43 protein-coding genes, 1 tRNA gene, 2 pseudogenes and 2 other annotated features are annotated in these 41,722 nt (G+C 35.9%); of the genes and pseudogenes, 32 read left to right on the forward strand and 14 right to left on the reverse strand.

Annotated elements, in window-relative coordinates:
* Positions 1–500: pseudogene (locus tag BUB12_RS18045) on the forward strand (group II intron reverse transcriptase/maturase); the annotation flags it as partial.
* A gap of 337 nt (positions 501–837) precedes the next feature.
* Here the strand turns inward: BUB12_RS18045 and BUB12_RS11160 are convergent.
* Together BUB12_RS11160 and BUB12_RS11165 are read right to left on the reverse strand one after the other, a co-directional pair.
* Positions 838–1,254 (reverse strand): NUDIX hydrolase, encoded by a 417-nt coding sequence (locus BUB12_RS11160; RefSeq protein ID WP_234982673.1) that lies wholly within the window; start codon positions 1,252–1,254, stop codon positions 838–840.
* Between the two features lie 33 nt (positions 1,255–1,287).
* Positions 1,288–1,959, reverse strand: coding sequence for a hypothetical protein (locus BUB12_RS11165; protein ID WP_072890991.1), 672 nt, complete (start codon positions 1,957–1,959; stop codon positions 1,288–1,290).
* Between the two features lie 162 nt (positions 1,960–2,121).
* On the opposite strand from BUB12_RS11165, the gene BUB12_RS11170 reads away from it, so the two are divergent.
* Both BUB12_RS11170 and BUB12_RS11175 read left to right on the forward strand, forming a co-directional pair.
* Entirely contained in the window at positions 2,122–2,667 is a 546-nt protein-coding gene (locus tag BUB12_RS11170) for a DUF2441 domain-containing protein (protein ID WP_143155626.1), read from the forward strand.
* Between the two features lie 157 nt (positions 2,668–2,824).
* Entirely contained in the window at positions 2,825–3,187 is a 363-nt protein-coding gene (locus BUB12_RS11175; protein ID WP_072890928.1) for a hypothetical protein, read from the forward strand.
* Between the two features lie 79 nt (positions 3,188–3,266).
* On the opposite strand, the gene BUB12_RS11180 is transcribed toward BUB12_RS11175, so the two are convergent.
* Positions 3,267–3,644, reverse strand: coding sequence for an SET domain-containing protein (locus BUB12_RS11180; protein WP_072890930.1), 378 nt, complete (start codon positions 3,642–3,644; stop codon positions 3,267–3,269).
* A 239-nt stretch (positions 3,645–3,883) separates the two neighbouring features.
* Here BUB12_RS11180 and BUB12_RS11185 point away from each other — a divergent pair, with 239 nt between their 5' ends.
* From BUB12_RS11185 to BUB12_RS11205, 5 genes are all read left to right on the forward strand, one after another.
* Positions 3,884–5,545: a ribonuclease J gene (locus BUB12_RS11185; protein WP_072890932.1), complete on the forward strand. Its 1,662-nt coding sequence runs from the start codon at positions 3,884–3,886 to the stop codon at positions 5,543–5,545.
* Between the two features lie 187 nt (positions 5,546–5,732).
* Complete coding sequence (locus BUB12_RS11190; protein ID WP_072890933.1) at positions 5,733–6,215, forward strand: small multi-drug export protein; 483 nt, start codon at positions 5,733–5,735, stop codon at positions 6,213–6,215.
* Positions 6,216–6,233: 18 nt separating this feature from the next.
* Positions 6,234–6,989, forward strand: a complete 756-nt coding sequence (locus BUB12_RS11195; RefSeq protein WP_072890935.1) for an LTA synthase family protein — start codon at positions 6,234–6,236, stop codon at positions 6,987–6,989.
* Positions 6,990–7,005: 16 nt separating this feature from the next.
* Positions 7,006–7,395 (forward strand): GntR family transcriptional regulator, encoded by a 390-nt coding sequence (locus BUB12_RS11200; RefSeq protein WP_072890936.1) that lies wholly within the window; start codon positions 7,006–7,008, stop codon positions 7,393–7,395.
* Between the two features lie 53 nt (positions 7,396–7,448).
* A complete protein-coding gene (locus BUB12_RS11205; RefSeq protein WP_072890938.1) occupies positions 7,449–8,312 on the forward strand; it encodes an ABC transporter ATP-binding protein in 864 nt (287 codons plus the stop codon).
* Between the two features lie 348 nt (positions 8,313–8,660).
* Here BUB12_RS11205 and BUB12_RS11210 read toward each other — a convergent pair whose 3' ends face one another.
* Positions 8,661–9,677, reverse strand: coding sequence for a DUF1646 family protein (locus tag BUB12_RS11210; RefSeq protein WP_072890939.1), 1,017 nt, complete (start codon positions 9,675–9,677; stop codon positions 8,661–8,663).
* 194 nt (positions 9,678–9,871) lie between these two features.
* Between BUB12_RS11210 and BUB12_RS11215 the strand changes: the two genes are divergently transcribed.
* Positions 9,872–9,942: transfer RNA gene (locus BUB12_RS11215), tRNA-Cys, on the forward strand.
* Between the two features lie 214 nt (positions 9,943–10,156).
* Here the strand turns inward: BUB12_RS11215 and BUB12_RS18050 are convergent.
* Positions 10,157–10,729 (reverse strand): hypothetical protein, encoded by a 573-nt coding sequence (locus tag BUB12_RS18050; protein WP_234982675.1) that lies wholly within the window; start codon positions 10,727–10,729, stop codon positions 10,157–10,159.
* 628 nt (positions 10,730–11,357) lie between these two features.
* A pseudogene (locus BUB12_RS11225) lies at positions 11,358–11,957 on the reverse strand (TetR/AcrR family transcriptional regulator).
* Between the two features lie 193 nt (positions 11,958–12,150).
* Here BUB12_RS11225 and BUB12_RS11230 point away from each other — a divergent pair.
* Together BUB12_RS11230 and BUB12_RS18055 are read left to right on the forward strand one after the other, a co-directional pair.
* Positions 12,151–12,888, forward strand: a complete 738-nt coding sequence (locus BUB12_RS11230; protein WP_072890943.1) for an SDR family NAD(P)-dependent oxidoreductase — start codon at positions 12,151–12,153, stop codon at positions 12,886–12,888.
* Between the two features lie 303 nt (positions 12,889–13,191).
* A complete protein-coding gene (locus BUB12_RS18055; RefSeq protein WP_143155625.1) occupies positions 13,192–13,404 on the forward strand; it encodes a hypothetical protein in 213 nt (70 codons plus the stop codon).
* 29 nt (positions 13,405–13,433) lie between these two features.
* Here BUB12_RS18055 and BUB12_RS11235 read toward each other — a convergent pair whose 3' ends face one another.
* Complete coding sequence (locus tag BUB12_RS11235; RefSeq protein WP_072890945.1) at positions 13,434–15,626, reverse strand: MFS transporter; 2,193 nt, start codon at positions 15,624–15,626, stop codon at positions 13,434–13,436.
* 243 nt (positions 15,627–15,869) lie between these two features.
* Between BUB12_RS11235 and ytxC the strand changes: the two genes are divergently transcribed.
* The 9 genes from ytxC to ltrA all read left to right on the forward strand — a co-directional run bounded on the left by ytxC (position 15,870) and on the right by ltrA (position 23,689).
* Positions 15,870–16,685 (forward strand): sporulation protein YtxC, encoded by an 816-nt coding sequence (gene ytxC / locus BUB12_RS11240; protein ID WP_234982677.1) that lies wholly within the window; start codon positions 15,870–15,872, stop codon positions 16,683–16,685.
* A gap of 102 nt (positions 16,686–16,787) precedes the next feature.
* Positions 16,788–17,006, forward strand: a binding site (T-box leader).
* 290 nt (positions 17,007–17,296) lie between these two features.
* On the forward strand, positions 17,297–19,237 hold the full coding sequence (gene thrS, locus BUB12_RS11245; RefSeq protein ID WP_072890949.1) for a threonine--tRNA ligase: 1,941 nt from the start codon (positions 17,297–17,299) through the stop codon (positions 19,235–19,237).
* A 159-nt stretch (positions 19,238–19,396) separates the two neighbouring features.
* Positions 19,397–19,524, forward strand: a sequence feature (ribosomal protein L20 leader region).
* Between the two features lie 61 nt (positions 19,525–19,585).
* On the forward strand, positions 19,586–20,089 hold the full coding sequence (gene infC, locus BUB12_RS11250; protein WP_143155627.1) for a translation initiation factor IF-3: 504 nt from the start codon (positions 19,586–19,588) through the stop codon (positions 20,087–20,089).
* Positions 20,090–20,121: 32 nt separating this feature from the next.
* Entirely contained in the window at positions 20,122–20,316 is a 195-nt protein-coding gene (gene rpmI / locus BUB12_RS11255) for a 50S ribosomal protein L35 (RefSeq protein ID WP_072890951.1), read from the forward strand.
* Between the two features lie 85 nt (positions 20,317–20,401).
* Positions 20,402–20,761: a 50S ribosomal protein L20 gene (rplT, locus tag BUB12_RS11260; RefSeq protein ID WP_072890952.1), complete on the forward strand. Its 360-nt coding sequence runs from the start codon at positions 20,402–20,404 to the stop codon at positions 20,759–20,761.
* A gap of 132 nt (positions 20,762–20,893) precedes the next feature.
* Positions 20,894–21,169, forward strand: a complete 276-nt coding sequence (locus tag BUB12_RS11265) for a DUF1294 domain-containing protein (protein WP_072890954.1) — start codon at positions 20,894–20,896, stop codon at positions 21,167–21,169.
* 121 nt (positions 21,170–21,290) lie between these two features.
* On the forward strand, positions 21,291–21,863 hold the full coding sequence (locus tag BUB12_RS11270; RefSeq protein WP_072890956.1) for a TVP38/TMEM64 family protein: 573 nt from the start codon (positions 21,291–21,293) through the stop codon (positions 21,861–21,863).
* Positions 21,864–22,272: 409 nt separating this feature from the next.
* Complete coding sequence (locus BUB12_RS18060) at positions 22,273–22,413, forward strand: hypothetical protein (protein WP_234982679.1); 141 nt, start codon at positions 22,273–22,275, stop codon at positions 22,411–22,413.
* A complete protein-coding gene (ltrA, locus tag BUB12_RS11280) occupies positions 22,406–23,689 on the forward strand; it encodes a group II intron reverse transcriptase/maturase (protein WP_072890960.1) in 1,284 nt (427 codons plus the stop codon). Before BUB12_RS18060 ends, ltrA begins: the two co-directional genes overlap by 8 nt.
* Positions 23,690–23,787: 98 nt before the next feature.
* Here ltrA and BUB12_RS11285 read toward each other — a convergent pair whose 3' ends face one another.
* Entirely contained in the window at positions 23,788–24,171 is a 384-nt protein-coding gene (locus tag BUB12_RS11285; RefSeq protein WP_407668447.1) for a sigma-w pathway protein ysdB, read from the reverse strand.
* Positions 24,172–24,339: 168 nt separating this feature from the next.
* Here BUB12_RS11285 and dut point away from each other — a divergent pair, with 168 nt between their 5' ends.
* Both dut and BUB12_RS11295 read left to right on the forward strand, forming a co-directional pair.
* Positions 24,340–24,777 (forward strand): dUTP diphosphatase, encoded by a 438-nt coding sequence (dut, locus tag BUB12_RS11290; RefSeq protein WP_072890963.1) that lies wholly within the window; start codon positions 24,340–24,342, stop codon positions 24,775–24,777.
* Positions 24,778–24,817: 40 nt separating this feature from the next.
* Positions 24,818–26,074, forward strand: coding sequence for a mechanosensitive ion channel family protein (locus BUB12_RS11295; RefSeq protein ID WP_072890964.1), 1,257 nt, complete (start codon positions 24,818–24,820; stop codon positions 26,072–26,074).
* A 460-nt stretch (positions 26,075–26,534) separates the two neighbouring features.
* Here BUB12_RS11295 and BUB12_RS11305 read toward each other — a convergent pair whose 3' ends face one another.
* Positions 26,535–26,972 (reverse strand): cell wall hydrolase, encoded by a 438-nt coding sequence (locus BUB12_RS11305; RefSeq protein ID WP_072890967.1) that lies wholly within the window; start codon positions 26,970–26,972, stop codon positions 26,535–26,537.
* Positions 26,973–27,201: 229 nt separating this feature from the next.
* Here BUB12_RS11305 and BUB12_RS11310 point away from each other — a divergent pair, with 229 nt between their 5' ends.
* The 6 genes from BUB12_RS11310 to BUB12_RS18190 all read left to right on the forward strand — a co-directional run bounded on the left by BUB12_RS11310 (position 27,202) and on the right by BUB12_RS18190 (position 30,802).
* Positions 27,202–28,287 (forward strand): M42 family metallopeptidase, encoded by a 1,086-nt coding sequence (locus BUB12_RS11310; protein ID WP_072890969.1) that lies wholly within the window; start codon positions 27,202–27,204, stop codon positions 28,285–28,287.
* Positions 28,288–28,812: 525 nt separating this feature from the next.
* Complete coding sequence (locus tag BUB12_RS11315; protein WP_072890971.1) at positions 28,813–29,304, forward strand: DUF2975 domain-containing protein; 492 nt, start codon at positions 28,813–28,815, stop codon at positions 29,302–29,304.
* 10 nt (positions 29,305–29,314) lie between these two features.
* A complete protein-coding gene (locus BUB12_RS11320; RefSeq protein ID WP_072890972.1) occupies positions 29,315–29,530 on the forward strand; it encodes a helix-turn-helix domain-containing protein in 216 nt (71 codons plus the stop codon).
* A gap of 13 nt (positions 29,531–29,543) precedes the next feature.
* Complete coding sequence (locus tag BUB12_RS11325; protein WP_072890974.1) at positions 29,544–30,368, forward strand: DUF817 domain-containing protein; 825 nt, start codon at positions 29,544–29,546, stop codon at positions 30,366–30,368.
* 23 nt (positions 30,369–30,391) lie between these two features.
* On the forward strand, positions 30,392–30,553 hold the full coding sequence (locus BUB12_RS17705) for a hypothetical protein (protein ID WP_159431574.1): 162 nt from the start codon (positions 30,392–30,394) through the stop codon (positions 30,551–30,553).
* Positions 30,554–30,679: 126 nt separating this feature from the next.
* Positions 30,680–30,802, forward strand: coding sequence for a hypothetical protein (locus BUB12_RS18190; protein ID WP_268801939.1), 123 nt, complete (start codon positions 30,680–30,682; stop codon positions 30,800–30,802).
* A 115-nt stretch (positions 30,803–30,917) separates the two neighbouring features.
* Here the strand turns inward: BUB12_RS18190 and BUB12_RS11335 are convergent, their stop codons facing one another.
* From BUB12_RS11335 to BUB12_RS11350, 4 genes are read right to left on the reverse strand one after another with little or no spacing between them, the layout of a single operon-like run.
* Positions 30,918–31,589, reverse strand: a complete 672-nt coding sequence (locus tag BUB12_RS11335) for an ABC transporter ATP-binding protein (protein ID WP_072890977.1) — start codon at positions 31,587–31,589, stop codon at positions 30,918–30,920.
* The gene (locus tag BUB12_RS11340) at positions 31,582–32,703 is read right to left on the reverse strand and encodes an ABC transporter permease (protein ID WP_072890978.1); all 1,122 of its coding nucleotides are present in this window, start codon (positions 32,701–32,703) and stop codon (positions 31,582–31,584) included. Before BUB12_RS11340 ends, BUB12_RS11335 begins: the two co-directional genes overlap by 8 nt.
* Positions 32,700–33,920 (reverse strand): ABC transporter permease, encoded by a 1,221-nt coding sequence (locus BUB12_RS11345; protein ID WP_072890980.1) that lies wholly within the window; start codon positions 33,918–33,920, stop codon positions 32,700–32,702. Before BUB12_RS11345 ends, BUB12_RS11340 begins: the two co-directional genes overlap by 4 nt.
* A 24-nt stretch (positions 33,921–33,944) precedes the next feature.
* Positions 33,945–35,534, reverse strand: a complete 1,590-nt coding sequence (locus tag BUB12_RS11350) for a flagellar basal body-associated FliL family protein (RefSeq protein WP_072890982.1) — start codon at positions 35,532–35,534, stop codon at positions 33,945–33,947.
* Positions 35,535–36,055: 521 nt separating this feature from the next.
* Between BUB12_RS11350 and yiaA the strand changes: the two genes are divergently transcribed.
* Positions 36,056–36,502 (forward strand): inner membrane protein YiaA, encoded by a 447-nt coding sequence (gene yiaA / locus BUB12_RS11355; protein ID WP_407668448.1) that lies wholly within the window; start codon positions 36,056–36,058, stop codon positions 36,500–36,502.
* Between the two features lie 66 nt (positions 36,503–36,568).
* On the opposite strand, the gene sspI is transcribed toward yiaA, so the two are convergent.
* The gene (gene sspI / locus BUB12_RS11360; protein WP_072890985.1) at positions 36,569–36,787 is read right to left on the reverse strand and encodes a small acid-soluble spore protein SspI; all 219 of its coding nucleotides are present in this window, start codon (positions 36,785–36,787) and stop codon (positions 36,569–36,571) included.
* Between the two features lie 101 nt (positions 36,788–36,888).
* On the opposite strand from sspI, the gene BUB12_RS11365 reads away from it, so the two are divergent.
* The 3 genes from BUB12_RS11365 to pheT all read left to right on the forward strand — a co-directional run bounded on the left by BUB12_RS11365 (position 36,889) and on the right by pheT (position 41,509).
* Positions 36,889–37,626: a TrmH family RNA methyltransferase gene (locus BUB12_RS11365; RefSeq protein WP_072890986.1), complete on the forward strand. Its 738-nt coding sequence runs from the start codon at positions 36,889–36,891 to the stop codon at positions 37,624–37,626.
* A gap of 397 nt (positions 37,627–38,023) precedes the next feature.
* Positions 38,024–39,058: a phenylalanine--tRNA ligase subunit alpha gene (gene pheS / locus BUB12_RS11370; RefSeq protein ID WP_072890988.1), complete on the forward strand. Its 1,035-nt coding sequence runs from the start codon at positions 38,024–38,026 to the stop codon at positions 39,056–39,058.
* 21 nt (positions 39,059–39,079) lie between these two features.
* Positions 39,080–41,509 carry a phenylalanine--tRNA ligase subunit beta gene (gene pheT, locus BUB12_RS11375; RefSeq protein WP_072890989.1) on the forward strand — a complete coding sequence of 810 codons (2,430 nt, stop codon included), beginning with the start codon at positions 39,080–39,082 and terminating at the stop codon, positions 41,507–41,509.
* The last annotated feature ends 213 nt before the right edge of the window (positions 41,510–41,722 follow it).

Genomic DNA, 41,722 nt, shown 5'->3' on the forward strand with positions numbered 1-41,722 from the left:
TAATAAGGCTAAGGAAATTTAATTTAAGTATAGCGAGAGAGAAAACCAAAATTATCAGATTTGGTAGAGGTTCGGAGAACGAACCAGGTGATGGTGCAAATGGTAAACCAGGAACTTTTGATTTTCTGGGATTCCAACATTACTGGGGGAAAGGTAAGAGTGGGAAACATCGATTGAAACGCAAAACAAGCCCAAAGAAACTCAAAATGAGAATAAAAGAGTTTAAGATTTGGATTCGTAAGAATAGTCATCTCCATGAAGATGTGCTGGTTGAAACGGTGAGAAGGAAATTGAGAGGACACTATCAGTATTATGGTGTATCTGATAATTTCAAAGGAATCGATTCTTACTTCCGTGCAGTTAAGTATCTGATTTGGAAGTGGAGAAATAGAAGGAGCCAGAAAAGGTCGTTTACATGGGAGAAATTCAATATGTTTCTATTGAGAGTTCAATTACCACAACCGAAAATAATGGTGAACCTGTTTTCAAACAAGTTATGAAGTCTTTAAAACAAATGTGAATGATGTAGTGAAGAGCCGTATGCCTTAATTGGGCACGTACGGATCTGTGAGGGGTAAGGGGCACAATCTCAAAGGAGAGGCCCCACCTACTCGACTATTCAATAAAAATGTTCCTATTAATCTATGAAAATAGGTGAATAACATACTAAATGTCCGAATGAGGAAAGAAACCAGCCTGTTTTTGATAATAACGAACCATATGTCCTTACAGTCAGGGAAGACTCTGGTGACAATCCCAAACAAAAACCTCTCCCTTATCAAAAAAGTGCAAATACAAATTTTAAATTGTATTTGCACTTTTAATAGGCTAGTTGGTCTAAAATTCAACATAAAATGGATGTTTGCTTTGATCTAAACAAAATTCAATTCTTTGCTTGAAATTTTCTATTGTAATCATTTCCAAAGCTTTGACAACTGGAAAGAAACCAACTTCCAAACTCTCTGATGAAGTTGTTAAGTTACCTCCTATTGGTTTAGCTAGGAATAACGTATTACAGATGGATTTCTTTACATTTTGGAATATGCCACAAAATTTTAAAACCTCTACCTCTATACCTGACTCTTCTTTGGTTTCCCTTATTGCAGCATCTTTCAGGGACTCGCCTTCCTCAACAATTCCACCTGGCATTTCCCAACCTCTACTAGGTCCCTTAATCAGAAGGATTTCATTATCATCATTGAGTACAATCGTTGCAGCTGATACAAAATGTTTAGGTGGTATGTATTGTCCCAAAATATAACCCACTTTCGCTAGTATCTAAATAGTTTAATTGTGTATATTTAATACTTGAATTAATTGGATTACTTCTTCGTCGTCACCTGGATCGACATATTTTAGTTTTGTGTTATCGATTATTTCATTGTAAAACTCTTCCCCAGCAGGATACTCACCATCCCAACGCAGAGGAACGTTGTAAATATTAATGGTACCATCTCCATTACCACTATAAGTGATGGAGCCTTCTACCAAACGGATTCCTGCTAGCTGGATGACATCTTCTGGATAGCTTGCACTGGTTGAATCATCAGGATTAAGTGGGGTACCTGCAGGAATATGGTAAACATTGATTTCGTCAACGTCCTTTATTACTCCAAACTGTAACCAGATACGAGCATATTCGATTTCCTGAGATGAATAATTAGATAATAGATTTTCTACTTCATCGTTCGATGATTCATTGGATTGCTCCTCAGCCGAATTATCAGAGGTAACCTCATCTTGGGAAGTTTTGGTTTCTGACTTTTCTACTGTTTGTTCCGAATCATTTTCTTCTTCATCATTATTTTGATTGTTGGCTTCCTCATTCGACTGCTCCTGTAGGTTATTTTCAGAAGTATTTAAGTTAGAATCTTCCTTCTCTTCTCCACACCCAATAAGAAAAAGTATAATTAGTAGCAGTGGTATATTAATAAATATAATCTTCTTAAACTGTTTGATAGTAATCATCCCTTTCTATAAGTTTATTCTATCACATTGCAAATCTTGCCATCTATTTTAAATCCTCTTAAATTTAAGATAAAATAGAAAGAAAAATAGAATGGAGAAACTTATTTGAAAGAGAAAAATTTTACAGTTTATCATGTTGTTACTAGAAAAAAGATGAAAATTGGTCAAGAAATCTATTTTGATAAGCATCAAAAAAATACACTATCTAGTTTCTTCCTTGAAAAAGAGCAATTAAATTTAAAAGGGGAAGATTTTATTCAAATTTTATATGGAAGTTATACAGAAGATGGTTTGGTAATGAATAAAGAAGATGCTGATGTTGCGATTAGATATGTGAGTCAAACAATCCGAGCAATTAGAGAAGTGATCGTCGAGATGGTTCGATTGCAAGAGTATCCCGAATACCCATCAAGATTGTCATGCCTATATGCTGCCAAAAATTATGAAGATGCATTAAAGTGGAAGGACCTATTTGAGTCTTACAATCGGAAAGTATTGCAAATTGTAAAGCTTCAAGTGAATGGGAATTATTTTGAAGGGGATGGAGATCTTCTGCCAAAAGAGGATGGGGTACCTTTCTCAAAGAAAATAGAACAAGCTAAGGAGTATTGGAAGGGGAATATTAACAACAATCTCCCAGAATTATTGGTAAATGGAAAAATAATTGTAGTAGATATAATAGATGATTTTGTTAATTAATTTAAAGAATAAATAAGATGCTTTATATCTGGGATGTGTGACTGCGCTTTTGTGCTTTTCTTTGTCAAAACAAGACAAATTGTTTTTCCTATTTCGGCAAAATATGGAAGTAGCCAATGATATGATTAAACTATTGATGGTTGAAAGGGGCATTTCCATGAAGAGAGAAATGGTAGAAAAACGAGAAGTCGATATGGAATACTTTGAAAAAATACTAGTAAAGAGTTTAAAAGATAAAGACCAAGCTTTTTATAGAAATTATGTGGAATACATAGAATTTATAGCAACTAATAGCGACTTATGGCCTGTTGTGAATATATACATAAATAATAATAAGTGGAAAGAGGAAGATGAAAAACATGATGTTGTAACAAAATCCATGAGGTCCAGTGAAAAACTGGAAATAATGTTTTCCATAATTACCAACTGTAGAGAAGTATTTAAGGAGATGTACGGGGAGACGGTTCGAATAGATTGGATTACTAGTGGAGAGGTTGAAACAAAAGCAAGCCGAAAATAAAAGTTCTGAAAATACATGTAGAGAGGTACATTCCTTTACTTTAAGAATGTGCCTCTCTTTATTTTAGGCACTTGAAAAATTACTCTTTATCAAACCATAGTGGCTCATCGTCATCTGCATAGCCATTATAGTTAATCAAAATTTCGTCTCCTGGTTTTATGTCTGTGTAAGCATAGAAATCAAATGTGTGGTTATCAAAGTTAATTTCATAGACCGCGTTTGGTTGATAAGAATGGTTAAACAGCATGCCGTAACCTAAAAGAATTGCTGTATGGTTAATTCCATATTCGAATGCGTAATCAGCTAATAAGGTTTGCTCAATATGTTCATGCTGATCATTTGGATAAGAAATTACTGGAGCTTCGTGTAATAGTTCCCCTTTTTTGATCACTTTTGTAGCAAATACCCCTCTATTAAATTCTCCATCACTTACTGATGATGTTTTTATTTCAATCATTTTTTCACCTGCTTTTCAAAGATAGTGCTGTCTATAATTGGTTTAATGCAACCAATCAGTATTTAAAACAGGCACTTATCAAGTGTAACAAGAACATGAGAATAAAGATACACCTTTCCAAGTTTCATTAGCATTAACTAGATTCACATTCTGTTATACACGATACTATATCCTATTAGCTTCAATAAAAAGAAAGTTATATGGGCATACTAAACCATATTTGACGGGAGGGTATTCGAATGGGTAAAAATTTACTATCAGTCTTTGCCCTAGGCGGCTTAAATGAAGTTGGAAAGAATATGTATGCCATTGAATATGGTGAGGATATTATTTTAATTGACTGTGGAAATAAGTTTCCGGATGAAAGTTTATTAGGGATTGATTTAATCATACCTGATATAACCTATTTAGAAGAAAATAAGGATAGAGTCCAAGCACTATTAGTGACTCATGGCCATGAAGACCATATTGGAGGAATACCATTTCTACTTAAAAAAATTAATGTACCTGTATATGCCACAAGGTTCACACTAGGAATCATTGAAAATAAATTAAAGGAACATCGCATACTAAGAGAGAGTGATTTAAATGAGATTAAAGCTAGTTCAACAATCAATGTAGGTGAAGTCGAGATAAGCTTTTTTAAAGTGAATCATAGTATTCCGGATTGCTTAGGTATTGTCTTTAGCACACCAGAAGGAAATGTTGTACATACGGGTGATTTCAAATTTGATTTAACACCTGCCACGGATGAACGACCTGATTTACATAAAATGGCCGAAATAGGTAACCGAGGAGTACTTCTCCTCTTATCAGAAAGTACAAATGCTGAGAGGGCAGGGTTTACCCCATCAGAGAAAATGGTTGGGGAAAATTTAGAAAATATCTTTAGAAGGGCAAAACAAAAGGTAATTGTATCAACTTTTGCATCGAATATTAGCCGTGTGCAACAAGTGGTTCATGCATCAGAAAAAACAAATCGAAAGCTTGCTTTACTTGGTAGATCAATGGTAACCGTCGTTAAAATTGCAATGGACCGTGGTTATTTAACCGTTCCAAAAGGGATGTTAATTGAAGCTAGGGAGATTAATGATTATGATCCTGACCGAGTAACGATATTATGTACAGGTAGCCAAGGGGAAGCACTTGCTGCATTAAGCAGGCTATCTACTGGAAATTATCGCGATGCAGAAATTTTACCTGAAGATACAGTTATATTAGCTGCTGGACCTATCCCTGGAAATGAAAAGAGTGTCTCTACCATTGTAGACAACCTATTTCAGTTAGGGGCACATGTTATATATGGTTCCGGTAGTAGTTCTGGTATGCATGTTTCAGGTCATGGTTATCAAGAAGATTTGAAATTAATGCTTACCCTAATGAAACCAAAATATTTTATTCCAATCCATGGTGAATATCGCATGTTGCACCATCATCGTCTATTAGCAGAATCAGTAGGAGTAGAGCCTGGAAATACTTTTATATTAAAGAACGGTGATGTTGTTGATATTGAGGATTCACAGGCTCGTAGTACAAGGTCGATTCCAGTAGGGAGCACCTATGTAGATGGCGTAGATGTAGGTGATATGGAATTTGTATTGCGTGACAGAAAAAAATTATCGGAGGATGGTATGCTCATGATCATTCTTCCAGTGAATAAAACAGAAAGTACCTTGATGTCCGATCCAGAGGTTATATCTCGAGGCTTTGTAGATAAGAATTTTTCAGATCTCCGAAAAGGGATGAACCGTATTATTGTAAGTACGTTGGAAGAACTCCGTGAAGCGAACAGAAATTCGTGGAATGTAAAGAAAAAGCAGGTGAAGAAATTAGTCGGGCAATATATTAAAGATAAAACAAGAAAAGAACCGATGATTATCCCAATTCTAATTGAAATATAGTGTAAAAAATATTCTAAACCTATAATAACATTTAAATAGCTTAGTCTTTGACATCTAGTTCTATGAATGGAAAATGTTCCATCTACAGAGCTAGATGTATTTTTTTGAAAAAAGTATTTGAAATTGTATCGAAATGTGTTAAGGTGTATATAATGATATATACACCTTAACACTGGGAGGAAGAAAGATGAAATTTATAATCGGTTATTTCATGGTCTTTATATTGTCAGCTATTCCATTCTTTGAAGCATACGGGGTTATTGCAATTGCATCGGTTGCAGGTCTATCAATTATACCTGTGTTTGCACTTGGGTTAGCTGGCAATATTCTAACAGTTTTTCTTGTGATTATTTTTATCGAACAAATTAAAAACTGGAGAAGGAAGCGAAAAGAAGGCAAAGAAGCTGAAGAGGGGAAGCGTTCCGTTAGGGCTCAAAAAATATGGAAGAAATATGGTTTGCCTGGTTTAGCCTTGTTAGGACCATTAGTAGTTGGTAGTCATTTAACGGCCATGGCTAGCATGACGTTTGGTGGTGCAAAAGCTAAAACATTCTATTGGGTTTCAGTGAGTATTACCATATGGAGCATAGCATTTACAGTTTTATTCTTCTATGGAGTTGACTTTTTAGGGTTAGAGGATCGTTTTATCGTCAATTTCTTTAATGATTAAATAAGAGAGGTGTTAAAAATGATTAGTGAAGCTTTTTGGTTAGCTAAAAAGGAATTTAGACATCAATGGATAGGGTTTGTATCAACTATTCTTGTAACAATTTTAATGGGGATACTCGTATCAGGATTTTTATTGTCAGGGGCAGAGGGTCAATTTATTCAGTTTAGAATTGAGTCTACCCTGTTTAATCATCTTTTTCTTGATTTAATTTTTATTGGAATGGCCCCATCCTTTGCAGCAGTATTTATGTCAAAACCGTATTTAAGTTATCGAGAAGCAAAAGATGACCCACATGGCCAGCGAATGGCTGTGCTACGTTCTTTGCCAATTCCAGTTTCAGTTTTAGCGTTAAGTCGGACTATTTTTATGCTCATAACCTTAATCATATTATCAGTAACCTTCTTTGGAACGATTCTAATATTTATACTTGGGATTAGTAATTCGTTTGATCTAATGACGACAGGTAACTTGATCATATTTCTTATTTTTTGGTTTGGATATATGTTGGCATTAGGGGGCATGAGTCCATATATTGAGTTTGGTACGGGTGGAAGAATAATCCACGTTTTACCATACGTCTTTTTAGGACTCTTTCTTGTTGGGCAATTCACTTTTTATAAGTATTTTGGTCAAGGAATTGTAGAAAAGATTATAGTTCTAGTTGAAGAAATTGGTTGGCCTATCGCGATTATTTCTTTATTTGTGGGCGTAATGTGTACGATTGGATGGAACAAATTACTGAAGAAACGATTAATGAACAGAGATTACTTATAGAAGGGAGTGGTGTTCATTGAAAATACCAATCCATATCTCCGAAGAAAGCAGAGAACCAATTTATCATCAAGTTGAAACACAAATTAAAACACTTATCGTAGGTGGTCAACTTCCACCAGGAACCTCACTCCCTTCAATTAGAGCTTTAGCGAGTGACTTAGGCTGTAGTGTTATTACGACAAGAAGAGCGTATCAAAACTTAGAAGCTAGTGGATTTATTAAAACTGCCCAAGGAAAAGGAACGTTCGTTAATGAAACAAAAAATATGAATATTGAAGAGGCGAAGGATAAAATAGCTTATGATGCTTTAGAAAAAGCGATTGAACAAGGAATACAAGTTGGTTGCACGGAAGAGGAAATACGAACGATTTTTCGCGAAATAATGAAGAACAACTTTTCTCAATAGAAGATAATGGTTGTGTGGGGATATGAATGAAAAAATAACGAAGGAGGATGAATATGGTATCTTCACTTATGCAAGCAAAAGAGGTCACAAAAAAATATAAGAGATTTTCATTAGGTCCACTAGATATGGAAGTGGAACCAGGTATTGTAATTGGTTTAATTGGATCCAATGGTTCGGGAAAAAGCACATTGTTACGTGTCTTAATGGATGTTTTGAAGAGAGATTCTGGCCATATTAAATTCTTTGGTCAAGAATGGCATGAAGATGATGTTGAATGGAAACAAAAGGTCGGTTATGCAGGTGAAATATTGGATGCTTATGGTTTTTTAACGGTTGGAGAACTAAAGGACCTCATTTCACGCTGGTATCCATCATGGAGCAATGAGCAATTTGAAACGTTGGTAAAGCGGTATAAAATTGATCTAAAAGAAAAGTATAGAAGGTGTTCAAAAGGTACACAGAAAAAGATTGAATTTATTTTTACGCTTTGTCATAATCCATCGTTACTTTTACTTGATGAGCCAACTGCAGGTGTTGATATCGTATCGCAACGTAAGATGAAAGAAGATTTATTGAATTTTATGGAGGATGGAGAAAAAGCAATCGTGTTAGCCACGCATACGGTGGATGAAATTAATTCGATATGTGATGAAATAGTAGTGTTAGAGTCAGGTCGTATCATCCATTCCTTTAATAAAGATGAAATTACTGAAAACTGGGCGAGGATTTGGACATCCGATATAGGGGAGAATGTTAAGAATCATCCAAATGTGATTCAATATTATAGCAATCCATGCCAAATCGTAACAAATGATTTGGACACTTTAGAAGGTATCATTCAGAAGGAACAGATCACGATTAACCATATGCAACGCTTATCGCTTGAAGAAGTGTTGGAATTTCTAATTGATAACTAGGGAAGGTACCTGGGACATAACTAATTATTCAAAGGTCAATTCTAGTTAGTTAATGGAAGTTTTTTATAGGATTGGTTTTTCTGTAGTTAATAGAAAACTCAAAGTTAGTGCTTAGTTGATTTCCGCTGCTGGCAGTCGCTTTCCGCGGGCACGGCTTCAGCCTCCTCGGAAGAAAACCACTTCCTGTGGGGTCTTCAGACACGTGCTATTCCCGCAGGAGTCGACTGCCATCCGCTCCAATCAACAATCTAAATTGCAATATTTTATAATGATATTAATAAAAACTAGCGAAGTGTATTTCCGTAGTGGTCGAATTCATGCCACCACTTTTTTCAATTAGATCATTCACTAGACTTGCTGCATGGTAAGGTATACAAATACGATTATCATCATTGTTAATCCGAGGGGGAGTCCGTATTTTGCCCATTCTTTACTAGTAATATCTAGTTTGTTTGCTGCTATTATGTTAGGGATATTGCCAGGAATTAGCATCCCACCGCTAACGACTAGACTTAGTAAAATAAATCGGATGGTGTCGGATTCCATTGCTGGGCTAATTTCAGCTGATGCTAAGGTTGCATTATCAAGAACCGCTGAGACCATATTCATCCAATATATGTAACCTACCTGTAAATCAAGTAAATATCGATTGACCAATGTTTCATAGCTCGAACCGAGGAAGGTTAATCCCATCACAAACACATAAATCTTAATCGAACGTATGAGAATACTTTTATAGCTTTCTGGTTTGTCGTGTATCGCCTCTTTATTCAATTGAGTTGGTCGTATGAAAAATAGCGCAAAAATCCCAATGACTAGAACCCCTACGATAACTTCCATTCCGACTAGTTGGAACAAAAATGAAAAGTCCTGATTTAATTTGCTAGTAGTTATCGTTGCTAACGGTTCACCAACTGGTGTTAATACGGACCCAAAACCAATAGAAAAACAAGCTAAAATGACAATGCGAATTTCTGTTTTCTTATCTATTGGTAGTATACTTATAATAGAAACTAAAATAATTGCAGCAACAATTGCAGTAATTATACTAGATAACAAGCCTAAGATTACGATCATCAGTGTAAGAAATATGTGCATTTCTAGAACTTGTGTAAGTTTTGTAATGAATCTTTCCACATGCCCCTTCAACCATTTAAACAACAAGCTTGCAAGCAATACAACTAAAGTAATGTTAATTGGATTTTCTAATGCTTTAATCCAAAGTTCTTTCGTTAAAACTCCACTAATAATTGCTGCAATAATTCCCATTACAAATAAAAAGAACTCTAGATTTTGTTCTACAGGCTTTGCAATAAATGGTGAGAACAAAACAATTAGAAGAATTAGAATAAGGCCAAGTGTCAACGTTACTATCCCCTTTCATCATTATGAAATAGTAATAATACTTGTCCTATCTATACATATACTTTTTTTGTAGATAGTATTCTAATAACCTAGCACTTTAAATATCATTAATGGAAAGAAACAAATAAAATGTCTGGCACATTTCTTCACATTTGATTACTATTCTCATACAATATAACTGTAATTGAAAAAATGGCGGTATAGCCAAGTGGTAAGGCAGAGGTCTGCAAAACCTTTAGCACCGGTTCGAATCCGGTTACCGCCTTAATACATAGTAAGAAAGAATAGGGAAATGAAGCCAGTCATCTAGATTGATAAACATTTGTTGAACTAATTTTTTCTGGAAAAACTAAGGTGTGCGAATTCAGTGACGAATTTGCATACCTTTTTTGGAGCAATTGAATATTCTATTCATTTTCTGGTTTCTTTTTCATTGTAGTTACTTTAATTTGGTTTTGCATAGTCAGAATAGTATCTTCCTATTCTTTACAGTTTTCTTCTGGCTTCTTTGGTGGATATTGAGATTCACATGGTTTGTCATCTTTTTCTTCTTCCTTAGAAGGTCTATCTTCTTTGTGGTCTGCCTCGTCTTTTGACTGTTCCATTGCTATGAACTCACTTATTGTTCTAAAAATGGAATACAGTAATAATGAAACTAATATAACTATCTTTTTATTGAAATCATCGTTAGATTCATTATCAGCTTGATCAGTTTTGATTGGGGGCTTGTGTGGTTTTGTCCTAGATTCTGTATTGGAAGGGACTAGATTTTGTTCATTATTTTCTTCTTTCTTTGGTTTCTCATCGTTATTTTGCTTGGTATCATTACTAATTGTTTGTTTTACTTTTGGATCAGGTAGTCTTTTTACTTGTTTAGAAGTTGAATGAACATTAATAGGCTTAATTACATTCTGATGGGTTGTAATGTCGTCCCTTAATTTTTGTTGGGTGCTTTTATCCTGTTTTGGTTTCGCTTCTTTTGTCTTAATTTTTTGGTATCGGATTTTTTCTAACTGTAAGCCTAAGATATGGTTCAGGTGGATTGATATCATTTCTTTATTTGTGTTACGTGAATTATTGGGGTTAATGGAGCACAAAAGGACAGTAAAGTTTTTTTCATGAATACCTACAATATTGAATAATTGTGTTTGCAATGGTGAACACGAGGAATAATTTCCATAAAGGGTAAGTGTATCACCATTGTTTAAATAAACCCGAACCCCAACGCACGAACTGTTATGATTATAGTAGTCTAATTTTTCTTTTATGGCTTTAATACAGTTTAGGTTCACAATAATCCCTCTCATTCCGTATATCAGTATATCTAATAGTAAACGAGGGTTAATCAGAATAACTATCATGGCGGTTAAACTCAACATATTTTACTTGATGCTAAAATCTATAAAAACTTTTATTGCTGAAGCTAGAATCAGCATGCTTCATTAATTATATTGTATGTGAGGAATACTCTATAGAAAGGTATAGAGGCCTAAAATATAAAGATTAGTGGAACAGACTATAATATAAGATATACAAGTTAATTGTTACTTTTTTGTGAAATGTTGAACAAGGTTATTGGTATTTAAGTATGATTTTGTTATGATTAAGAAGAATTTAGTGTGAAAGCTGTTTAAAATAAAAGTGTACCTCCCCGGAATAGAAGGAGCTACACTGTAATAGTTACATCTCTCCAACATACTTAACAGATTCAATATGTGTTCGTGAGAGTTTAATTACTTCTTTAATAAAATCTTCTTGTGAAGTTTCAAAGTTTGTATTAATCTAGTTGGATAATAAACCGTAAAAACCATATGCTGTATAGCGTGTGAAATAATCCATGTTAACAGGTATGTTGTTAATTGTTTTAAATTGGAATTTTTCTTGGTAGATTTTCAATATTGTTTTTGGAAATTTTGTGTGCATCTCCGGAATTGTGTCTTGATAGTTAATCAACTCGAAAAAATTACGATGTTTATAAATATAGGTTATAAAATCAAAGGAATCCGATTTCAAGTTAACTGTTTGAATGCTTTTTATCGAATGATACGGCTTTCCAACAGAATCTTCTATTCCCTTAAGCATGCTATCTAGTAATGATTCGGCCAAATCGTATTTATCATGATAATGAATATAGAACGTACTGCGATTATACTTTGAATAATGAACAATATCTTTAATCGTTACAGCATGAAACCCTTTTTCTTTAATTAAATCAATAAGTGCTCGTTGTAAATGTTCTTTTGTCCGATTCTTTCTTGGTGATGAGAGACTTTCCCCCATAATATCCCTCCTATAATAATCAATCTTACAACAACTGTATAGGTAATAGACAGAAAGTGTATATATGTCTATCTAATCAACATTACAAAAATATTGATGATTGGAATGCATTAATAAAGATACTAAGATTAAATTGTAAACCTTTTCATTACGGATAGGTTGTTATATCTATTATAACAGGAGGAATCAAACAATGGGTAAATTACAAGATAAAGTAGCGGTTATTACAGGTGGGGTATCTGGAATTGGTGCTGCAACAGCTAAATTATTCGCAGCTGAAGGGGCAAAATTAGTATTAGTTGATATGAATGAAGAAAAAGGTGCAGAATTTGAAGCAGAGTTAAAATCTCAAGGTACAGAAGCACTTTTCGTAAAAGCTGACGTTACTAGTGAAGAAGAAGTTAAAAATATATTTGATACAACATTATCTACATTCGGTAAAGTAGATGTTCTATTTAATAATGCAGGAATTGGTAATGTGAAACCAACAGAAGAATTAACGTATGCTGAATGGAGAAAAACAGTAGAAGTTGATTTAGATGGAGTATTCCTAGTAGCTCAAGCAGCAATCAAAGAATTCTTGAAAGCTGGTAGTGGGGTAATCGTAAATACAGCTTCTATGTATGGATGGGTTGGATCACCTGGAAGTGCTGCATACAACGCAGCTAAAGCAGGAGTTATTAACTTAACTCGTTCTCTTGGCTTAGAATACGCTGAACGCAACATTCGTGTGAATGCACTTTGCCCAGGATTCATTGAAACACCAATTTTAGGTGAAACAGATAGACAATTCCTAACGAATGCAACGCCGATGAAACGCTTAGGTAAACCAGAAGAAATGGCTAAAGCTGTTTTATTCATGGCTAGCGACGATTCAACATTCATGACAGGAAACTCACTAATCGTTGATGGTGGATATACTGCACAATAATATAATTAATAATAGAAGAGTCTGGGACATAACTAGTTTTTAGAGGATTGGTTGTTTTTAAAGTTTATAGAAAACTTAAAGTTAGAGCATAGTTGATTTCCACTGCTGGCAGTCGCTTTCCGCGGGCACGGCTTCAGACTCCTTGGAAGATTAAGATAATGCAATATAGATTGTTGATTGGAGCGGATGACAGTCGACTCCTTGAAAATGCATTTACATTTGCATTTTCTGCGTGCGACGCTCCTCTGACGTAGCCTTCCTTGTCCTGCGGGAATAGCACGTGTCTGAAGACCACTGATATAGATGCCAAAACTAGTGAAGGAAATACACGTAGACTCCTGCGGGAGCAGAGGCATAGGTGAGACCCCGGAGAGCTTTGCTCGAGGAGGCTCACCAGCCGCCCGCGGAAAGCGAAGTGTATTTTCCGTAGCGGTCGAAATTTCGCCACCGCCTAATATATGCTCGCATTTTCAAAAAAACCGAACAATTTTATTGTTCGGTTTTTGGTATATCTAAAATACTATTGTCCCATCGTCGTCCGTATTTTATTGTGATAAACCAACACTTTCAATTAGTATATTCCCTTGCTGTGTGTGGAATAGTAGGGTAATACTGTTCACGTTATTCTTGTTAAATTCAGGGTTTTCCGATTCGAATCGCTGGAATGGAATTTCAAAGGTCTGAAAAACTGGCTCCCATGAATTTTCGTATTTTCCATCTCTGAAAATATCATCAAATAAACCAAAAGGAGTAAATTCAGATGAAATAACAGGCGGAAATGCCATAAATGAATTTAATGGCAACTGAACGGATACCCCATCAGTTGTTTCCAATTGTATTTCAATTTCAGGAATAGAACCATTCTCATTATTATTAGCCATCGTAAAAACAACATGTTCTTGGTTGTTAATCACTTTTTTGTTTACATTTGATAGATTTATAGTGTATTTTGCCTCATTCTCCCATTCCAGTTGAATTGCATCTTCAGGACGATTATTATTTCGACGATCCTTTGGTTTGATAACATCTGAAACAGTAAAGCCTTCCGATGAAATAATTACACCAGTTGCGGGATTTGGCCTGTTTCTTTTGAAGTCAAGGAGTGATAGATAACTAGGGTTTTGATACTTAGTCACTAACAGGCTTTCTGGCAGCCAATTTTTACCGTATTGATGATTGCGAAATAGTTTTTCATAAGCTTGATTTTCATGAATAGTCCGTTCAAAAAACGCCGAAATATATACTTTTGCAATTTGACGTTGATCTTCTGGGTCCATAATTTGTCCTTGGTTTAAGAAGAGACCTTTCGGTAAACTAACATCCATATTTCCCCATTCCGTATTAAACTGTCCATGGTTAGCACCAGCAATATAAACAGAAGCTTTAAATGAATCGCTGTCTTCATCAAATGTTGATCGGTAAAATTGATGGTCTCCACGGAAATTGTTAATATCTGCATCTTGTGCACCTTGAATAATCAAATATGGGGTATTCTCTAAAACGGGTCGATTTCCATCTAACCTCTTATCTGTTGGAGCAATAGCAACAATTCCTTTTACGTTAATGTTCTCCAGGTCATTTAACAAGTGATTATCATCAAAAAATCGTTTGTAATCTCCAACCATAGAAACAGCTTGCCCACCGCGGGAGTGTCCGACTAGCCCGACATTTTTCATATCTAGTTTCTGATAAAGTTCATTTCCAGGAGTTTGATTTAACTCATCAAGTTGAACTAAATGCTTTAATAGCATCCAAGCTCTCAATTCATAGTTATTATTAGGTATTCCTGATGTGTTGGAATAATTGATAAAGTCTTCATCCACAGAGGCAGCAATAAAACCACGACTTGCTAATAGCTCACCTAAATAATCGTATCCACTTGTTGAAAAATCCTCCATCGTGTGGTTGCCATGGACCATAAGAATTACTGGAAAAGGTCCATCCCCTTCAGGAAGCCATAATCTTCCATTTACAGGTAGCTGGCTTTGGTCAAATCCCCAAAATGATTCACGCTTGTCACTCCATCTTGTAATAAAATGAGAAGCATCAACCGTTGGGGTTTTTATACCAACTAATTCACCAAATTCTTCTCTGTACTTATCGTTCCCACTACCATAGGACAAAAATTGATATGAATATTCTCCAATTTGACTTGGGTTTTCAAGTGTTGGTCCTTCTGAATCAATTTCTGCAACAGCGGGAACGTCAATATAGTATTTATCTTTTACGACATACTCATAAACTAGAAAACTAGCTATTGTAATAGCTGTCATAACGGCAAGTTTAATAATACGATGTTTTTTCTGGTTAAAAAGAACAATAAGGAATAGGGTAATCAAAAAGGATAAAAGACTATAGCTAATTCCTATAATAATAGAAAATAAAATTCCACTATCTTCATATATTAAAACAAAAATACTAGCAAATATTGTGTAACTTAAACTTGCTAATAAAATACGTGGGAGTGGTATATATAAGAAGGATAAAATTGCACTCATTAAAAATGTCCACATGACAATTAGTACTCCATTTATTACAAGCACTTTCCCTATATTTGTAAAGTGTGAGAAAAAGCCGACACCAGTAGGGTTCCCGATTGTAAATACAATAGAAACTAGCATACTAGAAATTAAGAATGCTAGAATAAACCATTTCGTGTTTTTCGTATCTTTATTAGGAATATGTTTGATACGCAAGAGAATCCATTGAGTGACTTTTGAAAGATAATTTTTAAACAATCTATCTAACCACCTCTTCAGGACAGGTAACGTGACCTTTGTCCAATATTTTGTCTCAGTATTTCTATAGTAACATTTTTTTAAGGGAATCTATATGGAAATTTAAACTAGAATCCATTGATTTAAATACTAGTTTCAACAGATTAATCATTTTTTTCAAAACTTGTCCATATAATGTAACAGTTCGGTTTTGGATGAGGGTGATGGTAGTTGCTGGATGTATATTTTAGTTCGAATAAAGAAGTGATTAATTTTTGTGAACAGTTATTTTACTACAACAAAAAAATTGAATTACATTGGAAAGTACATGAGGAATGGGGGAATCATTTACAAATAGAGTCCAAATTATCGGAAATGGAAACGATGGAAAAAGTAGCCCACGCTATGGTGGAAGTATTTAAACTTCATCGCATGCCTGACATGATTAAAGGAATTATTCAAGAAATTTATTATTATTCCAATGCCGATGAAGTGGAACGTATATTAGATATTACTCATGATATGATCGCTGGTGAAGAAAGCTTAAAAACGGTTCGTAGTAAAAAAGAGCCGATGCAGTTTTTATATAATTTATTTTTTGCAAGCATAAAAGAGAATAGTACTATTCATTTTGATTCCATTGTGAATTTTCGATTGAAAGAATTTAAAGATTATCTGATTTATGATGTTGGACTGGCGATTGATGAGTTTAAAAGGGAAGAAGATCATCAAGAGTTTGTAAATATGCTTCGAGAATTTATTGCTAAGAAGGAAGCGAAATACAATGTAATCCATATCGTACAGGGAAATCCGTTTATTTTTTATAAACCAAATGGAAAGAAGATTACGAAATTAGAGCTTCGAAAACTGATGCAAGAAGAACCACTTTATATTGTAGGGCTAGATGGAGATGAATTCAATCTAGCTCCATTAGTGGCGATGTCTCCAAAGAAAATTAAAATCTATGGGGATTATCCATCTGAGCCAAAAACGTTAACCGTTATTAACGTTTTTCAAGAGCGTGTTGATTTTGAACCTTATAGTAAATTTCCTTTTTCAATTAATCGCTCTGGGAAGTAATGTGATCGTTGATTATTTTTTCAAAAATGATATATATGCCTACTTGATTAATGAATAGAGTCACGCTATAATATATCTTATATTTCAATAATATAGGTATATTGATATGTAAGGATAAGGACATGATCATTGACGGTAGGTTGCACAGAGATGGAGGCCATGGCTGAAAGCTTCCACAGCTGAAACAATTGATTACCACCTTTGAACTCTTCTATTGAATTGTAGTAAGTAGAAGCGTAGATCTGCGTTAAAGACTAATGAAGCCGCTACATAATAGCGGGAACTAGGGTGGAACCACGTGACCAAGCGCTCGTCCCTTTGCAATAGGCAGAGGGGTGGGCGTTTTTTAATTGTGCATTGGGCTATAATATCCGCTGCGGAAATACACTTCGCTTTCCTCGGGCGGCTGGTGAGCCTCCTCGGACTATCGTCCTGTGGGGTCTCACCTATGCCTTTCCTCCCGAAGGAGTCTACGTGTATTTCCTCCGCTGGTAATAACTAACATAAATTACTTAGCAGTTACTACAAGTATTTGAGCCACTCTTAACCAGCCTAATTAGCCGTGACTATTAGTAGTCAACAGAAAAATAATCTAAAAAGGAGTGTTACCAATGGCTGATATTAAAATTATTTTTCCAGATGGAAACAGTAAGGATTTTCCGCAGGGTACAACTGGTGAGGACATTGCGGCTTCCATTTCACCAGGCCTGAGAAAACAAGCACTTGCCATTAAATTAGACGGAGAGCTTTACGACTTAAGACGTGAACTTTCACAAGGTGGAGCAATTGAAATCATCACTTATAGAAACCAAGAAGGACTAGAAATTGTACGCCACTCTACTGCTCACTTAATGGCTCAAGCAATCAAACGAATTTTCAAGGATGTAAACTTTGGAGTAGGACCTGTTATTGAAGAAGGATTCTACTATGACTTAGACATGGAGCAATCCATCACTCCAGAGGACTTACCGAAAATCGAAAAAGAAATGAAACGTATTGTGGACGAAAATCTAGAAATTCAACGTATCGAAGTAAGTCGTGACGAAGCAAAAGAAATGTTTGCTGATGATCCACTTAAACAAGAATTAATCGATGCGATTCCTGCTGAAGAACAAGTAACAATATACAAGCAAGGCGAATTTTTCGACCTTTGCCGTGGAGTACATGTTCCATCAACTAGTAAGCTAAAAGCATTCAAATTACTAAGCATCTCTGGAGCATACTGGCGTGGAGACAGCAACAACAAGCAATTACAACGTATTTACGGAACTGCTTTTGAAAAACAAGGGCAAGTAGAAGAATACTTAAAAATTCTTGAAGAAAGAAAAGAACGTGACCACCGTAAACTAGGAAAAGAATTAGATATCTTTACTATTAATCAAAAAGTAGGACAGGGTCTACCATTATGGTTACCAAAAGGTGCTACAATTCGCCGTCAAATCGAACGTTATATTGTAGATATTGAGGAACGTCTAGGGTATGACCATGTTTATACTCCAGTCCTTGCTAATGTTGACCTATACAAAACAAGTGGACATTGGGATCATTATCAAGATGACATGTTCCCAACAATGCAAATGGACAATGAAGAATTAGTACTTCGTCCAATGAACTGTCCGCACCATATGATGGTATTCAAAAATCAACTGTGGAGTTACCGTAATTTACCTGTACGTATTGCAGAACTTGGTACAATGCACCGTTATGAAATGTCAGGTGCACTTGCTGGGCTTCAACGTGTACGTGCGATGACTCTAAATGATGCACATATTTTCGCTCGTCCTGATCAATTAAAAGAAGAATTCATACGCGTGGTTGAACTGGTACAACGAGTGTATAAAGATTTCGGAATTGATGATTACTATTTCCGTTTATCTTACCGTGATCCAGAAGATAAAGAGAAATATGTAGACAATGATGAAATGTGGGAAAAAGCACAAGCAATGCTGAAAGAAACAATGGAAGACATGAATTTGGAATATGTAGAAGCAGAAGGAGAAGCTGCATTCTATGGTCCTAAATTAGATGTTCAGGTGAAAACTGCACTAGGAAAAGATGAAACGTTATCAACTGTACAATTAGACTTCCACTTACCTGAGAAGTTTGAATTATCCTATGTTGGTGAAGATGGCAATCAACATCGCCCAGTTGTTATTCACCGTGGGGTTGTTTCCACAATGGAACGCTTTGTTGCCTTCTTATTAGAAGAATACAAAGGAGCATTCCCAACTTGGTTAGCACCAGTTCAGGCAAAAGTTATTCCTGTATCACCACAGGTTCACTTAGACTATGCCAAAGAAGTAGCAGAGAAACTACAGCTTCAAGGTGTTCGTGTCAAAGTGGATGAACGTGATGAGAAAATCGGTTATAAAATCCGTGAAGCACAAACAGAAAAAGTTCCATTTGCATTAGTTGTTGGAGATAATGAAATTAATGACAATGCCGTAAATGTAAGAAGATACGGCGAACAAAAATCCGAAACATTATCATTTGCTGATTTTGAAGCATTGATCAAGAAGGAAATTGATGAGAAGGTTTTACGTAAGAAATAACCATCACTAACAATTAAAAAGGCCTGAGCATATACTAAATATATGCTTGGGTATATTTTAAAATAGTTTTGTGTTATACTTGTATTACCAAAGGAAATTTTGTTGACAGATTATACGATACATGCTATTGTATAAAAGTTGATAAAAATTGAATGATCTTATGACAAGTAGAGGCACCCGCTTCTCACCTGTTCAACGCTAAAGCTGTTGACTGGTTACAACATGTTTAAACGTTTTAACTTTGACGACGTGTGGGTGCATTTATGTGCCCACTTTTTTAATGGATAAAACAGCTTGTCGGGATCAGATTTGGAAAAAATTTGGAGGTGGCTGGCTATTAGCAAAGATATGAACGTTAATGAAAAAATTCGTGCTCGTGAAGTACGTCTGATTGATTCAAATGGTGATCAACTTGGTGTGAAAACACGTCAAGAAGCATTGGAAATCGCACAAACAAGAAACCTTGATTTAGTGTTGGTTGCGCCAAACGCAAAACCACCAGTATGTAGAATCATGAACTACGGTAAATTCCGTTATGAGCAACAAAAGAAAGATAAAGAAGCTCGTAAAAAACAAAAAGTGATTAACGTTAAAGAAGTTCGCTTTACACCAGGAATTGGCGATCATGACTTCAATACAAAGTTGAAAAATGCTCGTAAATTCTTAGAAAAAGGCGACAAAGTAAAAGCAGCTGTTCGTTTCCGTGGACGTGCGATTACTCACAAAGAGCTTGGCCGTGATGTATTAGATCGTTTAGCTGAAGAAGTTAAAGATATTTCTACAATCGAGTCTAAGCCAAAAATGGAAGGTCGTAACATGTTTATGATCCTTGCACCAACAACTGAAAAATAATATTTATTGATGCTTACAAGGAGGAAATCATCATGCCAAAAATGAAAACCCATAAAGGTTCTGCTAAACGTTTCAAAAGAACTGGTACTGGAAAACTAAAACGCGCTCATGCTTACACAAGCCATATGTTCGCAAATAAATCTCAAAAACAAAAACGTAAATTACGTAAAGGTGCAATTGTATCTTCTGGAGACTACAAACGCATCAAAACAATGCTTCCTAAATAATTAATTTACGAAGTAGCAATACCATACAACAATAAGAAACTAACAAATTTGATATACAATGGAATTGTATTAGGAGGGAATTACTATGCCACGTGTTAAAGGTGGAACAGTAACGCGTCGTCGTCGTAAACGCGTATTAAAATTAGCAAAAGGTTATTATGGTTCTAAAAGAACGTTATTTAAAACAGCAAAACAACAAGTAATGAAATCAGGTCAATATGCTTACCGTGACCGCAGACAGAAAAAACGTGATTTCCGTAAATTATGGATTACACGTATTAACGCTGCAGCACGTTTAAATGACCTTTCTTACAACAAATTAATGCACGGCTTAAAATTAGCAGGTATCGAAGTTAACCGTAAAATGTTAGCTGACCTAGCTATTAATGATGAGCAAGCATTCTCTCAATTAGCTGAAAAAGCAAAAGCTGCACTAAATAACTAATTAAACGTAAAGCCAAATCAGCACTATGTTCGCTGGTTTGGCTTTTTATATTTAAGCTAATTTGGAAAGTTGCTAATTAGTCATGGATTAGCTAACAGTACATACAACAAACTCAATAAAGGAGAGATGACAATGGATCAACTAGATGTATTGCTCCCATATCTTTTAACGGCAAATTTAATTGGATTTTTATTTATGGGACTTGATAAACGAAAAGCCAAAAATCAACAGTGGCGGATACCTGAACGTACGTTGTGGGGAATTGCTATTTTAGGTGGAGCAGTTGGATCTTTATTAGGTATGAAAGTATTTCGTCATAAAACAAAGCATCGTGCTTTTACTGTAGGTATGCCATTATTAATCGTGCTACATATTATCGCGCTAGCCTATTTATTAGGGGTGATTTAATAACCAACCTTTATGCTCGCCAAAGCTAGTTTAATTTAAAATGTCATAATGGCTCGTCTCCTGTCATATACATGTACTATGATGGCGTATGTACCTGGAGTATTTATAAAGGAGGTAGAGAATGGAGCAGTTCGGGATATACATTATGACGTTTATTGAAACCGGTGGACTGTTTGCACCTATTTTATTTATCGGTTTTCATTTGTTGAGACCGTTATTCTTCTTACCTGTTGTCTTCATATGTATTTCTGGTGGTATATTATTCGGTGCAACCCTAGGTACGGTTTATTCATTGGTAGGTATTACGTTGTCGAGTATTTTATTTTATATGATCATTCAGTGGATGCCTAAAACGTTAAATCGTTTCATGTCGTTAAAGCAGAAAATTATAGGGAATAATAGGCAGCTCACTACATCACAGGTTACTTTATTACGATTAGTGCCATTTATTCATTTTCATTTATTGTCTCTTTGCTTGATTGAAATATCGGGAAACTTTAGGGAATATGCTAAATCATCTATTGTATCAAACATACCATTAGCATTAGTATATACTTCAATCGGTCAATGGATCTCAACTTTATCCCCATACTATATCCTCATTTTCTTAGCGGCCTTGCTACCATTTATATACTTACTGCGACGGAGAGAAATCATAATTAAATGGGAAGATTTTTTCCAAGTGAGTACTTAATAACTTAGAAAAAAGAACTGCTATTGCAGATCGTTGCAAAAGCAGTTCTTTTCGTTCGCCCAGCATGGGTGAACTCTAAAGGGTGAAAGTCCCAAGTGTGACCTTGTAGTGGTAAACACATAGCCAAAAGCAAGGGTGTCCATGGTGACGTGGAATCTGAAGGAAGCTCGAGGCATACCTCTGGTCTGACGAACAGAAATCATATAAGAGGCAACGTATGAGGATAAGACTGCGAAAGAAGTTAAAGTCCAATAACTACAGTTTCATACGGTGTATATGTGGCAGATAGATGGAGGGAAAGAGTTCACACCTTAACTGGGGAGGTCTCACTGGTCTACACCAAACCCTTATAGTGATATAAGACTGGACAGTGAGAAGTCAGCAGAAGCCGTAGTAGTGTAGAAGTCTAATGAAAGTTAGAACGAGCGAAGGGCTGAACAATTTTATCGTTATAGAAATCTTGATTGGAAGAGGAAAAAGACCACTGGCACATCGCGAGAAAGTGGATACCGACTTTACGAGAAAGAAAGGAAATAACAAGCATGTATGAAGAAAAACTACTAGATAAAATCCTAGATAGAGATAACCTTAACCGTGCATTTAAACAGGTTAAAAGGAATAAGGGCGCAGCCGGCGTTGATGGAATGACTGTGGACGAACTGGCAGGATATATGGCGCTAAATAAGGATAATATTATCTCTCAAATTAGACAGAGAAAATATCAACCCCAACCCGTTTTACGGGTTGAAATTCCTAAACCAAATGGTGGAGTTCGACTTTTGGGAATCCCTACAGTAAAAGATAGAGTCATTCAGCAAGCAATTGCACAAACACTCACACCATTGTTTGATAAACAATTTAGCCAGTATAGTTATGGATTCAGGCCAAATAGATATTCAGAGATGGCTATCCTACAGGCCCTAGAATTTATGAATGAAGGTTATGACTGGATTGTCGATATTGACTTAGAACGTTTCTTCGATACGGTAAATCATGATAGATTGATGAACCTGGTATCACGAACAATTGACGACGGAGATGTTATCTCTCTCATCCGTAAATTCTTAGTAAGTGGTGTTCAAATTGATGAGCATTACAAAGAAACTGTAATCGGAACTCCACAAGGAGGGAATCTATCTCCATTATTAAGTAATATCATGCTTAATGAACTGGACATGGAACTTGAAAGCCGTGGACTTCGCTTCGTTAGATATGCCGATGACTGCATAATTATGGTTAAAAGTGAAATGTCAGCAAGACGTGTGATGAGGTCAGTGACAAAGTTCATAGAAGAAAAACTAGGATTAATTGTCAATGTCACGAAAACAAAAGTAACAAGACCAAATGACCCCTCTATGAAGTTTCTTGGTTTCGGTTTCTTTAAGGATTATCAAATGGATTTGTACAAAGCAAAACCACACCAAAAGTCAGTGGAAAGTTTCAAGTTCAAACTGAAACAACTAACTAGGAAAAATTGGAGTGTCGATACGAAGTATCAAGTTGAACGTATCAACCAAGTAATACGAGGATGGATTAATTATTTCAAAATTGGTTATATGAAAAAGGTGTTAACGAGAATAGATTCTCATACAAGAGTCCGACTAAGAATGTGTATCTGGAAGAAATGGAAAACAGCCAAAAATCGCAGAAAGAACTTAATCAAGTTGGGAATGAACAAATATAATGCCTATAAATATAGTCATACAAGTAAAGGTGCAGTACGCACTGCCTACTCGTGGATACTTACTACGACAATAACGAATAAGAGATTAGCCAGATTCGGACTAATCTCCTGTGTAGAACACTATAACAAAGTACATGCTTAGTATAAAATTGAACCGCCGTATACGGAACCGTACGTACGGTGGTGTGAGAGGTCGGGTAATCAATTAATGATTATCCTCCTACTCGATATTTATAGTTTTTAATTTATTAATATTTTATTAATGGGGTGTTTCCATTTAACATTCGCGTGGGGATATCGAATTAAGATTTCCTGTTCCAAAAAGTACAAATCATCCCTAGTAAATCCTCTAAGGTCTAGAGGATCCTGTACTGTTATTTCAATATCGACAACTTCAAAGGCTTCTTCAGTTGTACCAAGATATTTTTCACCTTCAAATAAACAACCTTTATAAACAAATTGTAAGTTTTTTTTATTATTTTTAGCATCATCAAGGAAATAATATCCCTTATTTTCTTTAGCAATTTGTAATCGTCTTTGGGGGTTGCGAAAATAGGCAACTATCGTATAAATGAGGAGCACTAATGCAATTAAAATCAGTATACGAAATAAGTGAACTACAATCATAAAATCGTCTCCCTACGTTTTATATCTATCAGTACGTTACGGATAGAGAGAAGGTTTCATTTTTATTATAAAAATTAGGATTATTTTTGTAGAAATGATAATGAGGAAAAAATGAACCATCCGTGGTACAATTTTAACAAAGTGCATCAATAGAGGAGTTTGGAAATGAATTATAATTTGAAAATTAAATTGCTACATAATGAAGCGATATTACCGAAGCAAGCAAATAAAGGGGATGCTGGGTTGGATGTATTTTCGTCTGAGGAAAAGGTCATTCAACCTGGGGAAGCAGAATTAATTGGTACAGGAATTAGCCTTGAATTACCGGAAGGCACAGAGGCACAAGTAAGACCAAGAAGTGGTTTAGCTTTAAAGCATAGTGTCACTGTCTTAAATAGTCCTGGTACGATTGATGAAGGGTATAGAGGTGAAATAAAGATCATCTTAATTAATCATGGGAAAACAGCATTTAAAGTAGAAAAACATATGAGAATTGCGCAAATGGTCATTGCTCCAGTTCCTAAAGTCGAAATTACCGTAGTAGAGGAATTATCTAACTCTAAAAGAGGAGAAAAGGGATTTGGATCTTCTGGATTAAAGTAATGGAGCATAAACTGAAACTATTAAATCATGGAGGAAATGTATGGACTTTATAAAAGAATGGCTCTCGGGATATAACCTGGACTCAACAGTAGTTCGATATCTTGCCACAGGGATAATGATCGCATTCATAGCGTTCATAAGTATTCTAGCAAATTTTATTACGAAAAAAATTGTAGTTCGTATTATCACTCATCTCTTGACGAAGAATAAATTTAGTTGGGATGACACGCTCATAAAGAGAAGAGTTTTTCATAAATTATCGCATATTGTTCCTGCTATTATTATCTATTCCTTTGCACCTGTCTTTTCTACTTATCAAAGTATGATAGAAAAAGGTGCGGCGGTTTATATTATAATAATAGGTTTACTAGTCGTTACTAGTTTCCTAGATGCAATACAAGATGTATATAACACCTATGAAATATCAAAAAGCCGCCCAATTAAAGGGTATCTTCAGGTTGTAAAAATTGTCTTATTTATCCTTGGGCTAATCTTAGTCATTTCGAATTTAATTGGTGAAAGTCCAATCATGCTATTAGGTGGCTTAGGAGCATTATCGGCTGTATTTATGCTAGTTTTCCAGGATTCGATTCTTGGTTTGGTGGCTGGGATACAGCTAACAGCAAATGATATGATTCGTGTTGGTGATTGGATTGAAATGCCTAAATACGGAGCAGACGGAGATGTTATCGATATTTCATTAAATACGGTTAAAGTACAGAACTGGGATAAAACGGTTACGATGATACCGGCCTATGCGTTAATTTCGGATTCCTTTAAAAACTGGCGTGGAATGGAAATTTCTGGTGGAAGACGAATTAAGCGCTCTTTATATATCGATACGAGCAGCATATCCTTTTGTTCAAAAGAGAAAATCGATCAACTAAAACAAGTTCAATATCTATCAGACTATATTTCTGATAAAGAGCACATCATTGAAGAATATAATGCTAAAAATGAATTTAGTCGCAGCAACCCTATTAATGGGAGAGCAATGACCAATATTGGAGTGTTCCGAGCATATATTAAAAATTACTTACTGAGCCATCCTGCTATTCACAAAGATATGACGTTAATGGTTCGTCAGTTAGCACCTGGTGAGTATGGACTGCCTATTGAAATTTATTGTTTTGCGAACGATACTAGGTGGGAGATGTATGAAAACATCCAAGCAGATATTTTTGATCATTTATTTGCTGTTGCACCAGAGTTTGGTCTACGACTGTTCCAAAACCCTTCAGGCCATGATATGAAGAGTTTCATGGGACACGATGAGGTAGTTAGAGAAGTGAAATAGAGCTGGAGGGTATGTCAGCAGGAGCCTCGGGTGCTGTTGGAGAAACTCGGGGGCTTTTGCAGGAACCTCAGGTGCAGTTGGATAAACTTCGGGGGTTTTGTGATAGCTTCGGGGACTTTTGCAGAAACATCGGGGACTTTTGGAAGACCTTCGGGAAGCTTTGCAGAAACTTCGGGGACTTTTGCAAAAACTCCGGGAACTGTACAAACACAGGGGACCTACCTATGCATGCACCCCAGATTCTCTAGAAATATCGGGGGCTTAGCAAGACCTTCGGGAACTTTTGCAGAAACATCGGGAACTTTTGGAAGACCTTCGGGAAGCTTTGCAGAAACTTCGGGAACTCCTTGAGAAGTGGTGGGGAGAGTAATGGAGACTTCATGCCATTATTCTCCTTAATCTACCCTCCCACTAAGGTTTAATGTTGTAGGGTTGTATGAGGATTACGCACTTTAGTTTATCATCTATAAGCGCCTTCGCATGTATTAGCTTGTGGTTCATAATAGCAATGCTGTTTATATTGACCAGCAAATGGTTGATTGTACCAAGTCGGTGGGCAATCCCCATATGGATTAAAGTACCATAGAGAATATTTAGAAGGATGTTCACGCCAATAGTCTAAGTTTTTTTTTGCCAGCCTTTTCTCTACACTCCGCGCCCTATTATAGAAGACATTACCTTTTTGAACGGCTTCAAACGAATAATTTCCACCCTGCACTTGATAAATGACATCTGGTATAGACTTCAACCCTTGGAAATCTAAACAATCTGCCGCCAGTCGGTTAACAATAACATTACCAACCATTAACATGCCTTGTTGGCCTTCTCCCTCTGCTTCTGCTCGCATCATCCTTGCCATTAAAGAAACGTCTTTATCTGTATATTTTACTCTCGCCATTTTTAATCACCCCTACGAAAATTGTATGATAAAAGTCTAAAAAAATGTAGGCGCAAACAAACTCATGTAGAAAAAATAAATAAATCGATTAAAATAGCGTCCGTTTAGGAAAACTAACATCGTTTCTTAAAAGATGAACATCAATGCTAGAGAATTGATTTGAATTATTTTAAAATTTGTTTAAAAAAAGTTATACTTAAGAAGTGCTGAATAAAGGAGGAAGATACATATGGCAAAATTAGATGAAACGTTGACCATGTTTAAAGATCTTACAGAAGCAAAAGGGATTTCTGGTCATGAAAAAGAAGCTAGAGACGTAATGAAAGGGTACATAGAGCCATTTGCAGATGAAGTGTATACTGATAATTTAGGTAGTTTAGTTGCTAAAAAGGTTGGGGATGCAAACGGTCCTAAAGTGATGGTAGCTGGACACTTAGATGAAGTTGGTTTTATGGTTACTCGAATTGATGACAAAGGGTTCATTTATTTCCAAACAATTGGTGGCTGGTGGAGTCAAGTTATGCTAGCTCAACGTGTAACAATCATGACTAACAAAGGTGATGTTACAGGTGTAATTGGTTCAAAACCACCACATATTTTACCTGCTGAGGCACGTAAAAAGCCAGTGGACATTAAAGAAATGTTTATTGATGTTGGTGCATCAAGTAAGGAAGAAGCTCAAGAATTTGGAGTACGTCCTGGGGATTCTGTTGTACCTTACTTTGAGTTCACACCATTAAAAAATGAAAAAATGTTACTTGCAAAAGCATGGGATAACCGTATTGGTTGTGCAATCGCTATTGAAGTACTAAAACAATTAAAAGATGAAAGTCATCCAAACGTAGTGTATGGTGTTGGAACTATACAAGAGGAAACAGGATTGCGTGGTGCGAAAACTTCTGCAAATCTAATCCAGCCTGATATTGGTTTTGGAGTGGATGTTGGTATTGCTGGGGATACGCCTGGTATTAAACCACATGAAGCAGATAGTAAGCTAGGGGAAGGCCCACAAATCATTCTTTATGATGCATCGATGATTTCTCATAAAGGCGTTCGTGACTTAGTTGTTCAAACTGCTGATGAAAACAACATCCCGTACCAATATGCATCGATTGCAGCAGGAGGAACAGACTCAGGTTCAATTCACCTAACAGCAAATGGTGTTCCTTCTCTATCGATCACCATTGCTACTCGCTACATTCATTCACACGCAGCAATTTTACACCGTGATGACTTCGAAAATGCTGTGAAATTGATTGTAGAAACAATTAAAAAATTAGATAGTGACACAGTAAAAGAAATTGTCCTTTCATAGTAACTGAACTCAATTTGGTGGCGTGAATTCTACCGCTACGGAAAATACACTTCGCTTTCCGCGGGCGGCTGGTGAGCCTCCTCGGGCGTTTTACGCCCTGTGGGGTCTCACCGATGCCTCTGCTCCCGCAGGAGTCTTCGTGTATTTCCTTCGCTAGTATTGGCATCAATATCAATCTAAAATATTGCTTTATAGATTGATGATAGGTAGCGACTGACAGTAGTGGAAATCAAATTAACATAAACTAATCTATGAAAACTAATTTTTATAACTTGTTTAACTAGAATCGTCTTCGCTTTGAAAGCGGATATAATTAGTTACGTCCCAGCCATGTATATATTTTTAAAGAAATCCGGACTAATGGAAAGTAAACCATTAGTCCGGATTTTTGCATTTTATTTGGCTCTAAGATGGAGTTTTTGTTTTAAATATCAATAAAATAACATTTATATTCAATAAGTTTTTATTGATATTCGATAAATGACATGTTACAATCTTAATGAAAATTGAGAAGAGGTGTTTTATATGAAACATGGAACAACAATGTTCTTAAAAATAGCAGTAGTATTAATTGGACTTCCGGTTCTTGCGTTATGTGTATTCGTTTTGCCTCAGGTAGTGCTGGAAGCTTTTGAGCATGCTAAAGACGGTAAACAATTAGGATATATCGTACTTGGACTAATATTTATAATGTATGGTTCAGCAATCCCATTTTATTTTGCGCTGTATCAAGCATTTAAACTATTAACATATATTGACAAGAACAATGCTTTTTCACAGATTTCAGTTCAAGCTTTAAAAAATATAAAAATCTGTGCCATTGTGATCAGTGGTTTGTATGTCATTGCCTTACCATTTATCTTTGTCATTGCAGAATGGGATGATGCACCGGGCCTGGTTTTAATTGGAATGGTGATAAGTGGTGCTTCCTTAGTAATCGCAGTTTTTGCAGCAGTACTACAGAGACTCCTACAAGAAGCAATAACTATAAAATCTGAAAATGATTTAACTGTCTGAGGTGATGGAAATGGCGATTATTATCAATATTGATGTGATGTTGGCTAAAAGGAAAATGAGTGTCACCGAATTATCCGATCGTGTCGGAATTACGATGGCAAACCTATCTATATTAAAAAATGGCAAAGCAAAAGCAATTCGATTCTCTACTTTAGAAGGAATTTGCAAGGCATTAGACTGTCAACCTGGCGATATTTTAGAGTATCAAAGTGATGAGGAAGAATGAATAGGAGGTATCTATGTATTTACCAATCCCAAATGAACCTAATGATAAGACTCTAAAGTTTCGGTTTTTGCATTCTGTAAGACAACTCGTGGGTTTTGGTTGGGAGCAGGCTTTATCATGTCTGTTTCCAGTAGTTATTTTTGCTTCATTAGCCGTTACCCAGTTGATTCCACTTCCATGGCTACCACGCTATGATTGGTTACTGATAATTTGTCTACTTATGCAGGCCATTATGCTAAAGTCTGGACTAGAAACAAAGGATGAACTAAAGGTCATCACGCTATTTCATATTATTGGTTTAGCACTGGAAATTTTCAAAGTACATATGGGCTCCTGGTCGTATCCTGAGGAAGGGTATTTTAAGATCTTTGGAGTACCATTGTACAGTGGTTTTATGTATGCCAGTGTTGCGAGTTATCTATGTCAAGCATGGAGAAGGTTGAATGTTGACCTGATAAAGTGGCCACCGTTTTTAGCTGTGGTGCCACTTGCTATTGCAATATACTTAAATTATTTTACTCATCATTTTTGGGTGGATATCCGTTGGTGGTTATCGGGGCTCGTACTCGTCGTTTTTTGGAAATCCTGGGTTTCCTATGAAGTGAATAGAATTCAGTACCGGATGCCGATCGCGTTATCATTCGTACTTATAGGATTTTTCATATGGATTGCAGAAAATATAGCTACGTATTTTGGAGCTTGGAAATATCCTAATCAAACCGAAGCATGGAGTTTAGTACACATTGGGAAAGTAAGTTCATGGGTATTGTTAGTAATTGTTAGTTTTTTAATTGTGGCAACGTTAAAGCAAGTTAAGAAAAAGACTGGGAGAATGTAACAAAAGGTTCTAACGTTTGGAGAGTGAGAAAGATAGAAATATTTCTATTAAAAAAATGGATGGATTATGATTCGGAAAAACTACAATTCGTTGATGGGAATGGTAATCGCGTTATTGGACCTGTTTTTATGCAAGGTACTTTCCTATATGTTTATGGAAAAGATGGCATATACACAATGGGTTAGTTTGAAAATGGAAAATACTAAGGCTAGTGCGAAGACAAGAGGTTGGAGCGTATTTTATGCTAGGGCGAGCGACAAGACGTAGGGGTGGATCATTTCTCAAGTTATGGCGAGCGAAAATAAAAGGGGATGGAGCAAATTTCATACCACGGCGAGCGCGAAGACAAGGGAATGGAGCAAATTTTATACCATGGCGAGCGAGAAGGCAAGGGGATGGAGCGAATTTCAGCCACGGCGAGCGAAAACACCTAAGGAGCGAGCATTTTCCACGTTATGAGGACCACGAGTACAGAAACAGGTTGCACCTATCAAAAAAATCCAAACAAATCCTACTCACATAGAATAGATTTTGCTTGGATTTTGGCTTCTATTTGCAAATAATCATTTTCTTCCCGGATTCTTCTAGGACGTTTTTATAAAACGGGTCACTCCCAATACAGATGACTCGGTCACACAGCTCGGTTATTTCATCCATGTCGTGCGAGATATAAACAATCATCTTTTGTTGTTCCTTTAATGTTTGGAGATAAGCCCCGATTTCCTTGCGAGATTTCAAGTCTATTCCTACGGTTGGTTCGTCCAATAGTAATATTTCTGGATCATGAATAAGGCTGATAGCAAGATTTAGTTTTCGCTTCATTCCACCAGATAGATTCTTTACTGGATCCTTCCATCGATCTAAATTCATGTCTTTGCATAGTTGGAACAGTTCATCTTCACTTTTATTTACCCACGATAGTTTTTCGAAAAACTTCATGTTCTCTTTAACCGTTAAATCGTCCCATATAGCAACATCCTGTGGAACATAGCCAATTCGTTTTCTAACTTCTTTTCGTTTCTTATCATAGGTTAATTCCTTATATGATAGTTTTCCACTAGTTGGCTTTTCAATGGTGGCTAACAGTTTCAACAGGGTTGATTTTCCTGCCCCATTTTCCCCTACTAAGCCGATAATTTCCCCTGGTGCAATTGAGAAAGAAAGATTATTTAGGACGGTTGTTTTTCCGTATTTTTTATGAATCCTTTGTACTTTAAGCATAGTGATATTCCTTTCTAATCAACCATAATAGTAGACCAAGAATGGTAATGAATAGCCATGAAATCGTTACTTCATTGTTTTGAATGGCATTGATAGGATTGATTCCTTCTAGCCAGTGTAGGTTACTTATGAGTCCGTCAATTGGGATAATAACGCCACTGATGACAGATATGAATAACGTGATCGCAAAGGCTACTCCATAATAGACCAATCGATTGTTAAACAACAGTGCAAGGAAAAAGGACATGATCAGAGCTGTCAAACGAAAACTAAGTAAGACCATTAGAATACGAACTGAGAATGTTTCATCCAAAATGAATATAGCTAATAAATCAGTTAGTGAAAAAGCTAGGAAGTATAAAATTAGCGTATAAAGTAAATAGCGATGCCATGGAATTTTAATAAACGAAAAACGTATGAACGTATTGGAGTTTTTCTCTTTTATGATCCAATCCATTAGCAATAGGGTAGAAAGTAAGCCGAAAATCGCCCAAAGTCCCCACGTATTCCATTCAATGAAGGATGGTTTTTCGGTTGCTTCCACACTGTCATTAAAAAGTAGGTTGCTCGTAATCAAATTTTCCTGCTGTTGGACTTCATATGTTTCGTCAATAATTTCATCGTACGACCAAGAGTCTGATCCGCTATATTGTTCATTTAATCCCATGACGGTATATGCTGCTTTTGACCGAACGGTTTCTTCTTGGACCATGGAAATTACCATTTCTTTCACACTCGAATAGGCAAAGGACATATTGGACTTAATTCCCGTTACTAAATTATTTCGATTGCCTTTTCTAATCTGTTCCTCATACCCTTCATGGATGATAAATACACTATCTAATTCATGGATTTGCAATTGATGGATTGCTTCCTCTTCTGTTAATAGAGTAGGAGTAATCAAATCAGATTGTTCGAGTTTTTGAAGAAGCTCGTCCGTTTTTAGTGTCTCTTCTTCTAATACAAAACCAACTGGCACTTGAACGTCTTCTTGTATACGGTCTGTTAAATGAATGATTGACAAACAGGCAACGAAAGGAAAAGCGAACCAAAATAGCAGATTAGGCCATTGTTTTTTCCAAAAGAACATTCGTGTTACAAAAATTGCCTTCATCGGAATCGCTCCTTCCATACAGAGCTTACGCCTATTAATAACAATATAATGATGCTACTCCAGATCAGGATAGAATACTCGATATAGAGCCTTTGACTAAGAACAAGTTCTTGTAGCCAATGAAAGGCATCTGTTGAGTAGAGCTTTTGAATGTACTCCTGAATGTAAGTTGGAAAGTAAATTGTCGGGACGATTGCTCCACTAACTAGCATTGTTCCTACTAAAAATAAGGCTTGAAAGAGAAGTCTTAATTTCTGAGACTTTAACCAAATTTCAAGGAATGCCATTATTCCAAGGAATGTTAGGCTATATAAAGCCATAATCCATAGTGTTTTAAAGATGGTCTCGGACGTCCATTCAAACTCTAGCAAATGGTTAACTAGAAAAATAGAACCGAGCATTAAAATCATAACGACAAGTAACGTAACAAGGATTCTTGCTAGTATTTGCTGAAACTCTGTTACACCATATAAAGACATCCGTTGTTTTATGTTAAGTGAGTTTTCTCGATAAATAAGATTGTAAATACTAAAGAGCCATATTGTTATAATCATAAACCAAGCCCCTAATCCAAAATATAGGGTGGGATTTACGGTAGCCTGGTTGTTCACTTCGTCTTCTTTTAGGACACGGTCTTTACCAAGGGTGTAAAAGAGAAATTCCTTAAATTGCTCAAATAGATAATCACTTCTCGTTTCTTGGTCAATTGGTAATTGTTTTGCATAGCGATTAATAGTCAGAATGCTCGCTTGGGAAACGCTGATGTGACGGCTAATGCTATCTACTAGTTCTTTTATTAAATAGCTTTCTGTGGAATGGTTTGGATTCCCAACTACTGATAATGTGACAGATTCCCCAGTATACAGTTTTTCAGTAAATGAATTCGGAAAAACGATGTAGGAGACGACTTCATTGTCTTTCATAGCTTGTTCGGCATCGATTTCTGTCATATGTTTCATATGAATATAGTCACCAAGTAGGGAGGTTTCTTCCATTAATTCAATGACCATTTTTGTTTCTTCCGTCTCATCTAAATCGATTAAAGCAACAGGAATTGGTTCTGATTCAGACGGATTCATAAACGAAATAATAATAGTGATTAAAAGCCCTAAAATTACAATCGGAAATAGCAAAAGAAGAGGAAGTGTTAGCCACTTCCTCCTTAGTTGTAATACGTTATTCGTCGAAAATAGAAATACATGTTTTAAAAAATCCATGCTACCACCTACTTCAATACTAAATTAGAAGCCAGGTCCCATTAAACTGTTTAACCATTGCTCGAATTGTGGGGCTACTTCCGATTCAAAGTACATCATTAATTCATTAATATCCATGCTACCTAAATCTTTTACATCACTTTCACTTGGTAATTCTACAGAACTAATTGCTTTAGAATCATTTGTTAAGTTTAGATAGAATAGATTTTCAGGTATATCCGGACTTTCTACAGAGAATTGATGATTGGATTGCATTTGATCCTTTTCATAAGTTGCATCACCAGACCAAACTAATTGTCCAGTTGCTAGCTCATCAGAACTGACAGAAATGACTCTTTCAAATTCTTTGCCATCATTTGTTAATGATTCATTTGTTTCTAATGTGACGTCTGCACCTTCCACTTGTAAGGAAATAACGTCCTCGATGACATCATTTTCAAAGGATAGGTCGCCAGCTAATACTAATTCTTCATCACTATATGGATCACTGAATCCAAATGTATATTCAAATGATTGCTTGCTTCCGTTATATACATGGTCACCATCAACCGATAGACTGATAGTTTCATCTGCACTTGGTCCCATTTCTAATGCAAAGTTACGCTTAACGATGACATCATCTTTATTTACCCAAATCGTTGATGTCAATCCTTCTGGGATCGAGATATCATTAATTGCATCACTCGCTTCTTCCATTGCAGCTGTAAAATCATCAGCTAGTTGGTTCGCTTCTTCTTCAATCATGGAACTCATGGAAGGCATGGTTAGAGCGCCAAATGTTTGGTTGGCAAATTGTTCTTTAATAATTTCTTTTAATCTATCATCTTCAGACATTTTAGTAAATAGATTCGACAGTAAGTCCTGTACTTCTTCCTCGGTTAGGTGGAAGGTGATTTTTTCAGTATCTACGTTTGAATCTTTTACTTTGACTGTTTCATCTACAACCTCAAATGCTGTGTCAGGAATTTCTTCAAAAAGACTTTTCACATAGTTTTCTTTTAAATATTCGATGTCTTCTTCAGGAAAAACATTTCCTTCAAATAATTGACCAAAGTCGATTGTCTCATCACCTGAGAAGCTAGGATCCAATTGACTTAAAAGACTACCAAAGTCATCTCCCTTTAATTGTAAAATCTCTTCAAGGAATGGCAGGCCTAGCATTACTTTTTCTGATGTTAAATATGCTTCTAATCCATCAATTTCAAAACCACCTAAACTCCCAACAATCGATGAGGACAATTGTTTGTTCTCCCTATCTAATGCTGCAGTTACTGTGATTGTAGAATTGTTAATAATTTGTTCTGGGCTCATTAAACCATAAGAAGCACCAGTTGGATCGTTATACTCAGCTGAAATCTCTAGTACGGATTCAACAGGATTCTCCTGTGTGTATTCATTCCAATCTAATTCAGACTGATAACGTTTTTGGAATTCTTCTACATAAAAATCGATTGTGTTTTTCTCAGCTGCAAAATATTTCTCTTTATCTGACTTGTCCAAAAAGAAAAATGCAGCTGCTGAACCACCGGCAACCAATAGGGCAGCAATCAAAATAATAATGACCTTGTTAAACCCTTTCGCTTGCTTTGGCTGTCCTTCTACCCTTGAATTCATTCTTATTCCCCTCTCAATTTAAGTCTACTAATAATGTATATGAAAATTAACTCATTCACATCACTATATGCTACAAGACTTAGAAATTTTCATCTTAAAGTAATTTTATTAAGTCAATTGAATTTTAGTTTAATTTATAGTGTCTGTCTAGCTAAATAATGTATAATTTGTAAATTTTAGTACTTTTTAATCAATAACAACATTATTTTACAGTTAAAACATACATCGCCTCCTTGACCTTTCAAAAATGTATTAATAGTTGAATAGGGTTACAATTTTATTTTTTAATTTTCTAATCAATATTTACGAATCAATGCAGTAAAAAGTTCCATCATCATTTTCAAAAGATAAAACAAATGGAAAAAGACGAACAATTTGAATCCCAATCTAAAGGAGAATTCGAGTGAATTGAATCATTCAAGTTCTTATTTTTTCATACGATAAATAGTATTTAATTATATATGCAGATTTGTAGGTAATAAAAGGGAGGCAATAGTATGTCAGATCACCAAGATGTAGTGATGGAAAAAGAGGAGACAGAAAATACACATACAGATATAACGAGGGTTGAAGGTGAACCAACTGCAGCATTTAAGGGGGCGTCATGGGCAGCATTTTTCGTTGGTGTGACAACTTATGTAATTGGTTTGTATAATGCAACGATGCAACTGAATGAAAAAGGATATTATTTTGCAGTGTTAATGTTTGGACTTTATGCATCTGTTTCTTTACAAAAGGCTGTAAGAGATAAGGAAGAAGGGGTTCCAGTCACGAGCATTTACTACGGAATTAGTTGGTTTGCACTAATTATCGCGATCTCCTTGATGGCGATAGGGTTGTACAATGCAGGAAGTATTACTCTAAGTGAAAAAGGGTTTTATGGGATGGCCTTTGTTCTAAGTATTTTTGCTGCTATCACGATTCAAAAAAATATAAGAGATACACAAAAAGCCAGAGAAAGAGAATAAATAAGAAAAAGAGCTTCGATTGGAGCTCTTTTTCTTATGGGCGCTCTGCACTTTACTTTATAAGTATTAACTACCTGCTTGCTTTACTCCTTGCTCTAATGCCTCTAACATTTCTTGTTTATCTTGTTCGTCCGATTGATTCCAGATTAATTCGAATAACACTCCAAGTCCTGGAAGCATTTTTTCTTCCCCGTTTTGGATGGCATCTACAATAGTTGCTTCTAATTGTGATTGGTCATTATCGGAAATATTGGACAGAATCGCTTTGCGAAGATTTAAATTCAAAAAAATCACTCCTTATATAATATAACTATGGATAGTTTGACCAACCAATAGGGAAATATGTATGATAGGAGAAGATTATACGAGTAGGAATGATAATAATAATGATAACATCAGTGAAAAATGAAAAAGTAAAGTCATGGAAAAAACTACAAAAACGAAAAGAACGAACAGAACAAGGATTATTTTTAATAGAAGGCTATCATTTAGTAGAAGAAGCATGGAAAAGCAAGTGGGAAATACAAGAAATCATAGTCCAGGAGAATAGTGATGTACCACATTGGGCTAAAGGTTTCTCATTAGAGTATGTCAGTGACAATGTTTTTCAATACATATCACAAACTCAAACCCCACAGGGAATAGCTGCAACCGTGAAAATGAAGCAACAAACCACAATTAATGGCAATCAAGTATTATTAATTGATGCAATACAAGACCCGGGAAATCTTGGGACAATTATCCGTACTGCTGATGCTGCTGGATTCGGTGCAATTATTTTAGGGAATGGAACAGTCGATATGTACAATGATAAAGTAATTCGTTCAACACAAGGATCACTTTTCCACCTTCCGATTTTTCAAGCTAACTTAGAAGAGAAAATTCCTGCTTTACAACAAGATGGGTTTTCCATTTGGGCATCAGCATTAGCGAATTCAAAGGACTATCATACGATGGATGTACCCGAAAAAGTGGCCTTAGTTGTAGGAAATGAGGGTGCAGGCATTCAAGAACAATTACTAAAATTAGCAGATAGCATCGTTAAGATACCAATATACGGAAAAGCAGAATCCCTTAATGTAAGCATTGCTGCTGGTATTTTAATGTATCATCTTAAAGGATAATACTTGCAAAATTTTACTGGTTTTCATATAATCAATGCTATATGAATAAGAAAAAAAGCTTAGAAAGAGTCATTAACAATTCATTGAAACGATAAAGGGAGGGAGTGCCGTGACTGGAAGCACTTCTATTGTGGGAACTGTTAATATTTCACTCTGGAGCTGACACTTGGACCTATAAGAGAAAAGCGTTAAGCTAGACAACGCTACGAATATAGTAAAGGTGTTCCGGATGAATTCCGTTATGTGATGAAGTTGGACACATGTATGTTGTGTCAACAAGGGTGGTACCGCGAATAATAGCCTCGTCCCTTTTTTGGGATGGGGCTTTTTATATTGTTCAAAAAAACCTTAATACATCGCAAAATCATATCAATTATTGAAAAATGGAGGCATTGTTATGAAGGAGCAATTAGAAGCCATTAAGCTAGAGGCTGTAGAGAAAGTTAATCAAGTAAACGATTCAAAAGAATTACAAGAAGTAAAAGTTGCTTATCTTGGTAAAAAAGGTTCGTTAACAGGTGTTTTACGAGGAATGGGAAAATTATCAAAAGAAGAACGCCCAGTTATCGGAGAAATCGCCAACCAAGTTAGAGAAACGATTACATCTGCAATTGAAGAAAAAAGCAAAGTATTAGAAGAAAAAGCATTAGAAGAGAAGCTACAGGCAGAAGCAATTGATGTTACCTTACCAGGTAGACCTGTAAAAGCGGGTGGACCTCATTTACTTACATCCATTGTGGAAGAAATTGAAGATCTATTTATTGGAATGGGCTTTGAGGTTCGTGAAGGTCCTGAAGTAGAAACAGATTATTTCAACTTTGAGGCATTAAATTTACCTAAAGATCACCCTGCTCGTGATATGCAGGATACATTTTATATTACGAATGAATTATTAATGCGTACTCATACATCACCAGTACAAGCAAGAACAATGCAGAGCTACGGTGGTTCTAAACCATTTAAAATGATTTGTCCCGGAAAAGTATATCGCCGTGATACGGATGATGCGACACACTCACACCAATTCACTCAAATTGAAGGACTATATGTGGATAAAGATGTAAAAATGAGTGATTTAAAAGGCGTATTAGATGTTTTTGCGAAGAAAATGTTTGGCCAAGATCGTGAAATTCGCTTACGTCCAAGCTTCTTCCCATTTACTGAACCATCTGTTGAAATGGATATTTCATGTAAATCATGTGACGGACAAGGATGCTCGGTATGTAAAGGTACTGGCTGGATTGAAATTCTAGGTGCTGGAATGGTTCATCCTAACGTATTATCGATGGCAGGATATGACCCGAATGTATACAGCGGATTTGCTTTTGGTATGGGTCCTGAACGTATTGCAATGTTGAAGTACGGTGTTAATGACATCCGTCAGTTCTACTTAAATGATGTACGCTTTTTAAAACAATTCCATAATGCATAAAGGTCTGAGGAGGTAGTTATTTTGTTAGTTTCATTAAATTGGTTAAAAAATTATGTCGATATAGAGGGTATTAGCCCAGAAGAGTTAGCAGAAAAGATTACAAAAACAGGGATTGAAGTGGACGGTATTGAATATATCGCTGAAAAAAGCTCCAATGTAGTCGTTGGGTATGTGGAGTCCTGTGAAAAGCATCCAAATGCTGATAAGCTGAATCTTTGCCAAGTGGATGTAGGTGAGGAAGAAAAACTACAAATCATTTGTGGTGCGCCAAACATTGCACAAGGACAAAAAGTAGCAGTAGCAAAACCGGGTGCAGTCTTACCAGGTAATTTTAAAATTAAAAAAGTTAAATTACGTGGCGTAGAGTCAAATGGAATGATTTGTTCCCTTCAAGAGTTAGGAATTGAAGAAAAATATGTTCCAAAAGATGTTGCAGAAGGTATTTTTGTTTTTCCGAATGATGTAACTGTTGGGGAAAGTGTGGAACCATTATTAAATTTAAACGATGCTGTTCTTGAGTTTGACCTTACTCCTAACCGTGCCGATTGCTTGAGCATGTTAGGTGTGGCATATGAAGTATCAGCTATTTTAAATAAACCAGTTAATTTACCAGAAGAAACTGTGAACACAATAGATGAACAAGCTAGCGATCATATTTCTGTAGAAGTGGAAGCAGAAGACTTGAATCCATATTATGGTGCTTTTGTTATTAAAGACGTTGAAATCAAACAATCACCATTATGGATGCGTAATGCATTAATGGCTGCAGGAATTCGTCCAATTAATAATGTCGTTGATATTACAAACTACGTATTGCTTGAGTACGGTCAACCCTTACATGCATTTGATTATGACTTATTGCAATCAGATAAAATTTTAGTTCGTCGTGCACATGAGAATGAAAAAATAGTAACATTGGATGATGTAGAAAGAACCTTATCTCCTGATAACCTTGTTATTACAAATGGTACAGAACCAATTGCCTTAGCTGGTGTGATGGGTGGAGCGAATACAGAAGTAAATGATTCTACGAAAACTGTACTTTTAGAAGCGGCGTATTTTAACGGGAAGTCTGTAAGAGGTACAGTGAAAGAAACGGGATTACGCAGTGATGCAAGTACTCGTTACGAAAAAGGAATTGACCCGAATCGCGTACGCCGTGCTGGTCAACGTGCTTGTCAGTTATTAGAAAAATATGCGAACGGAAAAGTACTTGATGGGGTAGTTGAATTCGATGCGTTAGATCGCTCTGAAAAAACAGTTGATATTAATACCGATGAAATTAATAACCGCCTTGGTACAGAAATGACAGCAGATGAAATTGGTGTTATTTTAAATAAACTACAATTTGAATACGAGCAAAAAGATCAAGATTTCACGGTGACAATCCCTACACGTCGTCAAGATATTACTATATTTGAAGATATGTTAGAAGAAGTTGCGCGTATTTATGGGTATGATAATCTTCCGTTTACATTACCAGTTGGAGCAGGTCAGGCTGGAGCATTATCTGACAAACAAAAACTAAGAAGACAAATGAAAAGCTTCCTACAAGGCGCAGGTCTAATGGAAACAACTACGTATTCACTGACTAATGATAATTTAATTCAGAAGTTAATCAGTCCAGAAGTCAAAGAACAAAATCCTGTTCCTGTTTCCTTGGCAATGCCGATGAGTGAGGACCATAAATATTTACGTTTAAGCATTTTGCCTGAGTTACTGAAGACGATTTCCTATAACAACAATCGAAATCAAAATGATCTAGCGTACTATGAAATGGGCTCTATCTTTATTTCAGATGAAAAAGAAGTAACGAAGCAACCGAAAGAGGAGTTACGTTTAGCTGGGGCATTAACTGGAAAATGGTTGGATCACCCTTGGCAACAAGAAAATAAAATGGTTGATTTTTATGTAGTTAAAGGAATAGTAGATGGATTATTTGGCCACCTAGACATCCCGGTAAGCTATGATCAAGCCATTTTAAGTGATATGCATCCAGGTCGATGTGCTACTATATCTGTAGATGGTGATGTAATTGGTTTTGTAGGACAATTACATCCAAAATTAGAAAAAGAATTTGATTTAAAAGAAACGTATGTATTCGATATTAATATTGAACATGTTCTTAAAGTTTACAACAGTCAAGCAGGGTACCAAGAAGTTCCGAGATATCCTTCCATCGCTCGTGACGTTGCGTTTATTGTTGATGAACAAGTAAAAGCAGGCGACGTAATGGAGATTATCGAAGCAACTGGTGCACCATTAGTGAAGCAAGTACAACTATTTGATGTATATAATGGGGAGCACTTACCAGAAGGCAAAAAATCATTAGCTTACAGCCTTCTATATCAAGACCCAGAAAAAACACTTCAAGATGATGAAGTAGAAGAATCATTCCAGAAAGTTATCGAAAATGTAAATGAAATATTTAATGCTTACGTTCGGTCTTAAGGAAAAGGTATAAGGTATAAGGGGCGCGTCTCCTTATGCCTTTTTTAATGTTGCTACTATCTAATTGAAAAAGGCGACCAAATATGAACTGACGCCTTTATTAATTTCTCAATGCCCGATTGAAGCTAATCAAAGGTGAAAAGGTAAACGAGGGGTGCTCTCGATGCCCAATTGAAGCTAATCAAAGGTGAAAAGGTAAACGAGGGGTGCTCT

Source organism: Ornithinibacillus halophilus (assembly GCF_900129485.1).
GTDB classification, from domain to species: domain Bacteria; phylum Bacillota; class Bacilli; order Bacillales; family Amphibacillaceae; genus Ornithinibacillus; species Ornithinibacillus halophilus.

Coding starts and splice junctions, on each gene's coding strand:
- BUB12_RS11170 (WP_143155626.1), top strand. CDS start 2,122: ATGAAAATTGGTCAAGAAATCTATTTTGATAAGCATCAAAAAAATACA.
- BUB12_RS11175 (WP_072890928.1), top strand. CDS start 2,825: ATGAAGAGAGAAATGGTAGAAAAACGAGAAGTCGATATGGAATACTTT.
- BUB12_RS11180 (WP_072890930.1), bottom strand. CDS start 3,644: ATGATTGAAATAAAAACATCATCAGTAAGTGATGGAGAATTTAATAGA.
- BUB12_RS11185 (WP_072890932.1), top strand. CDS start 3,884: ATGGGTAAAAATTTACTATCAGTCTTTGCCCTAGGCGGCTTAAATGAA.
- BUB12_RS11190 (WP_072890933.1), top strand. CDS start 5,733: ATGAAATTTATAATCGGTTATTTCATGGTCTTTATATTGTCAGCTATT.
- BUB12_RS11195 (WP_072890935.1), top strand. CDS start 6,234: ATGATTAGTGAAGCTTTTTGGTTAGCTAAAAAGGAATTTAGACATCAA.
- BUB12_RS11205 (WP_072890938.1), top strand. CDS start 7,449: ATGGTATCTTCACTTATGCAAGCAAAAGAGGTCACAAAAAAATATAAG.
- BUB12_RS18050 (WP_234982675.1), bottom strand. CDS start 10,729: ATGATATCAATCCACCTGAACCATATCTTAGGCTTACAGTTAGAAAAA.
- BUB12_RS11230 (WP_072890943.1), top strand. CDS start 12,151: ATGGGTAAATTACAAGATAAAGTAGCGGTTATTACAGGTGGGGTATCT.
- BUB12_RS18055 (WP_143155625.1), top strand. CDS start 13,192: ATGCCAAAACTAGTGAAGGAAATACACGTAGACTCCTGCGGGAGCAGA.
- thrS (WP_072890949.1), top strand. CDS start 17,297: ATGGCTGATATTAAAATTATTTTTCCAGATGGAAACAGTAAGGATTTT.
- infC (WP_143155627.1), top strand. CDS start 19,586: ATGAACGTTAATGAAAAAATTCGTGCTCGTGAAGTACGTCTGATTGAT.
- rpmI (WP_072890951.1), top strand. CDS start 20,122: ATGCCAAAAATGAAAACCCATAAAGGTTCTGCTAAACGTTTCAAAAGA.
- rplT (WP_072890952.1), top strand. CDS start 20,402: ATGCCACGTGTTAAAGGTGGAACAGTAACGCGTCGTCGTCGTAAACGC.
- BUB12_RS11265 (WP_072890954.1), top strand. CDS start 20,894: ATGGATCAACTAGATGTATTGCTCCCATATCTTTTAACGGCAAATTTA.
- BUB12_RS11270 (WP_072890956.1), top strand. CDS start 21,291: ATGGAGCAGTTCGGGATATACATTATGACGTTTATTGAAACCGGTGGA.
- BUB12_RS18060 (WP_234982679.1), top strand. CDS start 22,273: ATGAAAGTTAGAACGAGCGAAGGGCTGAACAATTTTATCGTTATAGAA.
- ltrA (WP_072890960.1), top strand. CDS start 22,406: ATGTATGAAGAAAAACTACTAGATAAAATCCTAGATAGAGATAACCTT.
- dut (WP_072890963.1), top strand. CDS start 24,340: ATGAATTATAATTTGAAAATTAAATTGCTACATAATGAAGCGATATTA.
- BUB12_RS11295 (WP_072890964.1), top strand. CDS start 24,818: ATGGACTTTATAAAAGAATGGCTCTCGGGATATAACCTGGACTCAACA.
- BUB12_RS11305 (WP_072890967.1), bottom strand. CDS start 26,972: ATGGCGAGAGTAAAATATACAGATAAAGACGTTTCTTTAATGGCAAGG.
- BUB12_RS11310 (WP_072890969.1), top strand. CDS start 27,202: ATGGCAAAATTAGATGAAACGTTGACCATGTTTAAAGATCTTACAGAA.
- BUB12_RS11315 (WP_072890971.1), top strand. CDS start 28,813: ATGAAACATGGAACAACAATGTTCTTAAAAATAGCAGTAGTATTAATT.
- BUB12_RS11320 (WP_072890972.1), top strand. CDS start 29,315: ATGGCGATTATTATCAATATTGATGTGATGTTGGCTAAAAGGAAAATG.
- BUB12_RS11325 (WP_072890974.1), top strand. CDS start 29,544: ATGTATTTACCAATCCCAAATGAACCTAATGATAAGACTCTAAAGTTT.
- BUB12_RS18190 (WP_268801939.1), top strand. CDS start 30,680: ATGGAGCAAATTTCATACCACGGCGAGCGCGAAGACAAGGGAATGGAG.
- BUB12_RS11335 (WP_072890977.1), bottom strand. CDS start 31,589: ATGCTTAAAGTACAAAGGATTCATAAAAAATACGGAAAAACAACCGTC.
- BUB12_RS11340 (WP_072890978.1), bottom strand. CDS start 32,703: ATGAAGGCAATTTTTGTAACACGAATGTTCTTTTGGAAAAAACAATGG.
- BUB12_RS11345 (WP_072890980.1), bottom strand. CDS start 33,920: ATGGATTTTTTAAAACATGTATTTCTATTTTCGACGAATAACGTATTA.
- BUB12_RS11350 (WP_072890982.1), bottom strand. CDS start 35,534: ATGAATTCAAGGGTAGAAGGACAGCCAAAGCAAGCGAAAGGGTTTAAC.
- yiaA (WP_407668448.1), top strand. CDS start 36,056: ATGGAAAAAGAGGAGACAGAAAATACACATACAGATATAACGAGGGTT.
- BUB12_RS11365 (WP_072890986.1), top strand. CDS start 36,889: ATGATAACATCAGTGAAAAATGAAAAAGTAAAGTCATGGAAAAAACTA.
- pheS (WP_072890988.1), top strand. CDS start 38,024: ATGAAGGAGCAATTAGAAGCCATTAAGCTAGAGGCTGTAGAGAAAGTT.